This window comes from Pseudothauera rhizosphaerae (assembly GCF_004801305.1).
GTDB lineage: Bacteria > Pseudomonadota > Gammaproteobacteria > Burkholderiales > Rhodocyclaceae > Pseudothauera > Pseudothauera rhizosphaerae.
In genome coordinates, this window is sequence record NZ_SSOD01000009.1 from 54,787 (window position 1) to 112,457 (window position 57,671).

Here is a 57,671-nt window from a genome sequence, read left to right on the forward strand (position 1 = left end):
GAAGGTCACCACGAACCACACCGCCAGCAGTACCGCCGTGAGCAATCGGGTCTTGCGCCAGTAGGTGCGCTGCTTGTCGGTCAGTTGCATGCCGCAACCCCCTTCGGTGCGTTCACTGCTCGTGCGCCCGGTGGCGGACGAATTCCGCCGCCAGGCGCTGCTGCACGTCGCCGGGCGCCGGTTCGTAGGAATGCGGGCTCAGCGTGCATTCGCTCTCGCCGGCGCAGATGGACTTCAGGCGGGCCTCGAAGCCTTCCAGCTCGGCCATGGGCACCAGCGCGTTGAGGCTGATGCGCCCCGGCGTGGCGCTGCCGGTGCCGTTCATGCGCCCGCGCCGGCTGGCGAATTCGGCGCTGATCTCGCCGAAGTGGCGCTCGTCCGCGCTCACCCGCACTTCCAGCAGCGGTTCCAGCAGGATGGGCCGGGCCGCGGCGATGGCTTCCTGCAGCGCGTGGCGCGCCGCGGTGACGAAGGACACCTCGTTGGAATCCACCGCGTGGTGCTTGCCGTCGGTCACCACCACCTTCAGGTCCTGCAGCGGGAAGCCGGCCAGGCAGCCCTCGGCCACCGCCTGCCGCACGCCTTTTTCCACTGCCGGCATGAACTGGGTGGGGATGGTGCCGCCCTTGATCTCGTCGGTCAGTTCCAGGCCGCTGCCGCGGGGCAGGGGTTCCACCCGCAGCGCCACCTCGCCGAACTGCCCGGCGCCGCCGGACTGCTTCTTGTGCCGGTAGCGCGCCTCGGCGCTGGCGGCGATGGTCTCGCGGTAGGGCACGGCCGGGGTGGCGGTGTCCACTTCCAGGTTCCAGCGACTGGCGAGCTGTTCCAGCACCATGCGCAGGTGCAGTTCCCCCAGGCCGCGCACCACGATCTGGCGCGACTGGGTGTCGAAGCTCACCTCCAGGCAGGGGTCCTCGTCCATCAGGCGGGCCAGGGCGTCGGAGAGCTTCTGCTCGTCGCCGTGCTTCTTCGGGATCAGCGCCAGGCCATGGAAGGGCTGGGGGTAGGCGGGCGGCAGCAGGTGATGGAAATCCTCGTCGTGGGAGTCGTGCAGCACCGCGTCCCGGTGCAGTTCGTCGATGCGCGCCAGCGCGCAGACGTCGCCGGTCACGCCGGCGGGGATCTCCACCTGCTGGCGGCCCTGCACCCGCAGCAGGTGGGCCACCTTGACCGGCTTGCGCGCGTCGCCCAGGAAGAGCTGGGCGCCGGCGGCGAGCGTGCCCTGGTGGATGCGGAACAGCGCCAGCTTGCCGCGGAACACGTCGTTCTGGATCTGGAACACGTGGGCGATCACGTGGCGTTCCGGGTCGGGCGCCACCTCCACCGGCACGGCCGCCGCGCCCTCGCCCTTGACGAAGCGGGGCGGGTTGCCTTCGGTGGGGTCAGGCATCAGGCGGGCGCACACGTCCAGCAGTTCGCGCACGCCGGCGCCGGTGCGCGCCGAGGTGAAGCACACCGGCACCAGGTGGCCTTCCCGCAGGGCGCGTTCGAAGGGTTCGTGCAACTGCGCGGGGTCCAGGCTTTCGCCCTGTTCCAGATAGCTCGCCATCAGCGCCTCGTCGAGCTCCACGACCTGGTCCACGATGGCGTCGTGGGCCGCGGCCACGGACGAGAAGGCGGTCTGTGCGTCGTACTCGGGCGTGAAAAAGCAGTCGATGACCCGGCTGCCGTCCGCCGCGGGCAGGTTGATGGGCAGGCATTCGCGGCCGAAGGCCGCTTCCACCGCGGCCATGACGCCGGCCACGTCGGCGCCCGCCGCGTCGATGCGGTTGATCACGATCATGCGGCACTTGTCGGCGGCCGCTTCCATCACCCGGCGGGTGAGCTGTTCGACGCCGGCCTGGGCGTTCACCACCACCACCGCGGTCTCCACCGCCGGCAGCGCCAGCAGGGCGCGGCCGAGGAAATCCGGCGTTCCCGGGGTGTCGAGCAGGTTGAGCCAGTGGCCGTCCCACTCCACGTGGGCCAGCCCGGTGTTGAGCGAGTGCCCCATGGCTTTCTCGGCCGGGTCGAAGTCGCTCACCGTGTCGCCGCGCTCGATATTGCCGGCCGCACCGATGCCGCCGGAAGCGGCGAGCAGGGCTTCCAGCAGCGTGGTCTTGCCGGCGCCCGCCTGGCCCAGCAGGGCGAGGTTGCGGATGTCGTGAACCGAGGTCGGTACCATGGCGTTTCCCCCCGTGCGTGTGCGGTCCTGCGGACCTTTTGCGCAAGTTTCCGCCTCCGGGGCGAAACGGGCAATGTGTCAGGTCAACCCGGCGGGGATTTTTTCTCAGGCGCTGCGCAGGCCGAACACGCGGGTGAACAGCACAGCAGCGAGCGGCAGCAGCAGGCCCAGGGCGGTGACGGTGACCAGCAGCAGGCCCAGCTCGCTGTAGTCGGCCGGCACCTTGATGGCGCCGCTGGCCGCGTCGCGCACTTCGCGGGTCACGGTGTAGATCTGGTTCAGGTACCTGGTGCCGAGCTGGGAGGCGGACAGGGCCAGGTTGGTGAAGGAGGCCATCACCGCGAAGAAGGTGGCCTTGAGGTGGGGCGGCGCGGAATTGGCGATCCAGGCCAGCATGGGCACCATGGACACCTGGCCCAGCGGCGATTCCAGCGCGGTGTTGGCGATGGCGATGAAGCGCGCGTCCACCACGCCGCCGGTCAGGCTCGCGGTCCATTCGTGCAGGCCGTGGTACATGCCGATGATGGGCAGGGACAGCACGGTGGCGGCCAGGGTCAGGAAGACCACGATGTGGGCGATGGATTTTTCCGCCATGAAGCGGCGGAACAGGAACAGGCCGGCCAGCGTGAGCGTGCTGACGATGAGGTCCAGGCGGGAAAGGAAGCTCTGGTCGAAGCCGAGCACGTCTATCATCCACCACCCGGAGCCGGCGCCGGACGTGGGCATGGCGCGGAACACGAAGATCACGATCACCGTGCCCAGCAGGGTGCGCGCGGCCTCGGGGGAGAGTTCGCGCAGCAGCTTGGAGATCATGAAGCCGATGACCGCGAAGGAGCACGCGAAGATCAACTCCTGGCCGTATTCCAGCCCCGACAGGCCGACGCCCAGCGTGATGGCGACGAACACCGCGCTGCCGCCCAGGATCCACCAGTTGGGGGCGGTGCGTTCCTCCGGTTCGTGCAGCAGGCGGTCGATTTCGGCGCGGTCGCGGCCCAGCGCCGCCAGCCGGCGCGCCTCGCGGCGCTTGAGGAAGCCGGCCAGCAGCACGCCGCTCACCGACAGCAGCGGGATGAGCAGCGCCAGTTCGTAGATGTGCAGGTAGATCGCCACCTTGTCCGCTTCGGGCAGATGCTCCGAGCCCTGGAACAGGGCGACGTTGGCGAGCGCCACCACCACCGTGCCGCCGATGATGGCCACGCGGCCGAGCATCTGCATGGTGGTGTGCATCAGGCGCACGGTTTCCGCCGGGATCGGCTGGCCCCGCTCGTCTACGCGCGGCACGGCCTCCACGGTCATGGCGTCGGCCACCGCATCCTGCATCACGTAGCCCACCGGGGCGAGCAGCACCGAGAGCACGAACCAGGCCTCGGCCGGCATGAAGGCGCGCATGGCGTCCGGGCTGCCGATCAGGCCGATCATGATGGCGAGGCTGGCGGCGATCAGCGTCGCGCCCAGGTACACCAGCCCGGCCTTGTGGCGCCACAGCAGGTCCACCAGGTGGCCGATGGGCATCTTCAGCGCCCACGGGATGCCGGCCCAGAAGCCCAGGGCGGCGAGGAAGGCGGCCGACAGGTCCAGGTAGTCCTTGATGAAGAAGGTGCCGACGATGCCGGTGAGGCCCGAGACGCCGGCCGCCATGTACACCATCAGCGGCGGCAGGTAGGACAGCCGCATTTCGCGGCCGAGTTCGAGGATGTTGCGGTCGAACCAGCGGTACAGGGCGTTCAAGCGGGCTTCCCCTTCTTGTCGTTCAGAGGCCGAACAGGCGCATCGCGGCGGGCAGGATCAGGGGTAGGGTCAGGGCGGTGACGAGGCCGTTCAGGCCCATCGCCAGCGCGGCGAAGGCGCCGCACTGCTCGCTGACCTGGAAGGCGCGCGCGGTGCCGATGCCGTGGGCCGCCACGCCGGTGGCGAAGCCGCGCACGGCGTGGTCCTCGATGCGCATCAGGCGGAACAGGCCGCGGGCGCCGATGGCGCCGAGGATGCCGGTGAGGATGACCAGCACCGCGGTCAGGGAAGGCAGGCCGCCCAGGCTTTCGGCCACGCCCATGGCGATGGGCGTGGTGACGCTCTTGGGGGCCAGCGACATCACCGACTGGGTGCTGGCGCCCAGCAGCGCGCCGATGCCGAAGGCCGACAGGGCGGCGGTCAGCGAACCGGCCGCGAGCGCGCCGAGCAGCGGCAGCAGCATCGTGCGCAGGCGCGGCAGTTGCGCGTAGAGCGGAACCGCCAGCGCCACCGTGGCCGGGCCGAGCAGGAAGTGCACGAACTGGGCGCCGTCGAAATAGGTCTGGTAGGCGGTGCCGGTGAGGCTCAGCACGGCCACCAGCAGGGCCACGGCGATCATCACCGGGTTGGCGGCGGGGTGGAAGCGGGCGCGCTTGTACACCCACCAGGCGGCCTGGTAGGCCACCAGGGTCAGGGTGAGGCCCAGCAGCGGGGTGGTGGAGAGATAGACCCAGATCTCGTCGAAGCGCGGATTCACTGCCCGTCCTCCTTCTTCCCCTCGCCGCGGTGGGCCAGCGCCTGCAGCACCAGCGCCGTGACCGCCATCGCCAGGAAGGTGGAACCCACCACGCCGGCCAGCAGCGGCAGCCATTCGTCGGCCAGGCGCTGGTAGTGCAGCATCACGCCCACGCCGGCGGGCACGAAGAGCAGGGACAGGTGCTGCAGCAGGCCGCCGGCGGTGCGGCGCAGTTCGTCGTCCACGCGTCCGCGCACGACCAGGGTCAGGAAGAGCAGCAGCATGCCGATGACCGGGCCGGGCACCGGCAGGCCGAAGCCGCGGGCGATGATTTCGCCGACGAGCTGGTACACGAGCAGCAGGGTGAGTGCGCCTATCATGCGGTTCTTTCCGGTGTGGGCTCAGTGGCCGGATTCTTCGGCGGCCAGCGTGCGGCGCAGGCGCCGCAGGCCCAGGGCGACGAGGCCGGCGATGAGGGGGATGGAGACCGCGGTGACCACCTCGGGCGTGGCCGGCAGGATATGGTCCTTGGCGCCCTTGGACAGATAGTTGACGAGCTGGGAGGCGTAGTAGGTGATCGCCACCACCGACAGGCCTTCCACCGTCTCCTGCAGGCGCAGTTGCAGGCGGGCGCGGCGGTTCATCTGCGCCAGCAGCTCCTGGTTCTGGCGCTGCAGCTCGATGTCCACGCGGGTGCGCAGCAGTTGGGAGTTGCGCGCGATGCGGCCGGAGAGGTCTTCCTGGCGGCGGGCGATGGTGGCGCAGGTGTCGATGGCCGGCGTGAGGCGGCGGGCCATGAACTCGTCCATGGTCGGATAGCCGGTCACGCGCGTCTCGCGCAGTTCGTCGATGCGCTGGCGCACCAGGCGGTAGTAGGCCGCGGCGGCGCCGAAGCGGTAGGTGGTGTGGGCCACCGAGCGTTCCACCTCGGCCGCGAGCCGGGTCAGGCGGGCGAGCACCTCGCGCTCGTCCTCGGCGCTCTCGGCGCGGCCGATGCCGTCCATCAGGTCGGCCAGTTCGTCCTCGGCCCGGGACAGCAGGCGGCCGACTTCCTTGGCCACCGGGAAGGCGAGCAGGGCGATCACACGGTAGGTCTCGATTTCCAGCAGGCGTTGCACCGTGCGCCCGGCCTGGCGCGGGGTGAGGGAGGCGTCCAGCACCAGGAAGCGGGAGAAGCCGTCGGCGATCTGGAAATCGGTGAATACCCAGGCCGCGCCGTCGGCCACCGTGGACACCACGGACTGCCGTCCGGTGGACGACAGTCCGGCCATCACCGCGTCCGGCGCGAGCTCGGCCACCGGGCGCAGTTCGATATGAGTGGCGACGATGAGCAGCCCCGGAATCGCCTTGCGCCACGCGGCGGGCACGTCGAGCAGGGCCGTTTCCTCGCCCGCATCGCCCGCCTGGGTGCGGCGGAAGAAGGTGTAGCTGGAGAATTCGTTGTGGCGTTCCCACTTCAGCCGGAAGCGCCCGCTGTCGAGGAAGAAGTGCCCGCTGCCGGTATCCGGGGCGGGCAGGTTGAGTTGCTCGGCGAGCTGCTGCAGGTGCAGCGCCTCGCGCCCGACGCTGCCGGCTTCATGCAGGAAGGCCAGGTAGGTGACCCGCTCGGGCGTGTCCAGCGGTACCGGCGGGCGGGCATGGACTTCGTCGCTGAGGGTCTGGCGCAGCGGGTGCGATTGAAAGAGCGACATGGGCGTCGGAGCGTGGATGAATCGCGCAAGAGTACCCGTGCATGCGCCTCGCGGGGAAGCCCCGGGGGCCATCGCGTCATGGCCGTGGGAGCGGGCCATGCGTGGCGGGTGGCGCAGAACCAATTCCGCGTTTGCTTGCCAGATTCCGTATTTACGTTTCCCCCGACGAGCACAAAGGAGGCGTGAGATGGACGCAGCCCCTATGCAGCGACGGCGCGGCGCGGCAGGTGACGCGCGGCATCCTCTTGGTCCGTTTGCGATGCGATCGGCCGCAGCCCGCCTGGCCGGTCTGCTGTTCGCCGGTGCCGTGCTGGTGCTGGCGCAGCGGGCGCAGGCCCAAGTGCGGCTGGACGTGCCCTATGTGCCGACGCCGCCGAGCGTGGTGGAGGGCATGCTCAATCTGGCGGACGTGCGCCCGGGCGAACGGGTGGTGGACCTGGGCTGCGGCGACGGGCGCGTGGTGGTCTCCGCCGCGAGCCGCTTCGGGGCGCGCGGGCTGGGGGTGGACATCGATCCCCAGCGCATCCGCGAAGCCAGGGCCAATGCCGTCCGCGCGGGCGTCGAGGAGCGGGTCGAGTTCCGCCTCGGCGATCTGTTCGAGGTGGACCTGAGCGACGCCGACGTGCTCGCCATCTACCTGCTCGACGACGTCAACCTGCGCCTGCGGCCCACCATTCTGAGGCAGATGCGTCCGGGCACTCGGGTCGTGTCCCACGCCTTCGGCATGGGCAACTGGCGGCCCGACCGGCACGAGACGATAGACGGCAACAGCGTGTATCTGTGGATCGTGCCCGCGGACGTGGAAGGGCGCTGGCACATGGAGCGGAGCGGGCGGGGCGTGGAACTGTCGCTGCGCCAGTACTTCAGCGAACTGAGCGGCACGGCGACCGTAGACGGGCGCGCGGTGCCGCTGCACGAAGGCCGGGTGCGCGGCGCCGAGGTGGAGTTCGCCTTCGAACTGGATGCGGGGACGGTGGAGCGCTTCCGCGGCCGGGTGGATGGCGGCCGCATCGTGGCCCAGGCCGACGATGATCCGTTCTGGGAAGCCGAGCGGGCGCCATGAGCGGCCCGCGGCAGGGCGTGGCCGGGGCCGGCCAGCCCCGCGCCAGCCTGTCGGTGATCGACGGCGTGGCGATCATGGTGGGCATCGTCGTCGGCATCGGCATCTTCAAGACGCCCCCGCTGGTGGCGGCCAGCGTCGGCAGCGAGGCGGCCTTCATCGGCGCCTGGCTGGCGGGCGGCGCGATCACCCTGGCCGGGGCGCTGGTCTACGCCGAACTGGCCGCCGCCTACCCGGGCACCGGCGGCGAGTACCACTTTCTGGTGCGCGCCTTCGGACAATCCACCGGCTTTCTGTTCGCCTGGGCGCGCATCTCGGTGATCCAGACCGGCGCGATTGCCGCGGTGGCCTTCGTCTTCGGCGACTACGCCCAGCAGATCCACGGGCTGGGGCATCGCGGCGCGGCGATCTACGCCGCGCTGGCACTGGTTCTGCTCACCCTGCTCAACCTGGCCGGCACCTTCCACGGCAAGCGTGTGCAGACCCTGTTCACAGCGATCACGCTGCTGGCCGTGCTGGCGGTGGCGCTGGCAGGGCTGGTGGGCAGCGCCGGCGCGGCGGCGCCGGAGCAGGCGGCGGCGGATTCCCCGGCGGTCGGGAGCGGGGCGCCGGGCCTGGCGCTGGTGTTCATCCTGCTCACCTACGGGGGCTGGAACGAGGCCGCCTACCTGTCCGCCGAAGTGCGCGACCTGCGCCGGGACATGGTGCGCATCCTGGTGTTCGGCACGCTGGCCGTCACCGGGGTGTACGTGCTGGTCAATCTGGCCTTTCTGCAGGCGCTCGGGCTGCAGGCGCTGCGGACCAGCGAGGCGGTGGGGGCGGACGTGATGCGCCACGCCCTGGGCGCGGAGGCGGCGCTGGCGCTGAGCGCGGTGATCTGCTGTGCGGCGCTGAGCACGCTCAACGGCACGATCTTTACCGGGGCGCGCATCTATCACGCCCTGGGGCAGGACATGCCGCCCCTGCGCGCCCTGGGGCTGTGGAACGGCCGGGGCAACAATCCGCGCGTGGCCATCCTGGTCCAGAGCGCCGTGGCCCTGGTCCTGATCGGCTTCGGTGCGGTGATGCAGGACGGTTTCAGGGCGATGGTGGAATACACCGCGCCGGTGTTCTGGTTCTTCCTGCTGCTGGTGGGGATCGCCTACTTCGTGCTGCGCCGCCGGGATGCGGGCCGGGAGCGGCCTTTCCGCGCGCCCTGGTATCCGCTCAAGCCGGCCCTGTTCTGCGCGGCCTGCGCCTGGCTGCTGTATTCCAGCCTGGTCTATACCGGGCTGGGGGCGCTGGTGGGCGTGGCGGTGCTGCTGCTCGGCGTGCCCTTCCTGGTGCTGGTGCGGCGGCGGATGCCGCCGCCCGGGTGAGGGGCCCGGACGGCGCGGCCGCAGCCTACTGCTGCTCGGGAACGATCAGGATTTCCACGCGGCGGTTCTGCGCGCGGCCGGCGGCGGTGCTGTTGTCGGCGATGGGGCGGCTCAGGCCGTAGCCCACGGCGATCAGGCGGTTGGCCTCCACGCCCTGCTGGATGAGGTAGCTGCGCACGCTGGCGGCGCGGTTTTCCGACAGGGTCTGGTTGTAGGACGCGGCGCCGGTGGAGTCCGTGTGGCCTTCCACCTGCACCACGGTGCCGGGGTACTGGCGGATGCTGCCGGCGAGCTGGCCCAGCACCGGGCGGAACTGGGGCTTCACGTCGGCCCGGTTGGTGTCAAAGGTGATGTTCTCCGGCGCCTGCAGGCGGATGGTGTCGCCCTGGCGGCTCACCTCCACGCCGCTGCCTTCCATCTGGCGGCGCAGTTCGGCTTCCTGCTTGTCCATCTGGCGGCCGATCAGGCCGCCCACGGTGGCGCCCACGGCGGCGCCGATCAGCGCGCCCTTGGTGCGGTCGCTGCGGCTCGACACCACGCCGCCGAGCACGGCGCCCGCGCCCGCGCCGATGGTGGCGCCGGTGGCGGTCTTGGCGTGTTCGCCGGTGTAGGGGTTGGAGGCGCAGGCGCTCAGCATGACGGCGGCGACGGAGGCGACGATCAGCTTGTTCATGGTTTTCTCCTCGGGCTGGTTCGCAATGCGGGTTGGACGTGAAAGGGCCCCAATGGTGCAACGGGCCGGCTGGCCGGGGTAGCCCGCGCCGGGGGGCAATTTGTAAGGGCGTGTCAGCAGCGCAGCATCATACCCGCCCGCCGCAAAAAAAAGCCCGCCCCTCTGCGGAGGGCGGGCCAAGGCCTGAAGTCAGGCAGGGAGCGGTGGGGCTCAGCCGCCTTCGGCGTAGCGGCGCGCCAGCGCGGCGAGGGGTTGCGGCCTGATGCGCGCGGCCTGGCCGGCGCAGCCGAAGGCCTCGAAGCGGGCGCGGCAGATGTCGCGCGCGGCCGCGGTGGCGGCGCGGAACACCTTGCGCGGGTCGAATTCCTTGCGGTCCTCGTGGAGCAGGCGGCGCATGGCGCCCGTCATGGCCAGGCGCAGGTCGGTGTCGATGTTCACCTTGCGCACGCCGTTGCGGATGCCCGCGACGATGGCCTCCACCGGCACGCCGTAGGTCTCGCCGATCTCGCCGCCGTGCTCGCGGATGATGGCCAGCCACTCCTGCGGCACGCTGGAGGAGCCGTGCATGACCAGATGGGTGTCGGGAATGCGCTGGTGGATGGCGGCGATGCGGGCGATGTCCAGGATGTCGCCGGTGGGCGGGCGGGTGAACTTGTAGGCCCCATGGCTGGTGCCGATGGCCACCGCCAGCGCGTCCACGCCGGTGGCGGCGACGAAGTCCGCGGCCTGGGTCGGGTCGGTGAGCATCTGGCCGTGGTCCAGCGCGCCTTCCGCGCCCACACCGTCCTCCTCGCCCGCGCGGCCGGTTTCCAGCGATCCCAGGCAGCCCAGCTCGCCTTCCACCGACACGCCCACCGCGTGGGCCATCTCCACCACGCGGCGGGTGATGGCCACGTTGTAGGCGTAGCTCGCGGGGGTCTTCATGTCCTCCTTCAGCGAGCCGTCCATCATCACGCTGGTGAAGCCGGAGCGGATCGCCTGCTGGCATACGGCGGGGCTGGCGCCGTGGTCCTGGTGCAGGCAGACGGGGATGTCCGGCCATTCCTCCACCGCCGCGGCCACCATGTGGCGCAGGAAGGCCTCGCCCGCGTAGCCGCGGGCGCCGGCCGAGGCCTGCAGGATGACCGGGCTGGCCGTCTCCGCGGCGGCCTGCATGATGGCGTGGATCTGTTCCATGTTGTTGATGTTGAAGGCCGGCACGCCGTAGCCGTGTTCGGCGGCGTGGTCCAGCAACTGGCGCAGGGCGATCATCGCCATGGGGGCTCCTCCGTGTGTGTCCGGGCTCAGGCGGCCTCGGGTTCGTTTTCGAAGCGCGGCACCGGGACGATGCGCCGGCTGTTGGGCAGCGCGCGGGCGCGCAGGGCGGCCACCGCGGGCAGTTCGCGGCCTTCGAGGAATTCCAGGAAGGCGCCGCCGCCGGTGGAGACGTAGTCGATGCGTTCGCCCACGCCGAAGGCCGCGATGGCGGCCAGGGTGTCGCCGCCGCCGGCGATGGAATGGGCCGGGCTGGCGGCGACGGCCTCGGCCAGCGCACGGGTGCCGGCGGCAAAGGGGGCGAGTTCGAACACGCCCAGCGGGCCGTTCCACACGATGGTGCCGGCCGCGGCCAGCACGCCGGCCAGCGCGGCGCGGCTGGCCGGGCCCACGTCCAGGATCATCTCGCCGGGCGGCACCGCGGAAGTGGCGCGCACCGTCCCCCGGGCATCGGCCGCGCAGCGTCCGGCGGTGACCACGTCCTCCGGCAGCCACAGCCGTGCGCCGCGCCGGGCGAGGCGCTGCTCCACGCGGGCGGCGGCGTCCAGCAGGGCGGGCTCGAACAGGGACGTGCCCACCGGCCCGCCGCGGGCGGCGAGGAAGGTATTGGCGATGCCGCCGCCGGCCACCAGTACGTCCACGCGGTCGGCCAGTGTCTCCAGCACGCCGAGCTTGGTGGACACCTTGGCGCCGCCGACGATGGCCACCAGCGGACGGGCCGGGCCGGCCAGCGCGTGGCCGAGGGCATCCAGCTCCGCGGCCATCAGCGGGCCGGCGCAGGCGGCGGGGGCGGCCAGGGCCAGGGCGTGGGTGGTGCATTCGGCGCGGTGGGCGGCGCCGAAGGCGTCATTGACGTAGAGGTCGATCCAGCTCGCGATGCAGGCGGCGAGCCGCGGGTCGTCGGCCTTCTCGCCCCGGTTGCCGCGGCAGTTTTCCAGCAGCACCGCGTCGCCCGGCGCCACCTCGAAGGCGCCGCCCACCCAGTCGCACACCAGGGGCACCGGACGGCCGAGTAGTTCCGCCAGGCGCGCGGCCACCGGGGCGAGGGTGTCCTGCGCGCCCAGCGCGCCTTCCCGCGGGCGGCCCAGGTGGGAGGCGAGCATGACCGCCGCGCCGGATTGCAGGCACAGGCGGATGCCGGGCAGGGCGGCGCGGATGCGGCTGTCGTCGGCGATGCCCCCGTCGGCGGCCAGCGGCACGTTGAAGTCGGCGCGGATGAACACGCGCTGGCCGCGCAGGCGGCCGTCGCGGGCGAAGTCTTCCAGGCGCAGGAAGGCGGGCGTGCCCATCATGCGGCCTCCATCATCGCCACCGCGGTGTCCAGCATGCGGTTGGAGAAACCCCATTCGTTGTCGTACCAGGCGGTGACCTTGACCAGGTCGCCCTCCACCCGGGTCAGGGTGGCGTCGAAGATGCTGGAATGGGGGTCGTGGTTGAAGTCGCAGGACACCAGGGGCAGGTCGTTCACCGCCAGGATGCCGTGCAGGGCGCCGTGGGCGGCTTCGCGCACCAGGTCGTTCACCTCGGTCACGCTGGTCGGCCGGCCGGCGAGGAAGGTGAAGTCGGTGAAGGACACGTTGGGCGTGGGCACGCGCACGGCGAAGCCGTCCAGCTTGCCCGCCAGCTCCGGCAGCACCAGACCCACCGCGGCGGCGGCCCCGGTGCGGGTGGGGATCATGGACAGGGTGGCGCTGCGGGCGCGGCGCAGGTCGGCGTGGTGGACGTCGATCAGCACCTGGTCGTTGGTGTAGGAATGCACCGTGGTCATCAGCCCGCGCACGATGCCCAGCGGGCGGTGCAGGGCCCAGGCCAGCGGCGCCAGGCAGTTGGTGGTGCAACTGGCGTTGGACACCACCCGGTGTTCCCGGCGCAGGGTCTGGTGGTTGACGCCGTACACGATGGTGGCATCCACGTCGGCGCCGCCGGGGGCGGAGATCAGCACCCTGGCCGCGCCCGCGTCCAGGTGGGCGGCGGCCCTGGCCTTGGTGGTGAAAAGGCCCGTGCATTCCAGCACCACGTCGATGCCCAGGTCGCCCCAGGGCAGGCGGGCCGGGTCGCGCTCGGCGAACACGCGGATGGGCCGGCCGTCCACCGTGAGGCGGTCGGCGCCGACTTCGATGGAATGGGGGAAGGGGCCGTGCACGCTGTCGTAGCGGGTCAGGTGGGCGTTGGTCTGGGCGTCGCCCAGGTCGTTGATGGCGACGATCTCGACCGGGTGGCGGCGGCCGTTCTCGAAGTGGGCGCGCAGCACGTTGCGTCCGATGCGGCCGTAGCCGTTGATGGCGACTCTGAAGGTCACGTCTGTCTCCTCTCGGATGGTAGGTAAGGGAAATTCACCGGCCGCATCGCGGGCAAGCCCGCTCCTACCGTGGCGTAGGAGCGGGCTTGCCCGCGATCGGCGTCTAGAGGAGCCGGCGGGCGGTGTCGGCCACCCGTTCGGCGGTGAAGCCGAAGAGGGCGGCGAGATCCGACGCAGGCGCGGATTCGCCGAAGCGGTCGATGCCCACCACGGCGGCGCGGGGCGCGCCGGCCAGGTATTTCCACCAGAAGTCCGGCTGGGCCGCCTCCACCGCGACGCGGGGCACGCCCGGCGGCAGCACGGCGGCGCGCCAGGCGGCGTCCTGGCGGTCGAAGGCGGCGGTGCAGGGCATGGACACCACGCGCACGGGAATGCCGTCGGCCTGCAGGAGGCCGCGGGCCTCCACGGCCAGGGCGATCTCGGAGCCGGTGGCGATCAGCACCAGCGCCGGCCTGGCGCCGGCCGTCTCGGCCAGCACGTAGCCGCCGCGGGCGATGTCTTCGAGCTGGTCGATGGTGCGCGGCTGGTGGGGCAGGTTCTGGCGCGAGAGGGCGAGCAGGGCGGGGCCGCGGCGCTGCACCGCGGCGTTCCAGGCGGCCTGGGCTTCCACCGCGTCGCAGGGGCGCCATACGTCCAGGCCGGGAATCAGGCGCAGGCTGGGCAGGTGTTCCACGGGCTGGTGGGTGGGGCCGTCCTCGCCCAGGCCGATGGAGTCGTGGGTCATGACGTAGACCACGCGCTGGCCGAGCAGCGCGCTCATGCGGATGGCGTTGCGGGCGTAGTCGGAGAACACCAGGAAGGTGGCGCCGAAGGGCAGGAAGCCGCCGTGCAGGGCGATGCCGTTGAGCGCCGCGGCCATGCCGAATTCCCGCACGCCCCAGTTGATGTGGCGGCCGGGCTGGTCGGCGCGCACGGCGCCGCAGCCGGGCCAGTCGGTGAGGTTGGAATGGGTGAGGTCGGCCGAACCGCCCAGCAGCTCCGGCAGCGCCCGGGCCAGCCGGGCGATGGCGTGCTGGCTGGCCTTGCGGGTGGCGACGGTGGCGGCGTCCTTGTCCACGCCGCGCAGGATGGCGTGCGCCAGCACCTGGAAGCCCACCGGCAGCCGGCCCGCCGTGCGGCGCTCGAACTCGGCCGCGGCCTCGGGCCAGGCGGTGCGGTAGGCCTCGAAGATGGTGTGCCAGGCGGCGCGGCGCTCGGCGCCCGCGGCGCGGGCGTCCATGGCGGCGCGCACTTCCTCGGGAACCTCGAAAGGATCGTGGGGCCAGCCCAGTTCCTCCCGGGTGGCGGCCACCTCGTCCTCGCCCAGCGGGGCGCCGTGCACGTCCGCCGTGCCGGCCCGCACCGGGCTGCCGCGGCCTATAGTGGTGCGGCAGCAGATCAGCGTGGGGCCGGCGTCCTTTTCCGCGTTGGCCAGCGCCTTGCGGATGGCCCGGTCCACCGCGGCCACGTCGTGGCCGTCCACCGCCTCGACGACGTTCCAGCCGTAGGCCATGAAGCGGGCCGGGGTGTCGTCGGCGAACCAGCCGGCGACGTTGCCGTCGATGGAGATGCGGTTGTCGTCCCACAGGGCGATGAGCTTCGAGAGGCGCTGCACGCCGGCGAAGGAGGCCGCCTCGTGGCTGAGGCCTTCCATCAGGCAGCCGTCGCCCAGGAAGACCCAGGTGCGGTGGTCCACGATGTCGCAGCCCGGGCGGTTGAATTCCCGCGCCAGCAGCTTCTCTGCGAGTGCCATGCCGACCGCGTTGGCGAAGCCCTGGCCCAGCGGCCCGGTGGTGGTCTCCACGCCGGGTGTGAGGCCGTGTTCCGGGTGGCCGGGAGTCTTGCTGTGCAACTGGCGGAAGCGCTTCAACTCGTCCAGGGGCAGGTCGTAGCCGGTGAGGTGCAGCAGGCCGTAGAGCAGCATGGAGCCGTGGCCGTTGGAGAGCACGAAGCGGTCCCGGTCGGCCCAGGCGGGGTCGGCCGGGTCGTGCCTGACGTGGCGGGTCCACAGGGCGACGGCGATTTCGGCCATGCCCATGGGCATGCCGGGGTGGCCGGATTTGGCCTGCTCCACGGCGTCGATGGCGAGAAAGCGCAGCGCGTTGGCGCACAGGGTGTCCATGGCGGCGGTTTCGATGCGCATGTTCATGGGCGGTCTCCTCAGAGCAGCTTCTTGCGCCGCTCGACGAGGCGCCAGATGAAGGGGGTGAAGATGAGCTGCATCGCCAGTTCCATCTTTCCGCCCGGCACCACGATGGTGTTGGCGCGGCTCATGAAGGAGCGGTCGATCATGTTCAGCAGGTAGGGGAAGTCGATGCCCTTGGGGTTGGCGAAGCGGATCACCACCATGCTCTCGTCGGCCGTCGGCACCGCGCGGGCGATGAAGGGGTTGGAGGTGTCCACCATGGGCACGCGCTGGAAATTCACGTGGGTGCGGGCGAACTGGGGACAGATGTAGTGCACGTAGTCGTGCATGCGGCGCAGGATGGTGTCGGTGACCGCCTCGGTGGAGTAGCCGCGCAGGCTCTTGTCCCGGTGCAGCTTCTGGATCCATTCCAGGTTCACCACCGGCACCACGCCGATCAGGAGATCCGGGTAGCGGGCCACGTCGGCCGTCTCGGTGACCACGGCGCCGTGCAGGCCCTCGTAGAACAGCAGGTCGCTGCCGGGCGGCAGCTCTTCCCAGGGGGTGAAGGTGCCGGGCTGCTGGCCGTAGGGTTCGGCTTCTTCCGCGTTGTGCAGGTACTTGCGGCGCCTGCCGCGGCCGCTTTCGGCATAGTCGCGGAAGAGCCGTTCCAGTTCCTCGAACAGGTTGGCCTCGGGGCCGAAGTGGGAGAAGTGCGAGAGCTGGCCGCCGGCTTCGAATTCGGCCATTTTCTCGCGCATGGCCACGCGGTCGTAGGCGTGGAAGCTGTCGCCCTCGATCACCGCGGCGCTCACGCCCTCGCGGCGGAAGATTTCCTCGAAGGTGCGCTGCACGGTGCTGGTGCCCGCGCCGGACGAGCCAGTGATGGCGACGATGGGGTGGCGCTCGGACATGGCGTCCTCCTGGACCGGGGGTCAGTGCTGCAGGAACAGGCTGCGGTCGTGGAACAGGGGCAGCTCCGTGTCCGGCACGGCGGCGGGTTCCGCGTGGTAGCGTTCGATGCGCTCGACTTCCTCCCGCGAGCCGAACACGAAGCCGATGCGCTGGTGCAGGGCCTCGGGTGGCACGGCGAGGAGCGGGCGGTCGCCGGTGGAGGCGCGTCCGCCGGCCTGCTCGACGATCATGCCGATGGGGTTGCATTCGTAGAGCAGGCGCAGCCGCCCCGGCCTGGCCGGGTCCTTGCGGTCGCGGGGGTAGAGGAAGACGCCGCCGCGCATCAGGATGCGGTGGGTCTCGGCCACCAGGGAGGCGATCCAGCGCATGTTGAAGTCCTCCCCCCGCGGCCCGGTGCGTCCGGCCAGGCATTCGTCCACGTAGCGGCGCACCGGCGGCTCCCAGAAGCGGGCGTTGGAGGCGTTGATGGCGAACTCGCGGGTGGATTCGGGGATGCGGATGTCCGGGTGGGTGAGGAAGAACTCGCCCAGGATGGGGTCCAGCGTGAAGCCGGCCACGCCGTCGCCCACGGTCAGCACCAGCATCGTCGAAGGGCCGTAGATGGCGTAGCCGGCGGCCACCTGGCGCTCGCCGGGCTGCAGGAAGTCGGCGGTGTCGGCGTCCTCGCCCGGCACGGGTGCGCGCAGCACGGAGAAGATCGAACCCACGGCCACGTTCACGTCGGTGTTGGACGAGCCGTCCAGCGGGTCGAAGGCCAGCAGGTACTTGCCGCGCCCGTTGCCCGCGGGCAGGGGGATGGGTTCCTCGTTCTCCTCCGACACCATGCCGGCCAGGTCGCCGCCCCAGTGGGTGGCGCGCAGGAAGATTTCGTCGGCCAGCACGTCCAGCTTCTTCTGCGTCTCGCCCTGCACGTTCTCGCGTTCCAGGCTGCCGAGCACGCCGGCCAGCGCGCCGTGCGCCACCGCGCGGGAGATCGCCTTGCAGGCCTGGGCGACCTGCAGCAGCAGGGCGTTGAGTTCGCCGGTGGCGCCCGGATGGCGGCGGCGCTGGGTGATCAGGTATTCGGTGAGGGTGGTGCGCTCGATGGAAAACATGCCGATGTCCCCGCCTTGTTTATCGTTGTCGTGACAGGAGAGTAAGTATTTGGTGAAATAAGCACCAATGATGTTTTTTGCGAGTTTTAGATAAGGAATCCTGATGAAACTTGCCCAGCGCACCACCCTGCGCCAGTTGCGCGCCCTCGTCGCGCTGGCCGACAGCGGCAGCTTCACCCAGGCCGCGCGCGTGCTGCACCTGACCCAGCCGGCAGTGTCCATGCAGGTGCGCGAACTGGAAGCCGTCGTCGGCCAGGTGCTGGTGGACGGCCGGCGGGAGGTGCGTCTCACCAACGCCGGCGAACTGCTGGTGCGCCGTGCGCGGGAGGCGCTGGCGGCGCTGGAACTGGCCGAGGTGGAGATGAAGGCCATGAGCGGCGTGGCGGCCGGCACGCTGGACGTGGTGGCGATCACCACGGCGGAATACTTCGTGCCCCACCTGCTGGCGGAATTCGGCCGGCGCTACCCGGACATCGGCTTCCGCCTGACGGTGAACAACCGGGAAGCGGTTTACGAGCAGCTCAGGGAGCAGCGCGTGGATCTGGCCATCATGGGCACGCCGCCGCGCGGCCTGCCGCTGCGCCGCATTCCCTTCGCGCCCCATCCGCTGAGCTTCGTCGCCGCGCCGGACCACCCCCTGGCGGGGCGGCGCCACATCCCGCCCGCCGCCCTGGCCGGCGAGCGCCTGCTGCTGCGCGAACGGGGCTCGGGCACGCGCAGCAACCTGGAGCGCTTCCTGCGCGCCCACGGCGTCAAGGCGCTGCGCGCGGACGAGATGGGCAGCAACGAGACGCTCAAGCAGGCGGCCATGGCGGGCATGGGGGTGGCCTTCCTGTCCCACCACACCTTCGCCATGGAACTGGAGAGCGGCCGGCTGGTGCGCCTGGACGTGCAGGACACCCCGGTGGTGCGGGAATGGAACGTGCTGGTGCACGCCGACCGCCCGCCCACGCCGGCGCTGGAGGCGCTGCTGGATTTCCTGCAGGCGGAGGGGGCCGAACGCATGCGCGCGGTCGGCGGGTGAGCGGCCTCTACAGCCGCCGGAAGCCCAGGTAGCGGGCCTGGAAGCGGGCCTTGCCGTGGGCGAGGAAGGCGTCGAAGTCCCATTCGCCGGGCAGCAGCAGATGGGCGTGGGCGGGGCGGAAGACGTAGGTCTGGGCGGGCACGCGGCTGCCGTCGGGCAACGTGACTTCCACGGGGCTGCGCTCGTACATCTCGCCCTCGAAGGCGTCCAGCCGCTGCAACGCCGTGGCGTCGAGCCCGCGGTAGAGCAGGCCGCTCACGCTGGCGCCGGGGCTGGATACGATGGCGGGGTAGGCCTCGTCGCGCACCGGGTGGCGCGCGTAGCCGTGCAGCACGGCCGGCGCGGCGGGGAAGGCGGCGCCGGCCACGGGCGTCATGATGTCCCCGCACATCAGCGAGCCGTAGGCGAAGCAGTCCATGCCCTAAGCTTCCTGCCAGGCCTTGATCAACGGGTCCCGGTGGGCGGCGAGCTGGGCCACGCTGACCTCGATCACCGGGCCGCTCAGGGTGTGGCCGGCGCAGATGCCTTCCAGCCGGACGCCGGTGCCGAGGGGTTCGACCGCGATGGCGCCCTGGTTGGCCTGCAGCCGGTTCTGGCGGTCGCGCTCGCCGATGAGCACGCTGCCGTTGGTGAGGTTGAGCTTGCCTTCGAGCTGGGCCGGGCTGCCGGAGGTGAGCCTGGCGGCCACCGTGCACGGCACCATGCGGTAGTCGTTGACCAGCTTCAGGGCCTGGCGGCGCAGGTAGCGCTGCAGTTCGTCGGGGGCTTCGGGCAGCTTGCCCTGGGCGCTGCGGGCGAGCTGTTCGAGTTCCGCGTCGGTCAGGTGCGGCGCCGCCGCGACCAGGGCCTCCCGCGCCAGCGGGCGGGCGGCGAGAGAGGTCGCCGACAGATGGCAGTGGTGGCCGACGACGCTGGCGCCGGCCTTGGCGAGCTGCTTGCCGGCGATGGTGGGCAGGCCCTGCACGACCATGGTCCCCAGCATCTCGCTGAAGGTCTTGCACAGGGCCTCGTGGTCCAGTTCCAGCAGGCGCTCGGGGGCGGCGATGTCGAGGTCGAAGGTGAGCTGCAGCTTGACGTTGGCCTTGGACATGCCGGGGGCTCGCAGGGTGGTCGGTCGGGAGAGCCCCGATTATGTGTCAATTCCGGGGCGGCGTGCCATTCCGGCAGGGCTTTCCCCCTCTCCCCCAACCCCCGCTCCGCGCCCCGGCTCTGTGGCCTGCCGGCCACAGAGCGCTCCGGCGGGCGAAGCGGTGCTTCGCTTTTCCGCCTCCGCCCCGCGAGGGGAGAGGGGAGAAAAGATCAGGCCGTTCACCTGACTGAACCGTATTGGCCCCTGGGGCGCGTCGGACGGGCGACCTCAGCGCACGATCTGCGCCAGTTCGCCGGCCTTGTAGCGCGCGGCGATCTTGTCCAGCGCCACGGCCTTGATGCGGCTGGCCTGGCCGGCGCTGCCGAAAGCCTCGAAGCGCGCCTTGCACACCAGCTTGGCGGCTTCGCGGGCCGGCTTGAGGTATTCGCGCGGATCGAACTTGGAGGGGTTTTCGGCGAGGAACTTGCGGATGGCGCCGGTCATGGCCAGGCGGATGTCGGTGTCGATGTTGACCTTGCGCACGCCGTACTTGATGCCCTGGACGATCTCCTCCACCGGCACGCCGTAGGTCTCCTTCATGTCGCCGCCGTACTGGCGGATGATGGCCAGCAGTTCCTGGGGCACCGAGGACGAGCCGTGCATGACCAGGTGGGTGTTGGGGATGCGGGCGTGGATGGCCTTGATGCGGTCGATGGCGAGGATGTCGCCGGTGGGCTTGCGGGTGAACTTGTAGGCGCCGTGGCTGGTGCCGATGGCGATGGCGAGCGCGTCGCAGTCGGTGGCCTTGACGAAGTCGGCGGCCTGGTCCGGGTCGGTGAGGAGCGCGCTGTGGTCCAGCTTGCCTTCGGCGCCGATGCCGTCTTCCTCGCCGGCCATGCCGGTCTCCAGCGAACCGAGACAGCCCAGCTCGGCTTCCACGGTGACGCCGATGGCGTGGGAGAACTTCACCACCTCGCGGGTCACTGCCACGTTGTAGTCGTAGGAGGAGGGCGTCTTGCCGTCTTCCAGCAGGGAGCCGTCCATCATCACGCTGGAGAAGCCGGAGCGGATCGCCCCCATGCACACCGCGGGCGACTGGCCGTGGTCCTGGTGCATGACGACGGGGATGTGGGGGTAGGCTTCGACGGCGGCGTCGATGAGGTGGCGCAGGAAGGCTTCGCCGGCGTATTTGCGCGCCCCCGCGGAGGCCTGCATGATGACCGGGCTGTCGGTTTCGGCGGCGGCTTCCATGATGGCCTGGACCTGTTCCAGGTTGTTCACGTTGAACGCGGGCAGGCCGTAGCCGTGCTCCGCGGCGTGGTCGAGAAGCTGGCGCATGGAAACGAGGGGCATTGTTTTCTCCGTACGGGGCCGTGGAGGCCCGGGCAGTTCAGTCGTAGACCGCGCATTGTAGCGTTTCCGTTCCGCGGGTGGCCCGCCGCCGGACAGGAAAACGGCCCGCGCGAAGGCGGGCCGTCCGGAGCCGCGGGATGCGACGGGCGCCGTTCGGCGCCGCCGCTTATCTCAGCAATTCGGCCTGGGTGGCCGCGTCGAGGCGGCCGGTGATGGGCAGGTTGCGGTCGGCCTGGAACTGCTGCAGGGCGGCGCGGGTCTTGGAGCCCATCTTGCCGTCCGGCGTGCCGACGTCGAAGCCGAGCTGGTTGAGCTTGGACTGGGCGTCGCGCAGGCCGATCTTGCCGCCCGAATAGCCGGTCTGTTGCGTGCCGCCGTCCACGCCGAGGCGGCCGCCCGTGCCGAGGCCGCGGTCGCCCATGCTCTGGGCGGTGTAGTTGCGCACCGCGCGCACGAGCTGGTTGTAGGAATCCATGAAAGCGCCGGCGATCACCTTGCCCTGCGGAGTCTTGGTGTAGCCGCCCAGTCCGCCGGCCGCGCTGCCGCCGGCGAGCAGGCCGCCGAAACCGAAGTCGGTGTTCTTGGCGCTGCCCTCGGCCACGCCCACCTGCACGCCGGAACGGTTGTCCACCAGGGTCAGCAGGGTGGCGGCCTCGTTGGTTTTCATGCTGCCGACGATGGCGCCCAGCACGCCGCCGCCCACCGCGCCGGCCGCCGCGCCCAGGCCGCCGGTGCCGCGTTCGCTGAACAGGACTTCGGGCGACAGCGAGTAGTCCGCGCTGACCATCTGGCCTTTGCCGAAGTTGCTGCCGGACCGCAGTTCGCCGCTTTGCTGCAGGGCGCGTTCCTGGGCCATGTTGGCCATGGCGCGGCCGCGTTCGACGACGATGAAGCAGTTCGACTGCTGGATCAGCAGGCGCAGCACCGGAACGGTGGAGGTCAGCCGGTACTGGCCGGTGAGGTGGCGGAACCAGTCGGCGGTCTGGTCCTCGACCACGGCGATGGTGCCGAAGGGGCGGTCGCAGCGTTCGAGATCGGAGCTGGCGTTTTCCGCATTGGCGCCGCCCGCGGCGCCCGTGGCGACGGTCTTGGCGCTGGAGTCACCCATGCTCACAGGCATGGAACCGAGACAACCCGCCAAAGGAACCGTCAGGGTGGCGAGCGCAAGAAGTTTGAGTTTGTCGTTCATTGCTTGGACTCCGGGGCGAATGGTTGCTGAACCGGCCATACGGATCATGGCGGCGAATATGGTAGCCGAATGAATGTGGAGCGAGCGCCAGATGCTTCACACTTCACGCCGCGCCGGCTTCGCACCCCTGCGGCGCGGGGTGGTCGCCCACGCGCACGATCTTCAGCGTATTGGTGCCGCCCGTGGCGCCGATCGGTTCGCCTATGGTGAGCACGATCAGGTCGCCGCGGGTCACCACGCCCTGGTCGAGCAGCAGGCTTTCGGCCTCCCACAGCAGCACGTCGCGATCATTGTGGTGCTGGCTCATCAGCAACGGAAAGACCTCCCGGTAAAGCGTCATCTGGTTGCGGGTGGCGGCCTCCGGGGTGAGGGCGTAGATCGGCACGCCGCTGTTGAGGCGGCTCATCCACAGGGCGGTGGAACCGGTCTGGGTGAGGGAGGCGATGGCCTTGACCTTGAGGTGGTAGGCGGTCCAGATGGCGGCCATGGCGATGGATTGGTCGATGCGCGTGAACACCTGGTCCAGCACCTCCCGGTCCAGCGTGACCTCGGCGGATTTTTCCGCTTCCAGGCACACCCGGCTCATGGCCTCGACCACTTCCACCGGGTACTGGCCCGAGGCGGTCTCGGCCGACAGCATCACCGCGTCGGTGCCGTCGAGCACGGCGTTGGCCACGTCCGACACCTCGGCGCGGGTCGGCACCGGGCTCGCGATCATGGATTCCATCATCTGGGTGGCGGTGATGGTGAGCTTGTTGCGCTCGCGCGCGGCGCGGATCATGCGCTTCTGCAGCGCGGGCACCGCGGCGTCGCCCACTTCCACCGCCAGGTCGCCGCGCGCCACCATGATGCCGTCCGAAGCTTCGAGGATCTCCGCCAGGTTGGCTACCGCCTCGGTGCGCTCGATCTTGGCGATCAGCAGCGCCTCGCCGCCGGCCGCGCGCATCAACTGGCGGGCCATGTACATGTCGGCGGCGCTCTTGGGGAAGGATACGGCGAGAAAGTCCACGCCGATGCGTGCCGCAGTGCGGATGTCCTCCATGTCCTTGGCGGTCAGCGCCGGCGCGGTGAGGCCGCCGCCCTGGCGGTTGATGCCCTTGTTGTTGGACAGCTCGCCGCCCACGCGCACCACGGTATGAATTTCGTGGCCCTGCACGTGCTCGACCACGAGCTTGAGGCGGCCGTCGTCGAGCAGCAGAGTGTCGCCCGGCTTTACATCCCGGGGCAGATCCTTGTAATCCAGCCCCACCCGCCCGGCATCGCCGAGCGCGCAGCGCGCATCCAGAATGAATGCCGCGTCCTTGTGCAGGGTGACCCGCCCCTCGGCAAACTTGCCGACGCGGATCTTGGGCCCCTGCAGGTCGGCGAGGATGCCCACCGGGCGGCGGACGCGGGCGGAAGCCTCGCGGATCGTGTTGGCTCGCGCCACGTGGTCTTCCGCGCTGCCGTGGGAGAAATTCATGCGTACCACGTCGATTCCGGCATGCACCATGCGTTCGAGCACGGCGGCATCGGATGACGCGGGGCCGAGGGTGGCGACGATCTTGGTGTGGCGCGGCATGCTGTCTCCTTGTAATCGTTTGGTATGTACGGGGCGCCCGTGCGGCATCCGGATGCATGCCCGGAAGATTCTAGCCGAGGGCGTTCGGCGCGGGGTAACGCCGCATCCGGCATGTTCCGTGCTTCTTATCAAAAAGTAAGCACCGGGGAGAATATGCATGGAAAGCGTGGCGGTGATCGTTCTGCTCGCGGCGGCGGGCCTCCTGTTCTACGTCCGCACGCGTGCGGGCGGGGAAGAGGGGAGCGGGGAGGAGGCGCCTCCCCCCCTCGGCGAGCACGGGCCGTCTTTTCACGCGGTGGAGGTCCGTGCCGCGCGCGATGGCGGGTGCGAGATGGTGCGGGCCTTGCGGGGCATCCGTTTCCTGTCGACGGAAGCGCCGCCGATTCCGCTGCCCTCGTGCTCGCGCGGGCGCTGCGCCTGCTTCTACGTGCATCACGAGGATCGGCGCAGCGGCCAGCGGCGCGATCCGCGCGCGCAGGCGCACTACCTGGCCGATGGCGATCGCCGGGGCTCGTCCGGGCGGCGTGCCCTGGATCAGGCGCTGTACGGCACGCCGGACGCCGGGACCAGCAGCCCCACGGCGCATACGGGAGGGTAGGGACGACCCGCGGGCACGGCCGGATTCCGCTGCCCGCCGCGACACGTTGACTCACAAAGAATCACATTCAGGAAGCATCGCACGGTATCGGAACGCAAGCTTCGGTATAAGACCTTCGATATATAACGAACAGGATGTGCGCGCCGCCCGCAAGGCTGGGGGCGACGCCACCTCCGGGTCTTGTCCGAGGATACGCGCTTGAAGCCTCTCGTCCGTTTCGTTTCGATCCTGTCCTTGCTGCTGCTCGCTGCCGCGGCGGCGCGCGCCGCGGAGTGGAGCTACGTGGTCCGCCCCGGCGATACGCTGATCGGCATCGCCGAAAACTATCTCAGCCAGCCGGCGCGCTGGGGGCGCCTGCAGGCGCTCAACGAGGTAGCCGACCCCTTCCGCCTGATGCCGGGGACGCGGCTGCGCATCCCCGTCGCCTGGCTGCGGCGGGATGCGGCGGTGGCCACGGTGATCCACGTCCGGGGAAGCGTCCGCAGGGTGTCGCCGGAAGGAGAGGCGCCCGTGCGGGTCGGCGACCGCCTCGGCAGCGGCGAAACCCTGGCGTCGGCGGAAGACAGCAACGCCAGCCTGCGTTTCGTCGACGGCAGCCGCCTGCTGGTGTCCGAGGGCAGCCGCATCACGCTCGGCCGCATGGTGGAATATGGCGGCACCGGCATGGCGGAAACGACCATACGCCTGCACGGGGGCCAGATCGACAGCCGGGTGCAGCCGCAGCACCGGCCCGCCGCGCGCTACCGCATCGAGTCGGAGGCGCTCAACCTGGGCGTGCGCGGAACCGACTTCCGCGTGGCGGTGGGCGCCGACGGCGCGGCCCGCGGCGAGGTGAGCAGCGGACGGGTGCTCGCCACGGGCGGCCGGCGCACGGTGGGGCTGGACGCGGGCTACGGCACCGTGGCGCGCGCCGGGGAGGCGCCGGCGGCGCCGATCGCGCTGGCGCCGGCGCCGGCGCTCGATGGCCTGCCCCGGCGCGTCGAACTGCTGCCGCTGCGCTTTGCGTGGCCGGCGGGCGAAGGAAACACGGGCTGGCGCGTGCGGATCTTTCCGGAAGACGACGGCGATGCGCTGCTGGCGGACGAAGTCTCGTCCACGCCCTCGGTACAGTACGGCGACCTGCCGGACGGCCGCTATCGCCTGCTCGTGCGGGCGGTGGCCGGCAACGGCCTGGAGGGGCTGGACGGCGAGCACCGCTTCGAGATCGCCGCGCGGCCCGAGCCGCCGCTCATGACCGCACCGGCCGCGGGCGCCGTGCTGCGCGGGGGCGAGGCGACCCTGCGCTGGGCGCGGCCGCTCGGCATCGGCGCCTTCCGCCTGCAGGTGGCGGACGATCCGGCCTTTTCCCCGCCGCTGCGCGTGGACCTGGCCATCGACGCGGACACGCGGCATACCGTCCACCTGCCCGCCGGCGACTTCCACTGGCGCATCGCCAGCGTGATGCCGGACGGCCGTGCGGGGCCGTTCGGCCTGCCGCAGCCGTTCTCCGTGCGCCCGTTGCCGGAGGGGCCCGACGTGGGCGCGCCGGAAGAGGACGGGGAGGGCGTGCTGCTGCGCTGGCACGCGGGCGAACCGGATCTGAGCTTCCGCGTGCAGGTCGCCCGGGACGCGGCATTCGGCGAGCCGCTCGCCGACGAAAGGGTGGCCGAGCCGCAGTTCCGCCTGCCGCGCGGCGGGGGCGGCACCTACTTCGTGCGCGTCCAGGCCATCGACGGCAACGGCAACGCGGGGCCGTTCGGCCGCCCGCAGCAGATAGACTTTCCCGCCCCCGGGCCGTGGCCGCTCCTGCTCGTGGTACTGCTGATCGCGCTGTGAGCGTGCGGCGGCGGCTCGCCGGGCGTCTGCGGGCGTTCTCCCAGCGGTCCGGGGCGGTGCTGGGCCTCGCCCTGGCCGCCGCATGGCTGCTGGCGGCCACGCCGCCCGGCGTGCGCCTGGAACAGTGGCTGCAGGATGCCGCCCAGCGCCTGCTGGCGCCCGGGGAGCGCTTCGACGGCGTGCTCGTGGTCGAGATCGACGAAGCCTCGCTGGCCGAGCTGCGCCCCTGGCTGGGCCCATGGCCCTGGCCGCGGGACATCTACGCCACGGTGCTCGACTACCTGGCCGAACTGCAGGCGCGCACCGTGTTCGTCGACGTCCTGTTCGCCGATCCGCGCGCCGGGGACGAGGCCCTGCGGGAAGCGCTGGCGCGCAATCCCGGCGTGGTGCTGGCGGCCGGTGCGGTGCGCGAGCCGGTGCCCGGCGGGGCCGATGCCGCGCTGCTCGAACGCCTGGCCTGGCCGGTCGAACGGGGTGAAGGCGCGCCGCCGGCCTACGAATGGGCGGCGGCGGCCCTGCCGCGGCCCCTGCTGGAGGGGGCCGCAGCCTTGCCGCGGGTGGGGCTGATCGCCTTTCGCTACGACGGGGACGGGGTGCTGCGCCGCATACCGCTGCTCCACCGCATCGGCGATGCTCATCTGCCCTCCGCCGTGCTCGCCACCCTGCAGGGGGGGCAGGTCTCGCCGGTGTACAGCGAAGGGGGGGCGCTGCGCGTCGGCGAGCGGCGCTGGCCGGTCGACGCGCAGGGCGCGGTCGGCCTCGTCTTTCCTGCCAACGGCCATGCGCTGCCCACCGTGCCGCTGGCCGCGGTGGCCAAGGCCGCGCTGGGCCTGCCCGGCCACGCGCTCGATGCTGCGCAGGTGCGCGGGCGCACGGTGTTCATCGGCACCACGGCGCTGTTCTCGGACCACGTCAATACGCCGCGCGGCGTGCTCCACGGCGTGCATGTGATGGCCATCGCCCATGCCGCGCTGGAACAGGGGCACTATCACGTGCCGGCGCATGCGGGCTGGAACGCCGTCCTGCTGCTGATCGCGCTGCTGCCGGCGGTTGCGGCGCGGGGGGCGGGGCTGCGCCGGGTGGCCGTCGCCCTCGTTTGCACGCTGGCCTGTCTGGGCACCGTGTACTGGCTCCTCCTGTCCGTGCACCGGCAGGCGGTGCTGGCCGCGCCCCTGCTCACCGCCCTGGCGGGCGCGGCGGCGGCAGCACTGCACGCCTGGCGCCACCGCCTCGACGCGGCCCGCGTCGAGGCGCTCGACCAGGCCGAGCGGCAGCAGCACACCGTCGCGCTGGTCGCCCATGAGCTGAAGTCGCCGCTGGCGATCATCGACATGACGCTGCAGAACCTCGCCGGCGTCGGCGGGCTGCCGCCGGCGGTGCAACTGCGGCACCAGAAGATACGGCGCGCCAGCCGCCGCCTGCTGGCGCTCATCGAGACGAACCTGGCCGAGGACCGGCTGCGCACGCAAGGGGTGCCGCGCATGGAGGCCGTCGACTTGGCGGAGGTGGTCGAGGAGGTCGTGCGCGCCGCCGATACGCCCGCGCTCACCGTCGAACGGGAGAGCACCGGCGCGCCGGTCGTCGCCGGCGACCGGGAGATGCTGCGGGTGGCGTGCGTGAATCTGGTCGGCAATGCGATCAAGTATTCCCCGCCGGACGCGCCGGTGCGCGTGACCCTGGCGCGCCACGGCGGGGAGGTGGAACTGCGCGTCGCCGACCGCGGCTGCGGCATCGCCGCGGAGGACCAGGCGCGCATCTTCGAGCCCTACGTGCGCGTGCAGGGGCGGCAGCAGCCGGGCAGCGGCCTGGGGCTCGCGCTGGTGCGCCGGATCGTCGAGCATCACGGCGGCACCGTCGGGGTGCGCAGCGCGCCGGGCGAGGGGGCCGTCTTCGTCGTCCGGCTGCCCGCGGCCGCGCCGGACTAAGCACGCCGCGCAATGGCGCGCCGGCGGGCCAATACGGTTCAGTCAAGCCCGGCAAAGCCCCTCTCCCCTCGTGGGAGAGGGGTTGGGGAGAGGGGGCGTACCAGATCGCCATGAACAGCCTTACGCCCCTGCGGGGCGCCCCCTCTCCCCGGCCCTCTCCCGCAAGGGGAGAGGGAGCAGGAACTCAATACGGTTTGCGTAACTGAACCGTATTGGTGCCGGCGGGCGGCATTTTGCTGCTGTCGATGAAATACGTCACGCTGGCGATGGGATCCGCCGGGAGCAGGGCAGGGGACTGCGGCAGAATACCTCGTTGCGCCCGCCCGGTCTGCGGCGTTGCGCCCGACCGACGAACCATGAGCGGCCTACGGCAGTGAGCAGCGAAACCTTCATGCAGGGAGACAGTCGCGACGCGATCCGGAGGATGGGGGCCGGCGTGCGCGTGTGCATGGTCGAGGACGACGCGGACCTGCGCGACGAACTGCTGTTCGGCCTCGGCGAATACGGCTTCTCGGTACGGGGTTTCCCCGGCTCGCGGGAGCTCTACCTCGGGCTGCTGAACGAACCCTGCGACGTCGTCATCGTCGATATCGGCCTGCCGGGGGAGGACGGCTTTTCGGTGACGGCGTCGCTCAAGGCGATCGGCGGGGTCGGCGTGGTCCTGCTGACGTCGCGGCGCTCGGTGGAAGACCGCGTCAGGGCGTTGCTGGAGGGGGGCGACGCCTACCTGGTGAAGCCCATCGATCTGCGCGAACTCGCGGCGACGCTGCTGTGCGTGCACCGGCGCGTCGCCGGGAGCCCGGCGGAACGCCCGGCGGCGGACCCGCCGCCACCGCCGCCCGCCGCTGCCGGCGCGGCGCGATGGTCCCTGTCCGTCGACGGCTGGATGCTGATGGCGCCGTCCGGCCACGGCGTATCGCTGACCGCCTCCGAGCGCCTGCTCATGGCCTGCCTGTTCGACCACCCGAACGAGGCGGTCCGCCGCGAGGTGCTGATCGAGGCCCTCGGCCACCGTTCCGACTACTACCTGAATCATCGCCTGGACATGCTGGTGAGCCGGCTGCGCAGCAAGGTGAAGCAGGAAACCGGCTGCGTGCTGCCCCTGCGCGCGGTGCGGGCGGTCGGTTTCGTGCTCTCCTGCAACGTCTGACGGGGGCGTCCCCTCCCAGGCGGGTGTGACGTCCGTCACGCCCTTTGGTGAGCGGCGGTGAGTAACCGTCCGCCCGCCCGGCCGCCGTGGTCGCCGCCGGCCTGCGGGGCCGTCTTCCGCACAATGACAAACGGGTCGTTCGACTGTGTGAGAACTGAGAAAATCGCGTGATGATACGTGACTGAAGCCTGATTCCATCCTCCCTAGACTTCGCGCCGGACATGGGCTGGCGCCGTCGTGCGCCGGGCCGCTTTCGATGAATCCAGGCGCCGGCTCCGGCGCCGCAGGCGGGGCGTCAGGTCATGAAGGAAGGAACCGAAGGCATCGGGCGGCGGCACGCAGCCGGCCCCGTGGCGGGCTGGCTGCACGGGGCGATCGCAGCCGCGGCGCTGCTGGGCGCGGCGCCGGTTGCCCATGGGGCGCTGGGGGCTTCGGTCACGCTGCAGACGGGGCAGCCGACCCAGATCCATCCGGGCGAGACCACCGTCCTGCAGATCACCCTGTCGAACAACAACACCCTGGCCCCGGTCACCGCCGTCGCGTTTTCCAACGCCCTGCCCGGCACGCTGCCGAACGGGCTGCGGATCGCGGGGGCGGCCACCTACACCTGCCACGACCCGGCGGCGGGCAGCACGACGGCGGGCAGCGGCACCCTGACCGCGGCGCCGGGCACGCAGGCGATCGCCCTGAGCGGTGGCGTCATCCCGGCGCGCCACGACGGCAGCAGCACCGACGGCACGTGCACGATCCTGATCCCGGTGACCGCCGGCACCAGCAGCGGCTCCGCCGCCTACTACGACTACGGCATCGGCAGCGGCGCGGTGACCGGCAACGATGGCGCGGCGGTGGCCAACAGCGGGGCGGTCACGCAGACGGTCAACGTGCGCGCGCTGGCCCAGCCGACCATCCAGAAGTCGTTCGGCAGCTCCACCGTGGTGCTCGGCGGCGCGGCGAGCCGGTTGACGATCACGGTGGGCAATTCCAACCCGGTGGCGCTGCCCGGCTTCCAGATCAGCGACGCCTTCCCGGCGCTGGGCGGCGGCGGGGCGATCATCGAGGTGGCCGATCCGCCCAATCTGGCCGCGAGCTGCACCAGCGGCGGCGCGCCCGTGGTCACCCAGGGCGGCACGGCGGGCGACACCGCGGTGGAAGCGGGCGGGACCGTGCCGGCCAACGGCCAATGCACGATCGCCGTGGACGTGGTCGCCCGCCACAGCAACGGCGCCTATACGACCGGCGCGCGCACCAACCGCATCAGCGCCACGGACGACTTCGACAACGAACTGGGCATCCGCGCCCAGGCCGACGCCACCGCCCCCATCACCGCACGTTCACCGCTGCGGGTGACCAAGAGCGTCAATGCCGGCGCCCTGGCCAGCGGGGAGGCCGGCTACTTCACCATCACGCTGCACAACGACAGCAGCAACGCCCTGCCGATCACCAGCTTCACCGACAGCCCGATCGACAGCGTGAGCGGCGGCGGCTACGGCCTCGCGGTGACCGGCCAGTCCACCAACTGCGGCGGCTCGCTCGCCGCCACCGCCGGCGACGAGGGCGTGCAGCTCACCGGCGGCTCGATTCCCGCCAACGGCTCGTGCTGGGTGCGCATCGATTTCACCGGCACGGTGCAGTCGCCCAACACGCCGCGCGAGTACACCAATGCCCTCGATGCCGGCGACGTGCTCGTCGGCACGCCGGGCGTGGTCAGCCAGGGCGCGTCGGCCTCGGTCACCGTCTATCAGAACCTCGACGTCCTCAAGTCGGTGTCGCCGGCCTATGCGGCGCCGGGCAACCCGGTGCGCTACTCGGTCACGGCGCGCAACTGGTCGGCGGCGCCGATCAGCGACCTGGTCGTCACCGACGCGCTCGCCAACGGCCAGACCTTCCTGACCGGCACCATAGGCGCCAACGACTACACGCCGACGCTGTCGGGCAGCGGCTGCTCCGGCCTGTCGGTCACCGGCGCCACCGGCGACGGCACGCCGGTGTTCGCCATCGGCACGGTGCCGGCGCGCGCTTCGCCCAACAACCCCGGCAGTTGCACGGTCAGCTTCTGGGCGATGACCGCCGCCGGGGCGGCGGACGGCTCCGGCTACGGCAACCAGTTGCCGGCCGGCGCGGTGTGCCACAGCGGCGGCACGGTGTGCAACGGCGGCGCCTCCAACAACGCCACCGGCGCCATCGACGACGAAGTGCTCGCCATCGCCAAGGCCTTCGAGGTGGCTTCCCGCCCCGAAGGCCAGGTCACGCGCATGACGCTGACCCTGAGCAACCGTTCGGCCAACCCGCTGACCAGCCTGGCCTTGAGCGACACCCTGCCGCTCTCCGGCAGCAACCAGTTGCAGATCGCCACCCCGGCCAACGCCGCCACCACCTGCGGCGCCGCCACCATCACCGCCGTGTCCGGCTCCACCTCCCTGGGCGTGAACGGGGGCAGCGTGCCGGCGCGCGCCGGCGGCGGCACCGGCGCGCCGGGCAGTTGCATGGTGCAAGTGGACGTGGTCGGCGCCGCCGGCGTGTACGACAACACCGCCACCGCCACGGCCACCGAGACGCGCGCGGACGGCACCACCCACGTGGTGAGCGCCACCTCGAACACCGCGCGCCTCACCTACACCTCGTCCCTGTCGGGCAGCAAGAGCTTCCTGCCCGCCGCGGTGGCCTCCGGCGGACGGTCCACGGTGCGCATCCGCCTGGACAACTCCGGCGACGGCGTGCTGACCGGGGTGGGCATCACCGACCCGCTGCCCGCCGGCATGACCGTGGCCGACCCGCCCAACGCCTACACCACCTGCGCGGGCCCGGCCGCGGTGAACGCGGCGGCCGGGGCCTCCACGGTCGAACTGAGCGGGGCGGCCATCGCCGGCGGCGGCAGTTGCGACCTGGTGTTCGACGTGCGCGCCAGCGGCTCCTCCAACTGGGTCAACACCATCCCGGTGGGCAACATCCGCGCGGACGGCGGCGTGATCAACCAGATCGCGGTGCAGGGCACGCTGGTCCACCAGGCGCCCACCGGCCTGGCGGTGGCCAAGCTCACCAACCCGAGCACGCTGACCTTCCCCGGCCAGGTGAGCGAACTCACCATCGAACTCAGCAACGGCAGCGAGGCCCTCAGCGGGCTCGCGCTCACCGACTACTTCACCGTCGGCGGCACCGCCGGCGGCACGCCCAACGGCATGGTGATCGCGGCCAACCCCGCGGCCACCACCACCTGCCCCGGCGGCATCGTCACCGCCGCGCCGGGCGCGGCGTCGGTCACCGTGTCGGGCGTGGCGCTGGCCGCGGACGCCTCGTGCGTGGTCAAGGTGAACGTCAGCTCCACCTCGGTGGGCGGCGTCACCAACACCATTCCCGCGGGTGCGGTGGCCACCGACCAGGGCACGACCAATGCCGGCGCGGCCAATACCAGCCTGACCACCCAGAGCAACATCGGCCTGACCAAGCAGTTCACGCCCAAGGTGGTCAAGCCGGGCGAGCGCTCGCGCCTGCGCATCACCTTCTTCAACCCCACCGAGCAGCCGGTCACCAGCCTCGGCGTGATCGACGAACTGCCGGCCGGCGTCACCGTGCCGAGCGGCGCCAGTCCAAGCACGACGTGCACCGGCGCCACGGTGTCGGCGCCCGCCGCCGACCGGGTGCAGGTCGCGGGCGGCAGCCTGGGCGCGGCCGCGGGCGGGGTGGCGGCCTCCTGCCACGCCGAGATCGACGTGCTGGTGGCCGCCCAGGGCAGCTATGTGAACACCATTCCGGCGGGTGCGATCACCGCCGTGGTGGGAGGCGTCAACGCGACCAACTCCCAGCCCGCCACCGACACCCTGCTCGCCAAGTCGCCCCTGCGCGTCACCAAGGCCTTCGGCGGCCTGACCCTCGACGCCGGCAACCCGGACGGCTTCACCACCGGCACCCTGACCCGCGCGCCGGGCGCCGCCGCCGTGCTCACCGTGCGCCTGAGCAACCCCAACGCGGCGCCGCTGACCGGCGCGGGCTTCGTGGACGCGCTGCCGGAAGGCGTGGTGGTGGCCACGCCGCCCAACGCCGGGTCCACCTGCGCCGGCGCCACCGTGAGCGCCGTGCCCGCCGGCACCGCCGTGCAGTTGTCGGGCGCGACCATTCCGGCCGGCGGTTCCTGCGACCTCACCGTGGATGTGCTCAGCAACCTCTCCGGTAGCCACGTGAACGCCATTCCCGCCGGCGCCGTCGTCACCACCGAGGGCGTGGGCAACGAGGAAGCGACCCGGGCCGAACTGGTGGTGTCCACGCCGCCCACGGTCGCCAAGCAGTTCGAGCCGGCGGTGATCCCGCCCAACGGCATCTCCACGCTGACCATCCACCTGGGCAACGACAACGCCGCTGCGCTCACCCCGACCAGCGCGCTGACCGACAACCTGCCCACCGCACCGGGCGCCGTCGTGGTGGCGGCCGTGCCCAACGTGGACAAGACCTGCCCGGGCGCGGTGACCGCCGCGCCGGGCGCGACTACCGTCACCTATGCGAACGGCGCCGCCATCCCGCCCGGCGGCTGCCGCATCAGCGTGGACGTCACCGCCGCCGTGCCGGGGCAGTACACCAACACCATCCCCGCCGGCGGCCTGCAGACGGACTTCGGCAACAACCCCACGCCGGCCCATGCCGGGCTGGAGGTCAGCACCCTGGGCTACATCTCCGGCCGCGTGTTCCGCGACAACGACGTGGTGCCGGACGGCAGCTTCGATCCGGGCGTGGATGCGCCCATCGCCGGGGCCCTGATCGAACTGCGCAGCGGCCCCGACTGCGCCGGCGCCCTGCTCGGCACCGCGGCCACCGACGGCCTCGGCAACTATCTCTTCAGCGGGCTCGCGGCCGGCACCTACTCGGTGTGCCAGCCGGTCCAGCCCGCCGGCACGGTCAACGGCACCACCACCGCGGGCGGCATCGTCGCCATCGGCGCCAGCGGCGGCACGCCGGGCAGCGCGTCCAACCCCACGGCGGAGAGCAGCCGCGTCGCCGGCATCGTGCTCGGCTCCGACGGCGGCAACGTGAGCGGTTCCACCCACAACGATTTCGCCGAAATCGTTCCCTCGTCCATCTCCGGCACCGTGTTCCTGGACCACAACAACAACGGCGCCATGAACGGCACCGATGCCGGCATCGCCGGCGTGGAGCTGGTGCTCGCCGGCACCGACCACAGCGGCGCGAGCGTCACCCGCAGCGCCACCACCGGGCCGGACGGCCGCTACGTCTTCGACGGCCTGCTGCCCGGCACCTACACCGTGACCCAGCCCGCGCAGCCGGCCGATACCGCCAACGGCATCACCACCGCGGGCGCGGTGGGCAACGGCGGCGGCAGCGGCACGGCCACGCCGGTCACCACGCTGCCGAGCGGGATCGCCGGCATCGTGCTGCCGCCGAACACCGTGGCGGCGAACAACGATTTCGCCGAGATCCCCCATGGCGGGCGCATCGAAGGCCGCGTGTTCCTCGACTACGACGACGACGGCGTGCTCGACGCGCCCCCCGACCACGGCATCGGCGGCGTGGTGCTCGAACTGACCGGCACCGACGTCAACGGCAACCCGGTGAGCCGCACGGCAACGACCGCGGCGGACGGCAGCTACGCCTTCACCGGCCTGCCGCTGGGCACCTACACCGTCACCCAGCCGGCCCAGCCGGCGGGCACCAGCAACGGCACGACCAGCGCGGGCAGCGGCGGCGGCACGGCTTCCAACCCCACCGCCACCTCCAGCCGCATCGCCGGCATCGTGCTCGACGCGGCCAATCCGATCGCCGCCGACAACGACTTCGGCGAGCGTCCGGACGACGCGCCCGACCTCACCATCGCCAAGACCCACAGCCCGGCCAGTTTCGCCGCGGGCGGCAGCACCGGCTTCTACACCCTGACGGTGGGCAACATCAGCCCCACCTCGCCCACCAGCGGCACCATCACCGTGGCGGACGTGCTGCCGGCCGGCATCGTGCCGCGGGCCGCGTTCGGCAGCGGCTGGTCGTGCGCGGTCGCCGGGCAGAGCGTCACCTGCGCTACCGACGCGGTCGTGGCCGGCGGCGCCAGCGCCCCGCCGATCACGCTGCAGGTGGACGTGGACGCCGGGCTGGCGGGGCAGATCCTGATCAACACCGCCACGGTGAGCGGCGGCAGCGAACCGCCCGGCTTCGAGGGCAACAACAGCGCCGAGGACCCCACCCCGGTCAGCGCCGCCGCCACGGTATCGGGCCACGTCTGGCGCGACCTCGACGGCGACCGCATCCGCAACGGCGAACCCGGCGTGCCGGGCTGGCGGGTCGAACTGCTGTACGGCGACACCCTGGTCGCCACGGCCGAGACGGACGCCGCCGGGGCCTATTCCATCACCGGCATCGCGCCGGGGCCGGGCTACCGCATCCGCTTCGTCGAACCGACCACCGGCCAGGTGTTCGGCAGCGCCGTGCCCAACGAGCAGGGCATCGTGCCGGCGCTCGGCGTGCGCGACGACCCGGCCCAGCCGGTCAGCGGCAACGCCGGCAACCCCGCCGGCGCGGTGACCGGCGACGGCACCCTGGCCGACCTCGTCTTCTACGCCGGCGACAACATCGTCGAGCAGAGCCTGCCGCTGGACCCGGCCGGCGTGGTCTACGACGCCGTGACCCGCCAGCCGGTCGCCGGGGCGGTGGTGACGATCAGCGGGCCGGCGGGCTTCGATCCGGCGCTGCACCTGGTCGGCGGCAGCGCCAGCGTGACCACCGGCGCCGACGGCCTGTACCAGTTCCTGCTGCGCCCCGGCGCGCCCAGCGGCACCTACGGCCTGGAGGTGACCACCTATCCGGCGGGCTACGTGCCGCAGCCCTCCACCATCATCCCCGCGTGCACCGGCACGCTGAACGTCGGCGCCGTGCCGGCGCCGGCCGCGGTGCAGGCGGGCGCGGACGCGCCGGGGGCCGGCGCGGCCCTGCACGACCCCGCGGCCTGCCCGGCGAGCAGCGCCGCGCTGGCGCCGGCCAACCAGGGCAGCACGCAGTACTACCTCGCCCTCGAGATCACGGTGGGCAGTTCGGCGGACGTGGTGAACAACCACATCCCCATCGACCCCATCCTCGGCGGCGCCATCCGCATCACCAAGACCTCGCCCCTGGTCAATGTGAACAAGGGCGGCCTGGTGCCCTACACCATCACCGCCACCAACACCCTGGCGGCCGCCCTCACCAGCATCGACGTGGTGGACCAGCTCCCGCCCGGCTTCAAGTACCGCAGCGGCAGCGCGAGCGTGCGCCACGGCGGCAGCACGGTCTTCGTGGCGGCCGAGCCGGCCGCCGCCGGCCGCACGCTGAACTGGAGCGGGCAGAACTTCGCGGCCGGGGAGAGCAAGACCTGGCGTCTGGTGCTGGTGGTCGGCGCCGGGGTCGGCGAGGGCGAGTACACCAACCTCGCCTGGGCCATGAACGCGCTGGCCGGCGCCCGGGTGTCGAACGTGGGCTCGGCGGTGGTGAGGGTGATTCCCGATCCGCTGTTCGACTGCTCGGAAATCATCGGCAAGGTGTTCGACGACCGCAACGCCAACGGCTACCAGGACCCGGGCGAGCCGGGCATTCCCAACGTGCGCGTGGTCACCGCCCGCGGCCTGCTCGTCACCGCCGACGCGGAAGGGCGCTTCCACGTGGCCTGCGCCGACATCCCGCAGATGGACCGGGGCAGCAACTTCGTCATGAAGCTCGACGAACGCACGCTGCCCAGCGGCTACCGGGTGACCACCGAGAACCCGCGCGACGTCCGCACCACGCGCGGGAAGATGGTCAAGCTCAACTTCGGCGCCACGGTGCACAAGGTGTTCCGCATCGAAGTGGACGCCCGCGCCTTCGACGGCGACCGGCTCGCCCCCGCCTGGGAGGCGCGCCTGCGCGAACTGCTGCCGCAACTGGCCGAACGCCCCGCGGTGGCCCGGTTGGCCTATCGCAGCGCCGGCAAGGCGGACGACGGGGAGGCCGCCCGCAGGCTGGACGCCCTGGGCCGGCAACTGCGGGATATCTACCGCAACGCCGGCACGGAAGACGCGCCACCACCGGGAGAGCGGCCGCCCCTCATCGTGGAAACCGAAATCATCGGCGTCGCCGCGGGCGCGCAAGGAGAGCAGCAATGAGCGCCCAGGCCCACGTCCGACGTCCGGCCATGCAGCGCCGCCTGTCGTGGATCGCCACGCTCGCCGCCCTCGGCAGCCTGTTCCCGCACGGCGGCTGGGCCGCCGGGGACGAGCAGGCGGGCAAGCGCATCGACAACGCCCGCATCGAGCGCCAGGGCATCCCAGCGCCGGGCGAATACCAGGCCGCCGACTGGCCCCTGCCTTCCGGCGTGAGCCGCGACGAACTGGCCGCCATGCGCGCCGCGGCCGTCCCCGAGACGCCCGCCCAGCTCGAACGCACCCTCAGCGACGCCCACGGCAACGTGCATTTCGAATCGGGATACGCGGAACTGACGGACGCGGCCAGGCACACCCTGGACGCCATCGCGGCGGAACTGCGCGGCAAGTCCGGCATCCGCCTGGCGGTGCAGGGGCATACCGACAGCCAGCGCCTGTCGGCGCGTGCCCGCGAACGCTACCCGGACAACCAGGCCCTCTCCGAAGCCCGCGCGCTGGCGGTGGCGCAATACCTGCGCACGGCCCTGGGGCTGGACGCGGGCGTGGTCAGCATCGCCGGCCACGGACCCAGCCGGCCCGTGGCCGACAACGGCAGCCCGCAGGGCATGGCGCGCAACCGGCGGGTGGAACTGCGCGCCTGGTACCGGGAACAGGCCGTGGTGCCGCAGCCCGTGGACGGCGAAGCCTGCGCCGCGGCGGGGGAAGCGGACCTGCCCTTCCGCGTGACCGTGGACGGCGAGCCGCTGGGCGAGGCTGCGCCGGTCAACGAGGCCGACCGCCAGCGCTGCGCCGACGTGGCGCTGGAGAAGGCGGACATCCAGGTCAAGTACGACGACCTGGCCACCCGCGCCGCGCTCAACGTGTGGGCGGCCGAGGACGTCGGCCTGCGCGGGCAGACCGTGCATTTCCACGGCTACACCAACTACGCGGCGTGGATCGCCAGGGCCGAGGTGCGCCTGTTCCGCGCCGGCGATCCGGCCGACGGCCATCCGCTGGCGGTGCTGCCTCTCGACTGGTCCGCGCCCGGCGCGTGGACCGTGCCCGAGGCGGCGCCCCAGACCGGCGCCTTCCCGCCGGGCGACCTGCGCAACGGTGACTACCAGTACGTACTGCGCGTGTATGACGCCGGCGGGCGCTACGACGAGACGGCGGTCAAGACCCTGTCCGTGAGCACCCGCCCGCGGCCGCTGGCCGACGGCGACACGGCGCAGCGCGAGGCCCTCACCGGCTGGGGCGAGAACGCCCTGGCCCTGCGCAACATCCCGGTGCGGGGCGGCACCATCACCGTCAGCGGACGAAACCTGCCCGCGGGCCACGGGGTGCACGCCCTCGGCATGCAGGTGCCGGTGGACGGCGCGGGGCGCTTCGTGATCCGCCAGATCCTGCCGGCCGGGCCCCATGCCGTGGAGATCGCGGTGAGCGACCCGGACGGGCGGGTGGCGCGCTACCGGCGCAACGTCTCGATCCCGGACCAGGACTGGTTCTACATCGCCCTGGCCGACATCACCGTGGGGCGCAATTCGGTCAGCCGCCGCGAGCATGCCGAACTGGTCACCGGCGACACCGACCACTACCGCAACGAGACCTGGGTGGACGGCCGCGGCGCCTTCTACCTGAAAGGCAGGATCAAGGGCGAATGGCTGCTCACCGCCGCCGCCGACACCCGCGAACAGCCGCTGGAGGACCTGTTCAGCAACTTCTCCTCCAAGGACCCGCGCTACCTGCTGCGCAACATCGACCCGGACGCCTACTACCCGGTGTACGGCGACGACAGCACCACCGTGGACGACGCGCCCACCCAGGGCAAGTTCTACGTGCGCCTGGAGAAGGGCGACTCCCACGTGATGTGGGGGAACTTCCACACCAGTTGGACGGGCAGCGAGCTGGTGCAGTATTCCCGCGGCCTGTACGGCGCGCGCGGGCGCTACGTGTCCGAGTCGGCCACCGCCTTCGGCGAGCGCCGCGCGGTGGCCGAAGCCTTCGCCGCCGATCCCGGCACGCTGCCGGCGCGGGAGGAATTCCGCGGCACCGGCGGCTCCCTGTACTACCTGCGCCACCAGGACATCACCCAGGGCTCGGAGCGGGTGTGGGTGGAAGTGCGCGACCGGGATTCCGGCCTGGTGCTGGAGCGCCGCTCGCTCACCCCGGGGCTGGACTACGACATCAACTACCTGCAGGGCCGGCTGCTGCTGAGTTCGCCCCTGTCGTCCACGGCGGCGGGCACCAGCCTGGTGAGCAGTTCGGCCCTGTCGGGCCATCCGCTGCACCTGGTGGTGGGCTACGAGTACGTGCCCGGCTTCGAGCGGGTGGACGGCCTGGCCGCGGGCGTGCGCGCCACGTACTGGGCCAACGACCACCTGCGCCTGGGCCTCACCGGCTTCCGCCAGGGCGAGGACGAGGCCCGCCAGACCCTCAAGGGCGCCGACGTGCTGTTCCGCGTGGCGCCGGGCACCACGGTGCATGCGGAGTTCGCGCGCTCCACCGGGGCGCCGGATTCCCTGGTGAGTTCGGTGGATGGCGGCTACGGCTTCGCCCAGAGCGCCACGGCCTCCGGCGCCGCCAACGCGCGGCGCATCGAGGCGCGGGTGCAACTCGGCGAAGTGAGCGAGACGCTGGACGGTGAAGTGGCGGCCTACTGGCAGGACCGGGACGCCGGCTACACCGGGCCGGGGCAGATCGCGGTGGCCGGCGAGGCGGTGACCCAGTACGGCGCGCGGGCGGAAGTGGACGTGAGCGCGCGCGACCGCGTCACCGTGAAGGCCGACGCGCGCGATGGCGACATCCAGGACCGCGACAACGCCGAGGCGGGCTGGCGCCGCCAGCTCGACGAGGAATGGGCGGTGACCGGCGGCGTGCGCCACGACGAGCGGCGCAACACCGCGCCGGGGCTGATCGCCAGCCCCACGCTGGCCCAGGAAGGGCGGCGCACCGACGTGGTGGCGCGGCTCGACTACCAGCCGCGGGGCGAGGACGGCGCCGCCGCGGACTGGTCCGCCTACGGCTACGTGCAGGGCACGGTGGCGCGCAGCGGCGAACGGGACGACAACAACCGCGCCGGCCTCGGCGGCAGCGTGCAGGTCAACGACCGCCTGCGCCTGCGCGCCGAGGCCTCCGGCGGCAGCGGCGGGCCGGGCGGCCTGCTGGGCGGCGAGTACCGCATCAGCGACCGCAGCAACGCCTACCTGAACTACGTCATCGAGACCGAGGACCCCGAGTACGCCTGGCGCGGCCGCCACGGCACCTGGGTGAGCGGGGCGGACTACCGCGTCAGCGAGACCACGCGGGTGTTCGGCGAGAACCGCTACACCCACGGCGCCGGGCCCCAGGGCCTGACCCATGCCTTCGGCGTGGACCTGGCCCCCATCGACCACTGGACCGTGGGCATGAAGTACGAGACCGGCGAGATCAGCGACCCCCTCGGCGGCGACTTCGAGCGCAATGCGGTGGGCTTCTCGGTGGGCTACCGCAAGGACAAGACCCGCTACGCCGGCAGCCTGGAATACCGCCGCGACGAATCGTCCACCGGCACCGGCCGCACCTGGCTGACGCGCAACTCCCTGGGCTACCAGGCCGATCCGTCCTGGCGGCTGATCGGCAAGCTCAACGTCTCGCGCAGCAGCAACAGCGGCGGCAGCTTCTGGGACGGCGACTTCCACGAGATCGTGCTGGGCGCGGCCTACCGGCCCATCGACAACGACCGCTGGAACACGCTGGTCAAGTACACCAACTATCACAACGTGCCTTCGTCCGGGCAGTTGTCCGCCAGCGGGCAGAGCGCCGACTACGCGCAGCGCAGCCAGGTGTTCTCCATCGACACCATCTGGGACGCCCGGCCGTGGCTCTCCCTGGGCGCGAAGTACGGCGTGCGCATCGGCGAACTGAAATTCACCCAGCCGGACAGCGAGTGGTTCAAGAGCCGCGCGGACCTCCTCGTGCTGCGCGCCGACTGGCATTTCGTGCGCGAATGGGATGCGCTGCTGGAGTGGCGCAAGCTGCGCGCCACCGAGGCCGACGATGCGCGCGCGGGCGCCCTGGTGGCGGTCTACCGCCACGTCGGGCAGCACGTGAAGGTGGGCGTGGGCTACAACTTCACGGACTACTCCGACGATCTGACCGACCTGTCCTACGACAGCCGGGGCTGGTTCCTCAACGTGCTGGCGACGTTCTGAAGTGCTGCACTCCGGACGCCGGCCTCAGTCCTGGAAGCGCGCTTCCAGCGCGGCGATGGCGGGCAGGGTCTTGCCTTCGAGGAATTCCAGGAAGGCGCCACCACCGGTGGAGATGTAGCCCACGTCGCCAGCGATGTCGAACTTGGCGATGGCCGCCAGGGTGTCGCCGCCGCCGGCAATCGAAAAGGCTTCCGAGTGGGCGATGGCCGAGGCCATCATCTTGGTGCCGCCGGCGAACTGGGCGTGCTCGAACACGCCCACCGGGCCGTTCCAGACGATGGTGCCGGCGTGGGCGATGAGGTCGGCGAGCTTGGCCGAGGACTTGGGGCCGATGTCCAGGATGCGGTCGTGGGGGCTCACGTCGTCCACCGGGATGCGGTTGGCGCGCGCCAGCGCGGAGACCTCGTCGGCCACCACCACGTCCACCGGCAGCGGCACTTCGGCGCCGCGGGACTTCATGATGTCCATGACCTGCTGGGCCTCGCGCACCATTTCCGGCTCGGCCAGCGATTCACCGATGCGCTTGCCGGCGGCGAGCAGGAAGGTGTTGGCGATGCCGCCGCCGACGATGAGCTGGTCCACCTTCTCGGCCAGGGTCTTGAGGATGGTGAGCTTGGTGGACACCTTGGCGCCGCCGACGATGGCCACCAGCGGGCGCGCCGGCTGGTACAGGGCCTTGGTGAGCGCGTCGATCTCGGCGCCCATCAGCATGCCGGCACAGGCCACCGGGGCGAAGCGGGCGATGCCGTGGGTGGTGGCCTCGGCCCGGTGGGCGGTGCCGAAGGCGTCATTGACGTAGACGTCGCACAGGGCGGCCATCTTCTTCGCCAGTTCCTCGTTGTCCTTCTTCTCGCCCTTGTTGCAGCGGCAGTTCTCCAGCAGCACGACCTCGCCCGGCTTGATCTCGAAGCCGCCGTCCACCCAGTCGGCGATCAGGCGCACCGGCGTCTTCAGCAACTGGCCGAGACGCACGGCGACCGGTGCCAGGGTGTCGTCCGGGCCGACCACGCCTTCGGTGGGGCGGCCCAGGTGGGAGGTCACCATGACCGCGGCGCCCTGGTCCAGACAGTACTGGATGGACGGGATGGAGGCGCGGATGCGGGTGTCCTCGGTGATGTTGCCGGCCTCGTCCTGGGGCACGTTGAGGTCGGCGCGGATGAACACCTTCTTGCCGCGCACGTCGAGGTCGGTGAGCTTCTTCACTTTCATGAGGGTCTCCAGGGCTTTTCGTTCAGTCGGGTGTCGGTCGGGCGCGGCGGCGCGCCTGCCAGTGGTGCAGGGTGTCCACCATGCGGCTGGCAAAGCCCCATTCGTTGTCGAACCACAGCAGCACGCTCGCGAGCCGCGTACCGCTGGCGCGGGTCTGGCTGGTGTCGACGATGGCGGAATGGGGGTCGTGATTGAAGTCGATCGAAGCGTGCGGATCGTCCGACCAGGCGAGCAGGCCGGGGAAGCGGGTCTCGGCCGCCTCCCGCAGCACCCGGTTGACCGCCTCCACGCCGACGTCGCGGCGGGTGGTCAGCGCGATGTCGATGGCCGACACGTTGTGCGTGGGCACGCGCACGGCCTTGGCCTCGATGCGCCCGGCGAGCTTGGGCAGCAGGCGCTCGATGCCGCGCGCCAGCCCCGTGGACACCGGGATGATGGACTGCATGGCCGAGCGCGTGCGGCGCAGGTCGGCGTGGTGGTAGCCGTCGATCAGCGGCTGGTCGTTCATGGCCGAGTGCAGCGTGGTGAGCAGCGCGTGCTCCAGGCCGAAGGCCTCGTCCAGCACGGCGAGCACCGGCACCGCGGCGTTGGTGGTGCAGGAGGCGTTGGAGACGATGCGCTCGGCGCCGCTCAACGCCTCGTGGTTGACGCCGTACACCACGGTGGCGTCCACGTCCTCGGCGCCGTGGCCGGGGTGGGAGAGCAGCACGCGGGGCGCGCCGGCCTTGAGGAAGCGTTCCAGTTCCAGGCGCCGGCCGTAGCGCCCGGAGCATTCCACCACCACGTCCAGGTTCATGGCCGCCCAGTCCACCGCTTCCGGGCTGTCGGCGTGGGTCACGGTCACGGGTTCGCCGTCGATGACGAGGCCGTCGGCGGTGGTCTCCACCTTGCCGGGGAAACGCCCGTGGGTGGAGTCGAAGCGGGTCAGGTAGGCGATGCTGGCCAGGTCCGCCGGCTCGTTGATCGCCACCACGCGGTAGCGTTCGCGGAAGGGCGACTCATGCAGCGCGCGCAGGAAGCAGCGGCCGATGCGGCCGTAGCCGTTGATCGCGAGGCGCAGGGGCATGGGGGCGGGCGCAGCGGTGGATGGAAAGAGGCGGGCCGCCCGGCGGGCGGCCCGTCGTCAGGGCTGGCTCAGCGCGCCCCGGCCAGCACGCGGGCGGCGTCCAGCATGCGGCAGGAGTAGCCCCACTCGTTGTCGTACCAGGCCAGCACCTTGACCAGGTTGCCGTCCATGACGCGGGTCTGGGTGGCGTCGAACACGGAGGAGTGGGAGTCGTGGTTGAAGTCGCTGGACACCAGCGGGTCCTCGTTCACGGCCAGCACGCCCTTCAGCGCGCCCCTGGCGGCCTCGTGCATCAGGGCGTTGATCTCGTCCCTGGAAGTGGCGCGGCTGGCGGTGAAGGTGAGGTCCACCAGGGACACGTTCATGGTCGGCACGCGCAGCGCGAAGCCGTCGAACTTGCCCTTCAGCGCCGGCAGCACCAGGCCCACGGCCTTGGCCGCGCCGGTCTTGGTGGGGATGATGTTCTGCGCCCCGGCGCGCGCGCGGCGCAGGTCCTTGTGGCGCACGTCCACCAGCACCTGGTCGTTGGTGTAGGCGTGGATGGTGGTCATCAGGCCCTTCTCGATGCCGATGGCGTCCTGCAGCACCTTGGCCACCGGGGCCAGGCAGTTGGTGGTGCACGAGGCGTTGGAGACCACGGTCATGGCCGGGGTGACGATGTCGTGGTTCACACCGTAGACGATGGTGGCATCCACGTCGTCGCCGCCCGGCGCGGAGATCAGCACCTTCTTCGCGCCCTGCTTGAGGTGCACCTCGGCCTTGGCCTTGGTGGTGTAGGCGCCGGTGCATTCCAGCAGCACGTCCACGCCGTGCCTGCCCCAATCGGTCTCCAGCGGGTTCTTGGTGGAGTAGAAGGGGATGCGGTCGCCGCCGACGATCAGGGTGTTGTCGCCCTCGGTCGCCACCTCGGTGCGGAAACGGCCGTGGGTGGTGTCGTACTTGGTCAGGTGGGCGTTGGTGGCGAGATCGCCGGAGGCGTTGACGGCGACGATCTCGAAACGGTCGCGCAGGCCGAGCTCGTAGAGGGCGCGCAGCGTGCAGCGGCCGATGCGGCCGTAACCGTTGATGGCAACCTTGATGGTCATGGGTTTCTCCTCGGTACTAAGAACGGTGCCGCGCCGACCCGGCCTGTCCGGCCGCGCGCCGCGGCTGGGATCGATCAGCGGGCGAGCACCTGGCGCACGGCGCCGGCCACCGCTTCCGCAGTGATGCCGAAATGCTTGAAGAGTTCGCCGGCCGGGGCGGATTCGCCGAAGCGGTCGATGCCGATCACCACGCCCTGGGCGCTGTCCACGGCGCCCACGTACTTGCGCCAGTAGTCGGTGACGCCGGCTTCCACCGCGACGCGCGGCACGCCGGTCGGCAGCACGGCCGCCTTGTAGGCCGCGTCCTGGCGGTCGAAGACGTTGGTGGAAGGCAGGGACACCACGCGTACCGGGATGCCTTCCTCGGCCAGCGCCTTCTGCGCGGCGACGGCCAGGGCCACTTCCGAACCCGTGGCGAGGATCACCGCCTTCGGCTCGCCGCCCGCGGCTTCGGAAAGCACGTAGCCGCCGCGGCGGATGTCGGCCACCTGCTGGGCGCTGCGCGCCTGGAAGGGCAGGTTCTGGCGGGAGAAGCACAGGGAGCTGGGACCGTTCCTGCGCTCGATGGCGTGGGCCCAGGCCACGGCGGATTCCACCGTGTCGCAGGGGCGCCATACGTCCATGCCGGGGATCAGGCGCAGCGTGGCGATCTGCTCCACCGGTTGGTGGGTGGGGCCGTCCTCGCCCAGGCCGATGGAATCGTGGGTGAACACGAAGACCTGGCGCAGCTTCATCAGCGCGGCCATGCGCAGGGCGTTGCGGGCGTACTCGCTGAACATCAGGAAGGTGGCGGTGTAGGGGATCAGCCCGCCGTGCAGGCTGAGGCCGTTGGCGATCGCCGCCATGCCGAATTCACGCACGCCGTAATACACGTAGTTGCCGCCGGTTTCGCGGCTCACGCCTTTGGCGCCCGACCACAGGGTGAGGTTGGAACCGGCCAGGTCCGCCGAACCGCCGATGAGTTCGGGCAGGACGGGCGCATAGGCTTCGATGCTGTTCTGGCTGGCCTTGCGGGTGGCGATGGTCTCGGCCTTGTCGATGACCTTGGCGAGCACGGCCTCCACGTGGGCGTTCCAGTCCGCCGGCAGTTCGCCGGCCATGCGGCGCTCGAATTCGGCGGCCAGTTCCGGGTGGGCGGCGTGGTAGGCGGCAAACCGGGCGTTCCACTCGGCTTCGCCGGCGGCACCCTTGTCGCGGGCGTTCCAGGCGGCGTACACGTCGGCGGGAATCTCGAACGGGGCGTGGTTCCAGCCGATGTGCTCGCGCGTGGCGGCGATCTCGGCCGCGCCCAGCGGGGCGCCGTGCACGTCGTGGCTACCCTGCTTGTTGGGCGAACCCGCGCCGATCACGGTCTTGCAGCAGATCAGCGTGGGCTGGGTGGTGTTGGCCTTCGCCTGTTCGATGGCCGCTTCGATTGCGGCCGGGTCGTGGCCCTGCACGTCGCGGATCACCTGCCAGCCGTAGGCTTCGAAGCGCTTCGGGGTGTCGTCGGTGAACCAGCCGGAGACGTGGCCGTCGATGGAGATGTCGTTGTCGTCGTAGAAGGCGGTGAGCTTGCCCAGCCCCCAGGTGCCGGCCAGCGAGCAGGCTTCGTGGCTGATGCCTTCCATCAGGCAGCCGTCGCCGAGGAAGACCCAGGTGCGGTGGTCGACGACTTCATGGCCGGGACGGTTGAACTCGGCCGCCAGCACCTTCTCCGCCAGCGCCATGCCGACCGCGTTGGTGACACCCTGGCCGAGCGGGCCGGTGGTGGTTTCCACGCCCGGCGCATAGCCGTATTCCGGATGGCCCGGCGTCCTGCTGTGCAACTGGCGGAAGCGCTTGATCTCCTCGATGGGCAGGTCGTAGCCGGTAAGGTGCAGCAACGCGTACAGCAGCATGGAGCCGTGGCCGTTGGAGAGCACGAAGCGGTCGCGGTCCGCCCACCTGGGGTTGGCCGGGTTGTGCTTGAGGTGGCGGCGCCACAGCACCTCGGCGATCTCCGCCATGCCCAGCGGCGCGCCCGGGTGGCCGGAGTTGGCCTGTTGCACCGCATCCATCGCCAGCGCGCGGATGGCGCCGGTGATTTCGTTGAAAACCGGGGGCTTGACGTTTCGGGGGAGCGACATGGTTTCCTCGGAAAGCCGCCGGCAGCGGCTGGAAAAAACGCAAATTATCGCCGAAAAGCAGCCTCTTTTGGTAGCGGCGCCTGCTTTTGCGCTCCCCCGCGGCCTCCCGGCAGGAGCGGGCTTGCCCGCGATGCGGCCTACGAGGAAACCACCGCCGCATCGCGGGCAAGCCCGTTCCTACACCCACTGCCGGCGGCGTTCCATCAGCTTCCAGATGAGGGGGGTGAGGATCAATTGCATGGCCAGGTCGAGCTTGCCGCCGGGGATGACGATGGTGTTGGCGCGGCTCATGAAGGCGCCGTCTATCATCGTGATCAGGTAGGGGAAATCCACCCCGCGCGGGTCCTTGAAGCGGATCACCACCATGGATTCCTCCAGCGTGGGCACGTCCCGGGCGATGAAGGGGTTGGAGGTATCCACCACCGGCGCGCGCTGGAAGTTGATGTGGGTGCGGGAAAACTGGGGCACGATGTAGTGCACGTAGTCGTGCATGCGGCGCAGGATGGTGTCCTGCACGGCTTCCTTGGAATAGCCGCGCAGCTTGGTGTCCCGGTGCAGCTTCTGGATCCACTCCAGGTTGATGGTCGGCACCACGCCGATCAGCAGGTCCACGTGGCGGGCCGCGTCCACGGTGTCGGTCTGCACCGCGCCGTGCAGGCCTTCGTAGAACAGGCAGTCGGTGCCCACCGGCAGGTCTTCCCATTCGGTGAAGGTGCCCATGGGCAGGTTGCGCCGCACCGACTGCTCCTCGTTGTGGACGTACCAGCGCCGGCGCCCGGTGGCCGATTCGCCGTAGGCGCGGAACAGGTGTTCCAGCTCTTCGAACAGGTTGGCTTCCGGGCCGAAGTGGCTGACACCGCGTTCGCCGCGCGCTTCGGCCTCTTCGATGTGGCGCTTCATCTCGTCGCGGGTGTAGCGGTGGAAGCTGTCGCCCTCGACGACGGCCGCGTTGACGTTTTCCCGGTGGAAGATGGCTTCGAAGGTGTGCTTGACCGTGGTGGTGCCGGCTCCGGACGAACCGGTGACGGCGATGATGGGATGCTTCAGCGACATGTTCGTGCTCCCTTCCCTAGCCGGCGGCATCCGGCCGTTCGAGCCGGCGTTCGGTGTAGACGCGTTTCGAGGCGACCACCAGCACGTACACTTCCTCGAAGGACAGTTGCGGATAATTCTCCCTCAGTACGCGGTAGGCCAGATGGTCCAGGGTGGCGTTGCCCCAGCGGTTCTCCCTGGCGAAGAACGGGCCGATCAACTCATAGGCCTGGTCGAAGATCTCCCGCACGTAGTGGTAGCTGCGGCGCTCGCCGGGGGCGGCGCCGGACGCCGGGTCGGTGGCGGGTCGGTCCATGGGGGCAGGCTCGAATGAGGGAGAACCAGCGAATGATAGCGTGCTCAGGAATGGGCATTGAGCCAGGCGCGCCACTCGGCGAAGAGCGCCGGAGTGGCCGCCGCGACGACGCCGCGCTTGACCGCGGGGCCGGCCATCAACGAGCCGCCGTCCAGGGCCGCGGCCTCGCCGCCCGCTTCGGCCAGGATCAGGCGCCCGGCGGCGTAGTCCCACAGCATCTGCCCGCCATGCAGGTAGACGTCGAGCCGGCCGGCGGCGACGAAACACCATTCCAGCGCGCTGGAACCGAAGTTGCGCTGCGAATAGTAGGGCGGCCGCACCGCCAGTTCGTCACCCAGGTGGTGGCTGATGCGCTTGAAGTCCACCCCGGCCACGGCATCCTGGAGCGAGGTTGCGGCCGGGCGCAAGGGCAGGGCCGCGCCGTTGAGGAAGGCGCCGGCGCCCCGCGCGGCGTAGAAGGATTCGTCGGTGACCGGGTTGTACACCACGCCGAAGCGCGGTTCGTGGTCCACCAGGTAGGCGATGGACACGGCGAAGAAGGGAATGCCGTTGGCGAAGTTGGTGGTGCCGTCGATGGGGTCTATGCACCACAGGCCGCGCTTGCCGTCGCTCCACAGGCGTGCCTGCTCCTCGGGCGTCATCTCCTCGCCCAGCACCGGGCCGGGCAGCAGGCTGGGCAGTTCCTCGGTGAAGCGGCGCTGGGATTCCACGTCCGCCTCGGTGAACAGCGAGCCGTCGGACTTGCGGTTGCGGGCGGACTTCAGGTGGCGCGGCAGGATTTCCTCCCGCGCGATGTCGCGTACCAGCGATTCCAGCGCCCGGGCGCGGGCGAGACGGTGTGAGGCGGTCGGCATCTCGGGGTGTCCTGTACCGGGGTTCGGCGCCGCCGGTATGGCGGGCACGGGCGTAAGGCGGGAATGCAGGCAGAATGGGCGGTGAGCCTCATCGAAACCCGCATCGTTATTACGCGTTCCCTATAATAGCACGATGATTTCACGCTTCTTTTTCCCCGAGGCGCTGCCTGCCGGCGGCGAAGTGCGGCTGCCCGAGGCGCTCGCCCACCATGCCGCGCGCGTGCTGCGCCTGCAGGACGGCGATGCGGTGGTCCTGTTCGACGGCCGCGGCGGCGAGGTCCCCGCCCGCCTCGCGGTAAGCGGACGGCAGTGGTCGGCACGGCTGGAAGCCGTCCGGGTGGTGGAGCGCGAATCGCCCCTGGCGGTGGTGCTGGTGCAGGCGCTGGCGAGCGGCGACAAGATGGACTGGATCGTGCAGAAGGCCACCGAACTGGGGGCGGCGGGCGTGGTGCCGGTGACGGCGGCGCGCTCGGTGCTGCGCCTGGCGGGCGAGCGGGCTGAAAAGCGCCTCGCCCACTGGCGCCAGGTGGCGGTGGCGGCCTGCGAGCAGTGCGGGCGCAACCGGCTGCCGGACGTGGAGCCCATCGTTGCGCTCGACGATTATCTGGCCGCCGCGCGCACGGTGCGCAAGCTGGTGCTGGCCCCCGAGGGCGGCCGGCCGCTGCGCGAACTCGCGCCGCCCCGGACCGGTGAGCCGCTGCATCTGCTGATCGGCCCGGAAGGGGGATGGTCCGACGCCGAACTGGCGGCCTGCCTGCGGGCCGGGGCCGAGCCGCTCGGCCTGGGGCCGCGCGTGCTGCGCACCGAAACCGCCGGGCTCGCGGCGCTGGCCGCGCTGCAGGCGCTGTGGGGCGATTTCTGAGCGCCGCACTCGACGGGAAATGAACGAAATCCGGGCCTCGCGGCACTGAGCAGGCATTGAACAGACAACCAGAGGGATGACGGCATGTTCGAATCCGCGGAACTCGGCCACAAGACCGAAAAGGCCGAATACGAGGCAGCGGTGCCGCCGCTGCGCGCGCAACTGCTCGACGCCCAGTTCGATCTGCTGGACCTGAAGCAGTTCGCCGTGGTGGTACTGATCAACGGCGTGGACGGTGCGGGCAAGGGCGAGACGGTCAATCTTCTCAACGAGTGGATGGACCCGCGCCACATCGAGACCTGGGCCTTCGACGCGCCCTCGTCGGAGGAGGCCGAGCGCCCCTTCATGTGGCGCTTCTGGCGGGCCCTGCCGCCCAAGGGCAAGATCGGCGTGCTGTTCGGCAACTGGTACTCGGAACCCATCCATGCGCGCGTGAACAAGATCAGCAAGCGTGCCGAGCTCGACCAGCAGGTGGATGCCATCAACCGCTTCGAGGCCATGCTGGTGCACGAGGGCGTGCTGCTGATCAAGCTGTGGTTCCATCTTTCCAAGGAAGGCCAGAAGGCCCGCCTGAAGGCGCTGGAGAAGAACCCCAATACGCGCTGGCGGGTCACCGAGCGCGACTGGAGGTACGCCAAGCTCTACGACCGCTACCGGGAGACCGCCGAGCACCTGCTGCGCCACACCAGCACCGGCGATGCGCCGTGGCTGATCGTGGACGGCTCCGACGAGCGCTTCCGTTCCCTGCTGGTCGGCCGTACCCTGCTCGATGCGCTGCGCAAGCGCATCGACGCCGTGCAGAAAGGCTGGACGCCGCGCCAGACCGCCGCTCCGCTGCCGCCCGTGGTGGACAACCGGAACCTGCTCAACAGCCTGGTGCTGAAGCAGGACATGGGCAAGAAGGAGTACGGCGAACTGCTGGAGAAGTACCAGGGGCGGCTCGCGCTGCTGCGCCGTTCCGATGCCTTCCGCAAGCACTCGCTGATCCTGGTGTTCGAAGGCGCGGACGCGGCCGGCAAGGGCGGCGCCATCCGGCGCATCACTGCGGCGCTGGACGCGCGCGTGTTCCGCATCGTGCCCATCGCCGCGCCCACCGAAGAAGAGCGCGCCCAGCCCTACCTGTGGCGTTTCTGGCGCCACCTGCCGGGGCAGGGCAAGGTCACCATCTTCGACCGCTCCTGGTACGGCCGGGTGCTGGTGGAGCGGGTGGAGGGCTACTGCTCCGAGGCCGACTGGATGCGCGCCTACGCCGAGATCAACGATTTCGAGGATCAACTGATCGACGCCGGGGCGGTGGTGGTGAAGTTCTGGCTGGCCATCAGCGCCGACGAGCAGCTCGCGCGCTTCAAGGAAAGGGAGGCCGAGCCGCACAAGCGCTTCAAGATCACCGCCGAAGACTGGCGCAACCGGGAAAAGGCCGACCAGTACGCCCAGGCGGTGTGCGACATGGTGGACCGCACGAGCACGGAAAACGCCCCGTGGACGCTGGTCGAAGCCGACAACAAATACTATGCCCGCATCAAGATCCTGCGCACCCTGTGCGAGCGGCTGGAAGAGGCCTTGGGATAGAATGGCGGCAACGTAACCGGAGGCCGCCGCAGGTCGCGCAGCAGCCGTCCCCAACCCCCAGGACACAGCGGTGAACGCGGAACTCCCCCAGCCCCCCGAACCGGCCGCGGCGGCCGACAGCACGGCCGCCGATCCCACCGCGCAGTTCGTCGCCTGGGTGCGCGGCGCGGCGCCCTACATCCACGCCTTCCGCGGCAAGACCTTCGTCATCGCCTTCGGCGGCGAGGTGGCGAGCGGCGATTCCGCCCAGCGCCTGGCCTACGACTGCAACCTGCTCGCGGCGCTGGGCATCCGCCTGGTGCTGGTGCATGGGGCGCGGCCGCAGATCGATGCCGAACTGCTGCGGCGCGGGCTGGAGCCGCGCTTCCACAACGGCCTGCGCGTCACCGACGCGCAGGCGCTCGAATGCGTCAAGGCGGCCATGGCGGTCACCCGCATCGAGGTCGAGGCGCTGCTGTCCCAAGGCCTGCCCAACACGCCCATGGCCGGCAGCTACATGCGCGTGACCGGCGGCAACTTCATCACCGCGCGCCCGGTGGGCGTGGTGGATGGCGTCGATTACCAATACACCGGCGCGGTGCGCAAGATCGTCGCCGACGAGATCAACGCCGACCTGGACCAGCAGAACGTGGTGCTGATCTCGCCGCTGGGCGTCTCCCCGGCGGGAGAGATATTCAACCTGTGCATGGAGGAGGTGGCCGAGACCGTGGCCGTCGCGCTCAAGGCCGAGAAGCTGATCTACCTGTGCGACGCGCCCGGCCTGCTGGATGCCGACGGCAAGCTGATCGACTCGGTGACCGCCGATGAGGCCGAGCGCATGCTGGAAGCGGGCGAAGGGCTCACCGAGGATCTGCACCTCTTCCTGCCCTGCGCGCTGCGTGCGGTGCGCCGCGGCGTGGCGCGCGCCCACCTGATCGACCGCGACAAGGACGGCGGCCTGTTGCTGGAGTTCTTCACCCACGCCGGCGTCGGCACCGTGGTGTCGCGCGCGCCGCTCTTCCGCCTGCGCGAGGCCACCGTGGAGGACGTGGGCGCGCTGGTGGCGCTGATCAGCCCCATGGAGGCCGACGGCACGCTGGTGCGGCGCGGGCGCGAATTGCTGGAGCAGGAGATCGAGCGCTTCACGGTGGTCGAGCACGACGGCGTGCTGGTGGGGTGCGCGGCGCTGTATCCGTTCTCCGAGGACAACGCCGCCGAGCTGGCCTGCCTGGCGGTGACCCCCGAGTACCGCCGCGCCGGCCTGGGCGACCAGTTGCTGCGCCGCATCGAGCGGCGCGCGCGCGCCCAGCGTCTGGAGCGCCTGTTCGTGCTCACCACGCGCACCGCGCACTGGTTCCGCGAGCGGGGTTTCAGCGAGATCGGCCCCGAGGCGCTGCCGCGGCAGAAGCGCGAGCTGTACAACTACCAGCGCCGTTCCAAGGTTTTCGTGAAGAACCTATGAGAACCACCGCCCGCTCGATCCGGAACGCCAGATGCCGCTGGCGGGGAGGGCGCCGGTGAGCGGGCATGCGCGTCTTCTGGCCATGGCCGTGCTCGCCGGCATCGGCGCCGGCGTGGTGGCCGCGATGGCGCTGGCGGTGGACCTGGGGTGGGGGGTCGTGCCCTTCGCCGGCCTGCTCGGCGCCGTGGCGATGTACTGCGGCCTGCAGCGCGGCGGCGAACGGGGCAGCGACGAGCAGCGGCGTCTGGAGAACGGCCTGACGCGGATGGCGGCCTCGGGCGTGTTCACACTGCCCGCCGGTGCGGCGAAGGACGCGGCCGAACCGCTCGCCCGCATCGAGGCCGTGGCCGCCGAGCTGCGCCGGCTACGCGAAGTGGCCGAAGGCGTGCATGGCGTGGAGGCGCTGTTCGGCGCCGGCCTCCGCCTGGAGTGGATCAGCCCCTCCATCGAACGCCTGACCGGACGGCTGCCGGCCGAATGCCTCGCCGCCGGGGATTTCGTCGATTTCCTCGTGCACGACTCCGACCGCCGCTACTGCCAGCGTGCCATGCAGAAGGTGCTGGAGAGCGGGCAGGGCGAGGATTTCGAGATGCGCTTCCTGCACGAGCAGGGCAAGGTGTGCTGGGTCGCCTGCCGCTGGCGCCCGCTGCATCTGGAGGACGGCAGCGTGGCCGGTCTGCGCCTGTCGGCCGAGGACATCCAGGGGCGCAAGGAGGCCGAGTACAAGCTGCTCGAGACGGTCGCCCAGTTGCGCCGCGCGCAGGCGCTGAGCGAGAACTACCTGATGCGCAGCAACGACGAGCGTCTGCGCCTGTCGGCCCTGCTCAACGTGATCCGCCTGGGGACCCTGTTCATGGACCGGGACCACCGCGTGCTCTACTACAACCGCGCCATGCTCGACATCTGGCGCCTGTCTCCCGGCGAGAACCTGATCGGCCTGCGCGACGTGGTGCTCGAAAGCAAGGTGGTCGGCCTGCTCGAATCGCCGGAGGCCTACTTCGACCACATCCGCCAGATCGTGGCCCGCCAGGAGGTCAGCGCGCCGTTCGAGATCCACCTCAAGGACGGGCGGGTGCTGACCGAAGTGTCGGCGGTGGTGGAGGACAGCGGCCACGGGCGGCGCGGCATCGGCCGGGTGTGGATCTACGAGGACGTCACCGAGCAGCGCAGCATCGCGCGCAAGCTGGTGGCCATGGCCGAGCGCGATCCGCTGACCAACCTCTACAACCGGCGGCGTTTCCACGAGGAACTCGAACGCTTGCTGGCCGACGCCGAGCGGCGCCACGTGAAGGTGGGGCTGCTGGCGATCGACCTGGACGGCTTCAAACCCATCAACGACGCCTTCGGCCACCAGGCCGGCGACGAGGTGCTGGTGACGCTGGCGCGCGAGGTGGGCGGCATCATCCGGCGCAACGAGTTGTTCTTCCGCCTCGGCGGCGACGAGTTCGGCGTGCTCGTCCCGGATGCCGACGAGGACGATCTGATCGAACTGGCGCACCGCATCGTCGAGGGCATCGGCGCGCTGCGCTTCGTGTTCGGCGGCCGGCCCGCCGGGCTCACCGCCAGCCTGGGCATCGCCTTCTATCCCGACCATGCGTGCGACGGCGAGGCACTGATCGCCGCGGCCGACGAGGCCATGTACCGCTCCAAGCGGGAAGGGCGCAACCGCTGGAGCGTCGCCGCGGCCGTGCAGGGCGAATCCGCTAGAATGTCGATCCAGGCACCCGGTCCCGCGCCGGATGCGAGCCCCGTCCTGCAGGTCGGGGAGAGCCGCGAACCCCCTACAGGAGAACAGTGAAGATGGCCCGGATGGTCAACTGCATCAAGCTCGGCCGCGAGGCGGAAGGGCTGGAGCTGCCGCCGATTCCCGGAGAGCTCGGCAAGCGCATTTATGAAAGCGTCTCCAAGGAGGCCTGGCAGCAGTGGGTCAAGTACCAGACCATGCTGATCAACGAGAACCGCCTCAACCTGATGGACCCCAGGGCGCGCAAGTACCTGGCCGAGCAGATGGAGAAGCACTTCTTCGGCGGCGGCGCCGACCAGGTCGGCGGCTACGTGCCGCCCGCGGCCTGATACCGGCAACCGGCCGCGCAGAAACGAAAAGGGATGGCACACTGCCATCCCTTTTTCGCATGCGGGCCGCTGGGCCGGCTTTCAGCCGCGCGTCCTTTCCTTGGCGGCTTCCTGCTCGACGGCCGCGGTGCCCGCGTAGCGCACGTCGCGCCCGTGCGCCATGTAGATCACGTACTCGGAGATGTTCACCGCGTGGTCGCCGATGCGCTCGATGGATTTGGCGATGAACAGGGTTTCCAGGCTGTTGGAGATGGTGCGCGGGTCTTCCATCATGTAGGTGATGAGCTGGCGGGTGATCCCTTCGAAGGCGGTGTCCACCTCGTCGTCCTTGTGCGCGATCTCCGGCGCCAGGGTCACGTCGCTGCGGGCGAAACTGTCCAGCGCCTTGCGCAGCATCTCCTGGGCGATCGTGGCCGCGTGGCTCACATCCACCTTGGGCGTATACGGCAGGTCGCCCGAATGCAGGCGGCGTGCAGCCTTGGCGATCTTCTTGGCTTCGTCGCCGATGCGCTCCAGGTCGGTGACCGTCTTCATGGCGCCGATCACCGAGCGCAGGTCGCTGGCGGCCGGCTGGCGCTTGGCGATCAACTGGCTGCAGGCCTCGTCGATCTCGACTTCGAGCAGGTTGATGCGGTGGTCGCCCGCGATGACCTTCTCGATCAGCGCCTTGTCCGCGTTCTTCAGCCCGGTGATGGCGTTGGCCACCTGGCTTTCCACCAGCCCGCCCATCTGCAGTACTCCGCTGCGGATGGCTTCGAGGTCGGCGTCGAACTGCTTGTAGATGTGTTCGGTCATTTTGGGCATGGGAGTTTCCTGAACCGCTGCAGGCTAGCACCGGTGCGTTAAGGATTTGTTTCAGCCGCGTTCGAAGCGCTCCACGCCGCCGGGGGCGGCGAGCAGCAGCACGTCCGCGCCGCGGTGGGCGAACAGGCCGTTGGTGACCACGCCGACGATCTGGTTCACCCGTGTCTCGAAGCCGCGCGGATCGGTGATCGCCAGGCCGTGCACGTCGAGGATCAGGTTGCCGTTGTCGGTCGTGAAGCCTTCCCGCAGCACCGGCTTGCCGCCCAGCGCGGCGAGTTCGCGGGAGACGTGGCGCGCCGCCATCGGGATCACCTCCACCGGCAGCGGGAAGCACCCCAGCGTGGCGACCTTCTTGCTCGCGTCGCAGATGCACACGAAGCGCCGCGACACCGCGGCAACGATCTTCTCCCGCGTCAGCGCGCCGCCGCCGCCCTTGATCATCGCGAAGCCGCCGTCGATCTCGTCGGCGCCATCCACATACACCGGCAACTCGTCCACATTGGTGAGTTCGACCAGCGGAATGCCGTAGGCGCGCAGGCGCGCGCTGCTCGCCTCGGAGCTGGACACCGCGCCGGCGATGCGCGACCTGATGCCGGCCAGCCCGTCGATGAAGTGGTTGACGGTGGAGCCGGTGCCGACGCCGATCACCGCGCCTTCCGGCACGTAGTCCAGCGCCGCCAGCGCGGCGGCCTTCTTCAGTTCGTCCTGGGTCATGGGGAAAATCCTGCCTCGTCCTGGGGTTCGCGAGCGAGTGCATTATCAACCAAAATCCCGGCGTTCTGCGCCGCTGTTATAGACTCGCGCGCCATGCAGATTCAGTCCCTACACGATGCCGCGCTGGCGGCGCTGATGCTCCCCGATCCGGACGGCAAATGCCGCGCCACGGACGCGCTGCTGGCCGACCGGCGGGCAGGCCGGCTGGCGGTGGTGGCGGGCGCCGACGACCCCGCGCCGGTGACCGAGCCCGGCCGTCCGCCGCGCCCCGAACTGGTGGCGCCGCAGGCGGTGCCAATGCGCCGCGCGGGCACGCGGGAGGGGCATGCCGCGCTGCTGCACGCCATCGCCCACATCGAGTTCAACGCCATCAACCTGGCGCTGGATTGCGTGTACCGCTTCCGCGCGCTGCCGGCCGAGTTCCACGATGGCTGGCTGGCGGTGGCGGCCGAGGAGGCGCACCACTTCGGCCTGGTGCGCGGCCGTCTCCGCGCGCTGGGCTTCGACTACGGCGACTTCCCGGCCCACAACGGGCTGTGGGAGATGGCCTGCAAGACTGCCGGCGACCCGCTGGCACGCATGGCCCTGGTGCCGCGGGTGCTGGAGGCGCGCGGACTGGACGCCACGCCGCCCATCATGGCGAAGCTGAAGGCCATCGGAGACCGGGACAGCGTGGCGGTGCTGGAGATCATCCTGCGCGACGAGATCGGCCACGTGGCCCTCGGCGACCGCTGGTTCCGCGTCCTGTGCGCCGGGCGCGGGCTGGAGCCGGAGGCGACCTACGTGGAACTGATCGAGGCCTTCGACGCGCCCCGGCCGCGGCCGCCCCTGCACGTGGAGGCGCGGCGCGCGGCCGGATTCAGCGAGGCGGAACTGGCGCGCTTCGGCGCGCCGCCCGCCGGCGATCAGAGATTGCCGTAGGAGTGCAGGCCGGAGAGGAACATGTTGACGCCCAGGAAGGCGAAGGTGGTGACCAGCAGGCCCACCACCGCCCACCAGGCCAGCATGGTTCCGCGCAGTCCCTTGGTGAGCCGCATGTGCAGCCAGGCCGCGTAGTTCAGCCACACGATCAGCGCCCAGGTCTCCTTCGGGTCCCACTGCCAGTAGGTGCCCCAGGCTTCCGCCGCCCACAGGGCGCCGAGGATGGTGGCGATGGTGAAGAAGGCGAAGCCGATGGCGATGGCCTTGTACATCACGTCTTCCAGCACCCGCGGCGCGGGCAGGCGGCTGGCGAGGATGCCGCGCTCCACCAGCAGGTAGGCCACGCCCACCATGGCCGACAGGGCGAAGGCGCCGTAGCCGATGAAGTTGGTGGGCACGTGCACCTTCATCCAGTAGGACTGCAGCGCCGGGATCAGCGGCTGGATCTCGTGGGCGCCGCGGGAGAACGCGTACCACAGCAGGAAGGCCACCGCGGCGGAGATCACCACCATGACGAAGGCGCCCATGCGGCGAGTGCCGTAGCGCAGCTCGTAGTAGAGGTAGAGCAGGGCGGTGATGAGGCTGA

General features: G+C 70.9%; 43 protein-coding genes (2 of these 43 only partly in view). 15 read left to right on the plus strand and 28 right to left on the minus strand.

Features of this window, described 5'->3' with window-relative positions; all coding sequences use genetic code 11:
* The 6 genes from E6O51_RS12755 to E6O51_RS12780 form a co-directional block, all read right to left on the minus strand.
* Nucleotides 1-90 carry the beginning of a DUF4212 domain-containing protein gene (locus E6O51_RS12755; protein ID WP_136385375.1) on the minus strand. Its footprint begins 171 nt before the window's first position, so 90 of the gene's 261 nt are visible here — the first part of the coding sequence; it begins with the start codon at nt 88-90; its stop codon lies beyond the left edge, outside the window.
* A gap of 22 nt (nt 91-112) precedes the next feature.
* Nucleotides 113-2,164, minus strand: coding sequence for an elongation factor G (gene fusA / locus E6O51_RS12760; protein WP_136385376.1), 2,052 nt, complete (start codon nt 2,162-2,164; stop codon nt 113-115).
* A 105-nt stretch (nt 2,165-2,269) separates the two neighbouring features.
* Nucleotides 2,270-3,838, minus strand: coding sequence for a folate/biopterin family MFS transporter (locus tag E6O51_RS12765; RefSeq protein WP_136385462.1), 1,569 nt, complete (start codon nt 3,836-3,838; stop codon nt 2,270-2,272).
* Between the two features lie 76 nt (nt 3,839-3,914).
* A complete protein-coding gene (locus E6O51_RS12770; protein ID WP_136385377.1) occupies nt 3,915-4,649 on the minus strand; it encodes an LrgB family protein in 735 nt (244 codons plus the stop codon).
* Nucleotides 4,646-5,008 (minus strand): CidA/LrgA family protein, encoded by a 363-nt coding sequence (locus E6O51_RS12775; protein WP_136385378.1) that lies wholly within the window; start codon nt 5,006-5,008, stop codon nt 4,646-4,648. The genes E6O51_RS12770 and E6O51_RS12775 overlap by 4 nt, the downstream gene beginning before the upstream one ends.
* A 21-nt stretch (nt 5,009-5,029) precedes the next feature.
* Nucleotides 5,030-6,319, minus strand: a complete 1,290-nt coding sequence (locus E6O51_RS12780) for a DUF3422 family protein (protein ID WP_136385379.1) — start codon at nt 6,317-6,319, stop codon at nt 5,030-5,032.
* 259 nt (nt 6,320-6,578) lie between these two features.
* Here E6O51_RS12780 and E6O51_RS12785 point away from each other — a divergent pair, with 259 nt between their 5' ends.
* On the plus strand, nt 6,579-7,382 hold the full coding sequence (locus tag E6O51_RS12785) for an SAM-dependent methyltransferase (RefSeq protein ID WP_136385380.1): 804 nt from the start codon (nt 6,579-6,581) through the stop codon (nt 7,380-7,382).
* Nucleotides 7,379-8,737, plus strand: coding sequence for an APC family permease (locus E6O51_RS12790; RefSeq protein WP_136385381.1), 1,359 nt, complete (start codon nt 7,379-7,381; stop codon nt 8,735-8,737). The genes E6O51_RS12785 and E6O51_RS12790 overlap by 4 nt, the downstream gene beginning before the upstream one ends.
* A gap of 25 nt (nt 8,738-8,762) precedes the next feature.
* Here the strand turns inward: E6O51_RS12790 and E6O51_RS12795 are convergent, their stop codons facing one another.
* The 7 genes from E6O51_RS12795 to E6O51_RS12825 form a co-directional block, all read right to left on the minus strand.
* On the minus strand, nt 8,763-9,410 hold the full coding sequence (locus E6O51_RS12795) for an OmpA family protein (protein WP_136385382.1): 648 nt from the start codon (nt 9,408-9,410) through the stop codon (nt 8,763-8,765).
* A gap of 210 nt (nt 9,411-9,620) precedes the next feature.
* Entirely contained in the window at nt 9,621-10,667 is a 1,047-nt protein-coding gene (fba, locus tag E6O51_RS12800; RefSeq protein WP_136385383.1) for a class II fructose-bisphosphate aldolase, read from the minus strand.
* A gap of 26 nt (nt 10,668-10,693) precedes the next feature.
* A complete protein-coding gene (locus E6O51_RS12805; protein WP_330997915.1) occupies nt 10,694-11,956 on the minus strand; it encodes a phosphoglycerate kinase in 1,263 nt (420 codons plus the stop codon).
* Nucleotides 11,953-12,963, minus strand: coding sequence for a type I glyceraldehyde-3-phosphate dehydrogenase (gene gap / locus E6O51_RS12810; protein ID WP_136385384.1), 1,011 nt, complete (start codon nt 12,961-12,963; stop codon nt 11,953-11,955). Before gap (E6O51_RS12810) ends, E6O51_RS12805 begins: the two co-directional genes overlap by 4 nt.
* A gap of 103 nt (nt 12,964-13,066) precedes the next feature.
* On the minus strand, nt 13,067-15,091 hold the full coding sequence (gene tkt / locus E6O51_RS12815) for a transketolase (RefSeq protein ID WP_136385385.1): 2,025 nt from the start codon (nt 15,089-15,091) through the stop codon (nt 13,067-13,069).
* 11 nt (nt 15,092-15,102) lie between these two features.
* Nucleotides 15,103-15,981 (minus strand): phosphoribulokinase, encoded by an 879-nt coding sequence (locus tag E6O51_RS12820; protein ID WP_136385386.1) that lies wholly within the window; start codon nt 15,979-15,981, stop codon nt 15,103-15,105.
* A gap of 21 nt (nt 15,982-16,002) precedes the next feature.
* A complete protein-coding gene (locus E6O51_RS12825; RefSeq protein ID WP_136385387.1) occupies nt 16,003-17,076 on the minus strand; it encodes a class 1 fructose-bisphosphatase in 1,074 nt (357 codons plus the stop codon).
* Nucleotides 17,077-17,179: 103 nt separating this feature from the next.
* Here E6O51_RS12825 and E6O51_RS12830 point away from each other — a divergent pair, with 103 nt between their 5' ends.
* A complete protein-coding gene (locus E6O51_RS12830; protein WP_136385388.1) occupies nt 17,180-18,100 on the plus strand; it encodes a LysR family transcriptional regulator in 921 nt (306 codons plus the stop codon).
* 7 nt (nt 18,101-18,107) lie between these two features.
* Here E6O51_RS12830 and E6O51_RS12835 read toward each other — a convergent pair whose 3' ends face one another.
* The 5 genes from E6O51_RS12835 to pyk form a co-directional block, all read right to left on the minus strand.
* Nucleotides 18,108-18,518, minus strand: a complete 411-nt coding sequence (locus E6O51_RS12835; RefSeq protein WP_136385389.1) for a gamma-glutamylcyclotransferase family protein — start codon at nt 18,516-18,518, stop codon at nt 18,108-18,110.
* 3 nt (nt 18,519-18,521) lie between these two features.
* Nucleotides 18,522-19,190 carry a hypothetical protein gene (locus tag E6O51_RS12840; RefSeq protein WP_136385390.1) on the minus strand — a complete coding sequence of 223 codons (669 nt, stop codon included), beginning with the start codon at nt 19,188-19,190 and terminating at the stop codon, nt 18,522-18,524.
* Between the two features lie 267 nt (nt 19,191-19,457).
* Nucleotides 19,458-20,522 carry a class II fructose-bisphosphate aldolase gene (gene fba, locus E6O51_RS12845; protein ID WP_136385391.1) on the minus strand — a complete coding sequence of 355 codons (1,065 nt, stop codon included), beginning with the start codon at nt 20,520-20,522 and terminating at the stop codon, nt 19,458-19,460.
* 166 nt (nt 20,523-20,688) lie between these two features.
* Entirely contained in the window at nt 20,689-21,711 is a 1,023-nt protein-coding gene (locus E6O51_RS12850) for a peptidoglycan-binding protein (protein ID WP_136385392.1), read from the minus strand.
* A 103-nt stretch (nt 21,712-21,814) separates the two neighbouring features.
* Nucleotides 21,815-23,272: a pyruvate kinase gene (pyk, locus tag E6O51_RS12855; protein WP_136385393.1), complete on the minus strand. Its 1,458-nt coding sequence runs from the start codon at nt 23,270-23,272 to the stop codon at nt 21,815-21,817.
* Nucleotides 23,273-23,429: 157 nt separating this feature from the next.
* Between pyk and E6O51_RS12860 the strand changes: the two genes are divergently transcribed.
* The 6 genes from E6O51_RS12860 (at nt 23,430) to E6O51_RS12885 (ending at nt 41,031) form a co-directional block, all read left to right on the plus strand.
* Nucleotides 23,430-23,870 (plus strand): hypothetical protein, encoded by a 441-nt coding sequence (locus E6O51_RS12860; RefSeq protein ID WP_136385394.1) that lies wholly within the window; start codon nt 23,430-23,432, stop codon nt 23,868-23,870.
* A 198-nt stretch (nt 23,871-24,068) separates the two neighbouring features.
* Nucleotides 24,069-25,685 (plus strand): FecR family protein, encoded by a 1,617-nt coding sequence (locus tag E6O51_RS12865; protein WP_168735264.1) that lies wholly within the window; start codon nt 24,069-24,071, stop codon nt 25,683-25,685.
* Nucleotides 25,682-27,610, plus strand: a complete 1,929-nt coding sequence (locus E6O51_RS12870; protein ID WP_168735265.1) for a sensor histidine kinase — start codon at nt 25,682-25,684, stop codon at nt 27,608-27,610. Before E6O51_RS12865 ends, E6O51_RS12870 begins: the two co-directional genes overlap by 4 nt.
* Before the next feature lie 391 nt (nt 27,611-28,001).
* Complete coding sequence (locus E6O51_RS12875; protein WP_136385397.1) at nt 28,002-28,760, plus strand: response regulator transcription factor; 759 nt, start codon at nt 28,002-28,004, stop codon at nt 28,758-28,760.
* A 302-nt stretch (nt 28,761-29,062) separates the two neighbouring features.
* The gene (locus E6O51_RS12880; RefSeq protein ID WP_136385398.1) at nt 29,063-36,865 is read left to right on the plus strand and encodes a DUF7933 domain-containing protein; all 7,803 of its coding nucleotides are present in this window, start codon (nt 29,063-29,065) and stop codon (nt 36,863-36,865) included.
* Nucleotides 36,862-41,031: an OmpA family protein gene (locus E6O51_RS12885; protein WP_211091398.1), complete on the plus strand. Its 4,170-nt coding sequence runs from the start codon at nt 36,862-36,864 to the stop codon at nt 41,029-41,031. The genes E6O51_RS12880 and E6O51_RS12885 overlap by 4 nt, the downstream gene beginning before the upstream one ends.
* 24 nt (nt 41,032-41,055) lie before the next feature.
* Here the strand turns inward: E6O51_RS12885 and E6O51_RS12890 are convergent, their stop codons facing one another.
* From E6O51_RS12890 to E6O51_RS12920, 7 genes are all read right to left on the minus strand, one after another.
* On the minus strand, nt 41,056-42,240 hold the full coding sequence (locus tag E6O51_RS12890; protein ID WP_136385399.1) for a phosphoglycerate kinase: 1,185 nt from the start codon (nt 42,238-42,240) through the stop codon (nt 41,056-41,058).
* Nucleotides 42,241-42,262: 22 nt separating this feature from the next.
* Entirely contained in the window at nt 42,263-43,306 is a 1,044-nt protein-coding gene (locus E6O51_RS12895) for a type I glyceraldehyde-3-phosphate dehydrogenase (protein ID WP_136385400.1), read from the minus strand.
* A 68-nt stretch (nt 43,307-43,374) separates the two neighbouring features.
* Nucleotides 43,375-44,391, minus strand: coding sequence for a type I glyceraldehyde-3-phosphate dehydrogenase (gap, locus tag E6O51_RS12900; protein WP_136385401.1), 1,017 nt, complete (start codon nt 44,389-44,391; stop codon nt 43,375-43,377).
* 74 nt (nt 44,392-44,465) lie between these two features.
* On the minus strand, nt 44,466-46,499 hold the full coding sequence (gene tkt / locus E6O51_RS12905) for a transketolase (protein WP_136385402.1): 2,034 nt from the start codon (nt 46,497-46,499) through the stop codon (nt 44,466-44,468).
* A 177-nt stretch (nt 46,500-46,676) separates the two neighbouring features.
* Nucleotides 46,677-47,552: a phosphoribulokinase gene (locus tag E6O51_RS12910; RefSeq protein WP_136385403.1), complete on the minus strand. Its 876-nt coding sequence runs from the start codon at nt 47,550-47,552 to the stop codon at nt 46,677-46,679.
* Between the two features lie 16 nt (nt 47,553-47,568).
* Nucleotides 47,569-47,847, minus strand: coding sequence for a hypothetical protein (locus tag E6O51_RS12915; RefSeq protein ID WP_136385404.1), 279 nt, complete (start codon nt 47,845-47,847; stop codon nt 47,569-47,571).
* Nucleotides 47,848-47,891: 44 nt separating this feature from the next.
* On the minus strand, nt 47,892-48,701 hold the full coding sequence (locus E6O51_RS12920) for an inositol monophosphatase family protein (RefSeq protein WP_136385405.1): 810 nt from the start codon (nt 48,699-48,701) through the stop codon (nt 47,892-47,894).
* A gap of 133 nt (nt 48,702-48,834) precedes the next feature.
* Here E6O51_RS12920 and E6O51_RS12925 point away from each other — a divergent pair, with 133 nt between their 5' ends.
* The 5 genes from E6O51_RS12925 (at nt 48,835) to E6O51_RS12945 (ending at nt 54,646) form a co-directional block, all read left to right on the plus strand.
* Nucleotides 48,835-49,563: a 16S rRNA (uracil(1498)-N(3))-methyltransferase gene (locus E6O51_RS12925; RefSeq protein ID WP_136385406.1), complete on the plus strand. Its 729-nt coding sequence runs from the start codon at nt 48,835-48,837 to the stop codon at nt 49,561-49,563.
* Nucleotides 49,564-49,647: 84 nt separating this feature from the next.
* On the plus strand, nt 49,648-51,132 hold the full coding sequence (pap, locus tag E6O51_RS12930; RefSeq protein WP_136385407.1) for a polyphosphate:AMP phosphotransferase: 1,485 nt from the start codon (nt 49,648-49,650) through the stop codon (nt 51,130-51,132).
* 70 nt (nt 51,133-51,202) lie between these two features.
* Entirely contained in the window at nt 51,203-52,573 is a 1,371-nt protein-coding gene (gene argA / locus E6O51_RS12935; protein ID WP_136385408.1) for an amino-acid N-acetyltransferase, read from the plus strand.
* A gap of 31 nt (nt 52,574-52,604) precedes the next feature.
* Nucleotides 52,605-54,371 (plus strand): sensor domain-containing diguanylate cyclase, encoded by a 1,767-nt coding sequence (locus E6O51_RS12940; protein WP_230976786.1) that lies wholly within the window; start codon nt 52,605-52,607, stop codon nt 54,369-54,371.
* Nucleotides 54,372-54,373: 2 nt separating this feature from the next.
* Nucleotides 54,374-54,646: an oxidative damage protection protein gene (locus tag E6O51_RS12945; RefSeq protein WP_136385409.1), complete on the plus strand. Its 273-nt coding sequence runs from the start codon at nt 54,374-54,376 to the stop codon at nt 54,644-54,646.
* A gap of 81 nt (nt 54,647-54,727) precedes the next feature.
* On the opposite strand, the gene phoU is transcribed toward E6O51_RS12945, so the two are convergent.
* Together phoU and rpiA are read right to left on the minus strand one after the other, a co-directional pair.
* On the minus strand, nt 54,728-55,441 hold the full coding sequence (gene phoU / locus E6O51_RS12950; RefSeq protein ID WP_136385466.1) for a phosphate signaling complex protein PhoU: 714 nt from the start codon (nt 55,439-55,441) through the stop codon (nt 54,728-54,730).
* Nucleotides 55,442-55,501: 60 nt separating this feature from the next.
* The gene (rpiA, locus tag E6O51_RS12955; RefSeq protein ID WP_136385410.1) at nt 55,502-56,164 is read right to left on the minus strand and encodes a ribose-5-phosphate isomerase RpiA; all 663 of its coding nucleotides are present in this window, start codon (nt 56,162-56,164) and stop codon (nt 55,502-55,504) included.
* 93 nt (nt 56,165-56,257) lie between these two features.
* On the opposite strand from rpiA, the gene E6O51_RS12960 reads away from it, so the two are divergent.
* Nucleotides 56,258-57,085, plus strand: a complete 828-nt coding sequence (locus tag E6O51_RS12960) for a ferritin-like domain-containing protein (protein WP_136385411.1) — start codon at nt 56,258-56,260, stop codon at nt 57,083-57,085.
* On the opposite strand, the gene ccsB is transcribed toward E6O51_RS12960, so the two are convergent.
* Nucleotides 57,070-57,671, minus strand: partial view of a c-type cytochrome biogenesis protein CcsB gene (gene ccsB, locus E6O51_RS12965; RefSeq protein WP_136385412.1) — the 3' portion only. The gene runs 544 nt beyond the window's last position; the window shows 602 of its 1,146 coding nt (coding positions 545-1,146); the start codon falls outside the window, past its right edge — the gene reads right to left on this strand; it ends in the stop codon at nt 57,070-57,072. The two genes, E6O51_RS12960 and ccsB, sit on opposite strands and share 16 nt — an antisense overlap.

Excerpts from the sequence above, each read along its gene's own strand:
- fusA (WP_136385376.1), bottom strand. The coding sequence starts at position 2,164 with ATGGTACCGACCTCGGTTCACGACATCCGCAACCTCGCCCTGCTGGGC.
- E6O51_RS12910 (WP_136385403.1), bottom strand. The coding sequence starts at position 47,552 with ATGTCGCTGAAGCATCCCATCATCGCCGTCACCGGTTCGTCCGGAGCC.
- E6O51_RS12805 (WP_330997915.1), bottom strand. The coding sequence starts at position 11,956 with ATGATGGGCACGCCCGCCTTCCTGCGCCTGGAAGACTTCGCCCGCGAC.
- E6O51_RS12885 (WP_211091398.1), top strand. The coding sequence starts at position 36,862 with ATGAGCGCCCAGGCCCACGTCCGACGTCCGGCCATGCAGCGCCGCCTG.
- E6O51_RS12780 (WP_136385379.1), bottom strand. The coding sequence starts at position 6,319 with ATGTCGCTCTTTCAATCGCACCCGCTGCGCCAGACCCTCAGCGACGAA.
- E6O51_RS12795 (WP_136385382.1), bottom strand. The coding sequence starts at position 9,410 with ATGAACAAGCTGATCGTCGCCTCCGTCGCCGCCGTCATGCTGAGCGCC.
- tkt (WP_136385385.1), bottom strand. The coding sequence starts at position 15,091 with ATGAACATGCGCATCGAAACCGCCGCCATGGACACCCTGTGCGCCAAC.
- E6O51_RS12850 (WP_136385392.1), bottom strand. The coding sequence starts at position 21,711 with ATGAACGACAAACTCAAACTTCTTGCGCTCGCCACCCTGACGGTTCCT.
- E6O51_RS12890 (WP_136385399.1), bottom strand. The coding sequence starts at position 42,240 with ATGAAAGTGAAGAAGCTCACCGACCTCGACGTGCGCGGCAAGAAGGTG.
- E6O51_RS12875 (WP_136385397.1), top strand. The coding sequence starts at position 28,002 with ATGCAGGGAGACAGTCGCGACGCGATCCGGAGGATGGGGGCCGGCGTG.
- E6O51_RS12790 (WP_136385381.1), top strand. The coding sequence starts at position 7,379 with ATGAGCGGCCCGCGGCAGGGCGTGGCCGGGGCCGGCCAGCCCCGCGCC.
- E6O51_RS12920 (WP_136385405.1), bottom strand. The coding sequence starts at position 48,701 with ATGCCGACCGCCTCACACCGTCTCGCCCGCGCCCGGGCGCTGGAATCG.
- E6O51_RS12915 (WP_136385404.1), bottom strand. The coding sequence starts at position 47,847 with ATGGACCGACCCGCCACCGACCCGGCGTCCGGCGCCGCCCCCGGCGAG.
- E6O51_RS12840 (WP_136385390.1), bottom strand. The coding sequence starts at position 19,190 with ATGTCCAAGGCCAACGTCAAGCTGCAGCTCACCTTCGACCTCGACATC.
- E6O51_RS12775 (WP_136385378.1), bottom strand. The coding sequence starts at position 5,008 with ATGATAGGCGCACTCACCCTGCTGCTCGTGTACCAGCTCGTCGGCGAA.
- fba (WP_136385391.1), bottom strand. The coding sequence starts at position 20,522 with ATGCCCCTCGTTTCCATGCGCCAGCTTCTCGACCACGCCGCGGAGCAC.
- pyk (WP_136385393.1), bottom strand. The coding sequence starts at position 23,272 with ATGCCGCGCCACACCAAGATCGTCGCCACCCTCGGCCCCGCGTCATCC.
- fba (WP_136385383.1), bottom strand. The coding sequence starts at position 10,667 with ATGGCGATGATCGCCCTGCGCCAGTTGCTGGACCACGCCGCCGAACAC.
- phoU (WP_136385466.1), bottom strand. The coding sequence starts at position 55,441 with ATGACCGAACACATCTACAAGCAGTTCGACGCCGACCTCGAAGCCATC.
- E6O51_RS12835 (WP_136385389.1), bottom strand. The coding sequence starts at position 18,518 with ATGGACTGCTTCGCCTACGGCTCGCTGATGTGCGGGGACATCATGACG.
- E6O51_RS12940 (WP_230976786.1), top strand. The coding sequence starts at position 52,605 with ATGCCGCTGGCGGGGAGGGCGCCGGTGAGCGGGCATGCGCGTCTTCTG.
- tkt (WP_136385402.1), bottom strand. The coding sequence starts at position 46,499 with ATGTCGCTCCCCCGAAACGTCAAGCCCCCGGTTTTCAACGAAATCACC.
- rpiA (WP_136385410.1), bottom strand. The coding sequence starts at position 56,164 with ATGACCCAGGACGAACTGAAGAAGGCCGCCGCGCTGGCGGCGCTGGAC.
- E6O51_RS12820 (WP_136385386.1), bottom strand. The coding sequence starts at position 15,981 with ATGTCCGAGCGCCACCCCATCGTCGCCATCACTGGCTCGTCCGGCGCG.
- pap (WP_136385407.1), top strand. The coding sequence starts at position 49,648 with ATGTTCGAATCCGCGGAACTCGGCCACAAGACCGAAAAGGCCGAATAC.
- E6O51_RS12825 (WP_136385387.1), bottom strand. The coding sequence starts at position 17,076 with ATGTTTTCCATCGAGCGCACCACCCTCACCGAATACCTGATCACCCAG.
- E6O51_RS12895 (WP_136385400.1), bottom strand. The coding sequence starts at position 43,306 with ATGCCCCTGCGCCTCGCGATCAACGGCTACGGCCGCATCGGCCGCTGC.
- E6O51_RS12785 (WP_136385380.1), top strand. The coding sequence starts at position 6,579 with ATGCGATCGGCCGCAGCCCGCCTGGCCGGTCTGCTGTTCGCCGGTGCC.
- E6O51_RS12960 (WP_136385411.1), top strand. The coding sequence starts at position 56,258 with ATGCAGATTCAGTCCCTACACGATGCCGCGCTGGCGGCGCTGATGCTC.
- E6O51_RS12925 (WP_136385406.1), top strand. The coding sequence starts at position 48,835 with ATGATTTCACGCTTCTTTTTCCCCGAGGCGCTGCCTGCCGGCGGCGAA.
- E6O51_RS12860 (WP_136385394.1), top strand. The coding sequence starts at position 23,430 with ATGGAAAGCGTGGCGGTGATCGTTCTGCTCGCGGCGGCGGGCCTCCTG.
- gap (WP_136385401.1), bottom strand. The coding sequence starts at position 44,391 with ATGACCATCAAGGTTGCCATCAACGGTTACGGCCGCATCGGCCGCTGC.
- E6O51_RS12880 (WP_136385398.1), top strand. The coding sequence starts at position 29,063 with ATGAAGGAAGGAACCGAAGGCATCGGGCGGCGGCACGCAGCCGGCCCC.
- E6O51_RS12765 (WP_136385462.1), bottom strand. The coding sequence starts at position 3,838 with ATGCGGCTGTCCTACCTGCCGCCGCTGATGGTGTACATGGCGGCCGGC.
- E6O51_RS12945 (WP_136385409.1), top strand. The coding sequence starts at position 54,374 with ATGGCCCGGATGGTCAACTGCATCAAGCTCGGCCGCGAGGCGGAAGGG.
- E6O51_RS12830 (WP_136385388.1), top strand. The coding sequence starts at position 17,180 with ATGAAACTTGCCCAGCGCACCACCCTGCGCCAGTTGCGCGCCCTCGTC.